The 56,679-nt window shown below is 72.8% G+C and carries 49 protein-coding genes, 7 tRNA genes and 3 pseudogenes (2 of these 59 running past the window's edge); 16 read left to right on the forward strand and 43 right to left on the reverse strand.

Annotation, left to right across the window (positions count from 1 at the left end):
- Positions 1-234, forward strand: partial view of an L-rhamnose mutarotase gene (locus SCA03_RS16820; protein ID WP_086814534.1) — the 3' portion only. 78 nt of this gene lie to the left of the window's left edge; the window shows 234 of its 312 coding nt (coding positions 79-312); its start codon lies off the left edge, out of view; it ends in the stop codon at positions 232-234.
- Between the two features lie 81 nt (positions 235-315).
- On the opposite strand, the gene SCA03_RS16825 is transcribed toward SCA03_RS16820, so the two are convergent.
- The 4 genes from SCA03_RS16825 to SCA03_RS16840 all read right to left on the reverse strand — a co-directional run bounded on the left by SCA03_RS16825 (position 316) and on the right by SCA03_RS16840 (position 4,927).
- Entirely contained in the window at positions 316-1,698 is a 1,383-nt protein-coding gene (locus SCA03_RS16825) for a sugar porter family MFS transporter (RefSeq protein ID WP_201453780.1), read from the reverse strand.
- Positions 1,699-1,869: 171 nt separating this feature from the next.
- The gene (locus SCA03_RS16830; RefSeq protein WP_086814536.1) at positions 1,870-2,634 is read right to left on the reverse strand and encodes a LutC/YkgG family protein; all 765 of its coding nucleotides are present in this window, start codon (positions 2,632-2,634) and stop codon (positions 1,870-1,872) included.
- Entirely contained in the window at positions 2,631-4,166 is a 1,536-nt protein-coding gene (locus SCA03_RS16835) for a lactate utilization protein B (RefSeq protein WP_086814537.1), read from the reverse strand. Before SCA03_RS16835 ends, SCA03_RS16830 begins: the two co-directional genes overlap by 4 nt.
- Positions 4,163-4,927, reverse strand: a complete 765-nt coding sequence (locus SCA03_RS16840; protein ID WP_030875561.1) for a (Fe-S)-binding protein — start codon at positions 4,925-4,927, stop codon at positions 4,163-4,165. The genes SCA03_RS16835 and SCA03_RS16840 overlap by 4 nt, the downstream gene beginning before the upstream one ends.
- A 133-nt stretch (positions 4,928-5,060) precedes the next feature.
- Between SCA03_RS16840 and SCA03_RS16845 the strand changes: the two genes are divergently transcribed.
- Complete coding sequence (locus SCA03_RS16845) at positions 5,061-5,870, forward strand: FadR/GntR family transcriptional regulator (RefSeq protein ID WP_063764722.1); 810 nt, start codon at positions 5,061-5,063, stop codon at positions 5,868-5,870.
- A gap of 197 nt (positions 5,871-6,067) precedes the next feature.
- On the opposite strand, the gene secF is transcribed toward SCA03_RS16845, so the two are convergent.
- The 13 genes and pseudogenes from secF to pgsA form a co-directional block, all read right to left on the reverse strand.
- On the reverse strand, positions 6,068-7,231 hold the full coding sequence (secF, locus tag SCA03_RS16850; protein ID WP_030893206.1) for a protein translocase subunit SecF: 1,164 nt from the start codon (positions 7,229-7,231) through the stop codon (positions 6,068-6,070).
- 1 nt (position 7,232) lies between these two features.
- Entirely contained in the window at positions 7,233-9,101 is a 1,869-nt protein-coding gene (gene secD, locus SCA03_RS16855) for a protein translocase subunit SecD (RefSeq protein ID WP_086814538.1), read from the reverse strand.
- A 132-nt stretch (positions 9,102-9,233) separates the two neighbouring features.
- Positions 9,234-9,842, reverse strand: a complete 609-nt coding sequence (yajC, locus tag SCA03_RS16860; protein ID WP_086814539.1) for a preprotein translocase subunit YajC — start codon at positions 9,840-9,842, stop codon at positions 9,234-9,236.
- A gap of 163 nt (positions 9,843-10,005) precedes the next feature.
- On the reverse strand, positions 10,006-11,091 hold the full coding sequence (gene ruvB, locus SCA03_RS16865) for a Holliday junction branch migration DNA helicase RuvB (RefSeq protein WP_030875546.1): 1,086 nt from the start codon (positions 11,089-11,091) through the stop codon (positions 10,006-10,008).
- Positions 11,092-11,206: 115 nt separating this feature from the next.
- Positions 11,207-11,842, reverse strand: a complete 636-nt coding sequence (gene ruvA, locus SCA03_RS16870) for a Holliday junction branch migration protein RuvA (RefSeq protein ID WP_030875543.1) — start codon at positions 11,840-11,842, stop codon at positions 11,207-11,209.
- Positions 11,839-12,369, reverse strand: coding sequence for a crossover junction endodeoxyribonuclease RuvC (ruvC, locus tag SCA03_RS16875; RefSeq protein ID WP_030875540.1), 531 nt, complete (start codon positions 12,367-12,369; stop codon positions 11,839-11,841). The genes ruvA and ruvC overlap by 4 nt, the downstream gene beginning before the upstream one ends.
- Before the next feature lie 206 nt (positions 12,370-12,575).
- Complete coding sequence (locus SCA03_RS16880; protein WP_030875537.1) at positions 12,576-13,328, reverse strand: YebC/PmpR family DNA-binding transcriptional regulator; 753 nt, start codon at positions 13,326-13,328, stop codon at positions 12,576-12,578.
- A gap of 58 nt (positions 13,329-13,386) precedes the next feature.
- Positions 13,387-13,980: a pyridoxal 5'-phosphate synthase glutaminase subunit PdxT gene (gene pdxT / locus SCA03_RS16885; RefSeq protein WP_030875533.1), complete on the reverse strand. Its 594-nt coding sequence runs from the start codon at positions 13,978-13,980 to the stop codon at positions 13,387-13,389.
- Between the two features lie 5 nt (positions 13,981-13,985).
- Positions 13,986-14,927 carry a pyridoxal 5'-phosphate synthase lyase subunit PdxS gene (gene pdxS, locus SCA03_RS16890; protein ID WP_030893194.1) on the reverse strand — a complete coding sequence of 314 codons (942 nt, stop codon included), beginning with the start codon at positions 14,925-14,927 and terminating at the stop codon, positions 13,986-13,988.
- A gap of 159 nt (positions 14,928-15,086) precedes the next feature.
- Complete coding sequence (locus SCA03_RS16895; RefSeq protein ID WP_030893191.1) at positions 15,087-15,635, reverse strand: membrane protein; 549 nt, start codon at positions 15,633-15,635, stop codon at positions 15,087-15,089.
- 26 nt (positions 15,636-15,661) lie between these two features.
- Entirely contained in the window at positions 15,662-16,834 is a 1,173-nt protein-coding gene (locus tag SCA03_RS16900) for a glycosyltransferase family 4 protein (RefSeq protein ID WP_030893189.1), read from the reverse strand.
- A complete protein-coding gene (locus SCA03_RS16905; protein ID WP_086814870.1) occupies positions 16,831-17,763 on the reverse strand; it encodes a phosphatidylinositol mannoside acyltransferase in 933 nt (310 codons plus the stop codon). The genes SCA03_RS16900 and SCA03_RS16905 overlap by 4 nt, the downstream gene beginning before the upstream one ends.
- Before the next feature lie 158 nt (positions 17,764-17,921).
- Positions 17,922-18,578 (reverse strand): annotated as a pseudogene (gene pgsA / locus SCA03_RS16910) (phosphatidylinositol phosphate synthase); the annotation flags it as partial.
- 425 nt (positions 18,579-19,003) lie between these two features.
- On the opposite strand from pgsA, the gene SCA03_RS16915 reads away from it, so the two are divergent.
- Both SCA03_RS16915 and SCA03_RS16920 read left to right on the forward strand, forming a co-directional pair.
- A complete protein-coding gene (locus SCA03_RS16915; protein ID WP_086814871.1) occupies positions 19,004-21,211 on the forward strand; it encodes an elongation factor G-like protein EF-G2 in 2,208 nt (735 codons plus the stop codon).
- Positions 21,212-21,400: 189 nt separating this feature from the next.
- Positions 21,401-23,083: an AbeC-like domain-containing protein gene (locus SCA03_RS16920; RefSeq protein ID WP_030875515.1), complete on the forward strand. Its 1,683-nt coding sequence runs from the start codon at positions 21,401-21,403 to the stop codon at positions 23,081-23,083.
- 89 nt (positions 23,084-23,172) lie between these two features.
- Here SCA03_RS16920 and SCA03_RS16925 read toward each other — a convergent pair whose 3' ends face one another.
- From SCA03_RS16925 to SCA03_RS16950, 6 genes and pseudogenes are all read right to left on the reverse strand, one after another.
- Positions 23,173-23,715 carry an HIT family protein gene (locus SCA03_RS16925; RefSeq protein ID WP_030875513.1) on the reverse strand — a complete coding sequence of 181 codons (543 nt, stop codon included), beginning with the start codon at positions 23,713-23,715 and terminating at the stop codon, positions 23,173-23,175.
- A gap of 84 nt (positions 23,716-23,799) precedes the next feature.
- A complete protein-coding gene (gene thrS, locus SCA03_RS16930) occupies positions 23,800-25,782 on the reverse strand; it encodes a threonine--tRNA ligase (RefSeq protein ID WP_030875510.1) in 1,983 nt (660 codons plus the stop codon).
- A gap of 177 nt (positions 25,783-25,959) precedes the next feature.
- Positions 25,960-26,031, reverse strand: a tRNA-Val gene (locus tag SCA03_RS16935).
- A gap of 51 nt (positions 26,032-26,082) precedes the next feature.
- Entirely contained in the window at positions 26,083-26,544 is a 462-nt protein-coding gene (locus tag SCA03_RS16940; protein ID WP_158102261.1) for an SRPBCC family protein, read from the reverse strand.
- Between the two features lie 104 nt (positions 26,545-26,648).
- Positions 26,649-26,720: transfer RNA gene (locus SCA03_RS16945), tRNA-Val, on the reverse strand.
- A 67-nt stretch (positions 26,721-26,787) separates the two neighbouring features.
- A pseudogene (locus SCA03_RS16950) lies at positions 26,788-27,078 on the reverse strand (TIGR02611 family protein); the annotation flags it as partial.
- 201 nt (positions 27,079-27,279) lie between these two features.
- Between SCA03_RS16950 and SCA03_RS16955 the strand changes: the two are divergent.
- Both SCA03_RS16955 and SCA03_RS16960 read left to right on the forward strand, forming a co-directional pair.
- Entirely contained in the window at positions 27,280-27,693 is a 414-nt protein-coding gene (locus SCA03_RS16955; protein WP_026005227.1) for an SsgA family sporulation/cell division regulator, read from the forward strand.
- Between the two features lie 247 nt (positions 27,694-27,940).
- Positions 27,941-28,513, forward strand: coding sequence for a CGNR zinc finger domain-containing protein (locus tag SCA03_RS16960; RefSeq protein ID WP_030875497.1), 573 nt, complete (start codon positions 27,941-27,943; stop codon positions 28,511-28,513).
- Between the two features lie 4 nt (positions 28,514-28,517).
- Here SCA03_RS16960 and SCA03_RS16965 read toward each other — a convergent pair whose 3' ends face one another.
- Both SCA03_RS16965 and SCA03_RS16970 read right to left on the reverse strand, forming a co-directional pair.
- The gene (locus SCA03_RS16965; RefSeq protein ID WP_030875495.1) at positions 28,518-28,709 is read right to left on the reverse strand and encodes a hypothetical protein; all 192 of its coding nucleotides are present in this window, start codon (positions 28,707-28,709) and stop codon (positions 28,518-28,520) included.
- Positions 28,710-28,837: 128 nt separating this feature from the next.
- The gene (locus SCA03_RS16970; RefSeq protein WP_030875493.1) at positions 28,838-29,308 is read right to left on the reverse strand and encodes a hypothetical protein; all 471 of its coding nucleotides are present in this window, start codon (positions 29,306-29,308) and stop codon (positions 28,838-28,840) included.
- 102 nt (positions 29,309-29,410) lie between these two features.
- Here SCA03_RS16970 and SCA03_RS16975 point away from each other — a divergent pair, with 102 nt between their 5' ends.
- Positions 29,411-29,941 (forward strand): DsbA family protein, encoded by a 531-nt coding sequence (locus SCA03_RS16975; protein ID WP_030875490.1) that lies wholly within the window; start codon positions 29,411-29,413, stop codon positions 29,939-29,941.
- Between the two features lie 21 nt (positions 29,942-29,962).
- Here SCA03_RS16975 and SCA03_RS16980 read toward each other — a convergent pair whose 3' ends face one another.
- The 3 genes from SCA03_RS16980 to SCA03_RS16990 all read right to left on the reverse strand — a co-directional run bounded on the left by SCA03_RS16980 (position 29,963) and on the right by SCA03_RS16990 (position 32,835).
- On the reverse strand, positions 29,963-30,817 hold the full coding sequence (locus SCA03_RS16980; protein WP_086814874.1) for a GNAT family N-acetyltransferase: 855 nt from the start codon (positions 30,815-30,817) through the stop codon (positions 29,963-29,965).
- A gap of 83 nt (positions 30,818-30,900) precedes the next feature.
- Positions 30,901-31,722: an aminotransferase class IV gene (locus SCA03_RS16985; protein ID WP_030875485.1), complete on the reverse strand. Its 822-nt coding sequence runs from the start codon at positions 31,720-31,722 to the stop codon at positions 30,901-30,903.
- A 6-nt stretch (positions 31,723-31,728) separates the two neighbouring features.
- Positions 31,729-32,835, reverse strand: a complete 1,107-nt coding sequence (locus tag SCA03_RS16990) for a chorismate-binding protein (protein WP_051855684.1) — start codon at positions 32,833-32,835, stop codon at positions 31,729-31,731.
- Between the two features lie 148 nt (positions 32,836-32,983).
- On the opposite strand from SCA03_RS16990, the gene SCA03_RS16995 reads away from it, so the two are divergent.
- The 5 genes from SCA03_RS16995 (at position 32,984) to SCA03_RS17015 (ending at position 33,406) form a co-directional block, all read left to right on the forward strand.
- Positions 32,984-33,056 (forward strand) — tRNA-Gly (locus SCA03_RS16995).
- Between the two features lie 34 nt (positions 33,057-33,090).
- Positions 33,091-33,164: transfer RNA gene (locus SCA03_RS17000), tRNA-Cys, on the forward strand.
- A 1-nt stretch (position 33,165) separates the two neighbouring features.
- Positions 33,166-33,237, forward strand: a tRNA-Val gene (locus SCA03_RS17005).
- 21 nt (positions 33,238-33,258) lie between these two features.
- Positions 33,259-33,330: transfer RNA gene (locus SCA03_RS17010), tRNA-Val, on the forward strand.
- A gap of 1 nt (position 33,331) precedes the next feature.
- Positions 33,332-33,406: transfer RNA gene (locus tag SCA03_RS17015), tRNA-Val, on the forward strand.
- Positions 33,407-33,502: 96 nt separating this feature from the next.
- On the opposite strand, the gene SCA03_RS17020 is transcribed toward SCA03_RS17015, so the two are convergent.
- The 3 genes from SCA03_RS17020 to SCA03_RS17030 all read right to left on the reverse strand — a co-directional run bounded on the left by SCA03_RS17020 (position 33,503) and on the right by SCA03_RS17030 (position 35,679).
- A complete protein-coding gene (locus SCA03_RS17020; protein ID WP_086814876.1) occupies positions 33,503-33,796 on the reverse strand; it encodes a TFIIB-type zinc ribbon-containing protein in 294 nt (97 codons plus the stop codon).
- Positions 33,797-33,859: 63 nt separating this feature from the next.
- A complete protein-coding gene (locus SCA03_RS17025; protein ID WP_230988759.1) occupies positions 33,860-34,843 on the reverse strand; it encodes a phosphotransferase in 984 nt (327 codons plus the stop codon).
- A 626-nt stretch (positions 34,844-35,469) separates the two neighbouring features.
- A complete protein-coding gene (locus tag SCA03_RS17030; RefSeq protein ID WP_030875472.1) occupies positions 35,470-35,679 on the reverse strand; it encodes a hypothetical protein in 210 nt (69 codons plus the stop codon).
- Between the two features lie 803 nt (positions 35,680-36,482).
- Here SCA03_RS17030 and SCA03_RS17035 point away from each other — a divergent pair.
- A complete protein-coding gene (locus SCA03_RS17035) occupies positions 36,483-37,838 on the forward strand; it encodes a serine/threonine-protein kinase (protein ID WP_086816033.1) in 1,356 nt (451 codons plus the stop codon).
- 88 nt (positions 37,839-37,926) lie between these two features.
- On the opposite strand, the gene SCA03_RS17040 is transcribed toward SCA03_RS17035, so the two are convergent.
- From SCA03_RS17040 to SCA03_RS17075, 9 genes and pseudogenes are all read right to left on the reverse strand, one after another.
- Positions 37,927-38,724: a TrmH family RNA methyltransferase gene (locus tag SCA03_RS17040; protein ID WP_086816062.1), complete on the reverse strand. Its 798-nt coding sequence runs from the start codon at positions 38,722-38,724 to the stop codon at positions 37,927-37,929.
- Positions 38,725-38,856: 132 nt separating this feature from the next.
- Positions 38,857-40,098 carry a uroporphyrinogen-III C-methyltransferase gene (gene cobA / locus SCA03_RS17045; RefSeq protein ID WP_030875464.1) on the reverse strand — a complete coding sequence of 414 codons (1,242 nt, stop codon included), beginning with the start codon at positions 40,096-40,098 and terminating at the stop codon, positions 38,857-38,859.
- A 439-nt stretch (positions 40,099-40,537) separates the two neighbouring features.
- Positions 40,538-45,766, reverse strand: a complete 5,229-nt coding sequence (gene cobT / locus SCA03_RS17050; RefSeq protein ID WP_230988761.1) for a nicotinate-nucleotide--dimethylbenzimidazole phosphoribosyltransferase — start codon at positions 45,764-45,766, stop codon at positions 40,538-40,540.
- Positions 45,767-46,021: 255 nt separating this feature from the next.
- Positions 46,022-47,239: a precorrin-6y C5,15-methyltransferase (decarboxylating) subunit CbiE gene (gene cbiE / locus SCA03_RS17055; protein WP_086816035.1), complete on the reverse strand. Its 1,218-nt coding sequence runs from the start codon at positions 47,237-47,239 to the stop codon at positions 46,022-46,024.
- A gap of 136 nt (positions 47,240-47,375) precedes the next feature.
- Complete coding sequence (locus SCA03_RS17060; protein WP_030875455.1) at positions 47,376-48,023, reverse strand: GNAT family N-acetyltransferase; 648 nt, start codon at positions 48,021-48,023, stop codon at positions 47,376-47,378.
- A gap of 170 nt (positions 48,024-48,193) precedes the next feature.
- Entirely contained in the window at positions 48,194-48,967 is a 774-nt protein-coding gene (locus tag SCA03_RS36245) for a MetQ/NlpA family ABC transporter substrate-binding protein (RefSeq protein ID WP_230988764.1), read from the reverse strand.
- Positions 48,968-49,069: 102 nt separating this feature from the next.
- Positions 49,070-49,717, reverse strand: a pseudogene (locus SCA03_RS36250) (methionine ABC transporter permease); the annotation flags it as partial.
- Entirely contained in the window at positions 49,714-50,829 is a 1,116-nt protein-coding gene (locus tag SCA03_RS17070) for a methionine ABC transporter ATP-binding protein (RefSeq protein WP_030893166.1), read from the reverse strand. The pseudogene SCA03_RS36250 and the gene SCA03_RS17070, both read right to left, overlap by 4 nt.
- Positions 50,830-51,323: 494 nt before the next feature.
- Entirely contained in the window at positions 51,324-52,103 is a 780-nt protein-coding gene (locus SCA03_RS17075; RefSeq protein ID WP_078872760.1) for an HAD family hydrolase, read from the reverse strand.
- 145 nt (positions 52,104-52,248) lie between these two features.
- Between SCA03_RS17075 and SCA03_RS17080 the strand changes: the two genes are divergently transcribed.
- Together SCA03_RS17080 and SCA03_RS17085 are read left to right on the forward strand one after the other, a co-directional pair.
- Positions 52,249-52,620, forward strand: coding sequence for a hypothetical protein (locus tag SCA03_RS17080; protein WP_030875444.1), 372 nt, complete (start codon positions 52,249-52,251; stop codon positions 52,618-52,620).
- A 112-nt stretch (positions 52,621-52,732) separates the two neighbouring features.
- Positions 52,733-53,119, forward strand: a complete 387-nt coding sequence (locus SCA03_RS17085) for a hypothetical protein (protein ID WP_051855745.1) — start codon at positions 52,733-52,735, stop codon at positions 53,117-53,119.
- Positions 53,120-53,338: 219 nt separating this feature from the next.
- Here SCA03_RS17085 and SCA03_RS17090 read toward each other — a convergent pair whose 3' ends face one another.
- Together SCA03_RS17090 and SCA03_RS17095 are read right to left on the reverse strand one after the other, a co-directional pair.
- Positions 53,339-53,839 (reverse strand): GNAT family N-acetyltransferase, encoded by a 501-nt coding sequence (locus SCA03_RS17090; protein ID WP_030875440.1) that lies wholly within the window; start codon positions 53,837-53,839, stop codon positions 53,339-53,341.
- Positions 53,840-54,147: 308 nt separating this feature from the next.
- A complete protein-coding gene (locus tag SCA03_RS17095) occupies positions 54,148-55,332 on the reverse strand; it encodes a glycerophosphodiester phosphodiesterase (RefSeq protein WP_086816041.1) in 1,185 nt (394 codons plus the stop codon).
- 383 nt (positions 55,333-55,715) lie between these two features.
- Here SCA03_RS17095 and SCA03_RS17100 point away from each other — a divergent pair, with 383 nt between their 5' ends.
- Positions 55,716-56,396, forward strand: a complete 681-nt coding sequence (locus SCA03_RS17100) for a lysophospholipid acyltransferase family protein (RefSeq protein WP_030875434.1) — start codon at positions 55,716-55,718, stop codon at positions 56,394-56,396.
- Between the two features lie 242 nt (positions 56,397-56,638).
- On the opposite strand, the gene SCA03_RS17105 is transcribed toward SCA03_RS17100, so the two are convergent.
- Positions 56,639-56,679 carry the end of an MFS transporter gene (locus tag SCA03_RS17105; protein ID WP_030875431.1) on the reverse strand. Its footprint extends 1,531 nt past the window's final position, so 41 of the gene's 1,572 nt are visible here — the last part of the coding sequence; its start codon lies off the right edge, out of view — the gene reads right to left on this strand; it ends in the stop codon at positions 56,639-56,641.

Here is a 56,679-nt window from a genome sequence, read left to right on the forward strand (position 1 = left end):
GAGCTGGTCACCGCCATCAAGGCGGCCGGTGTCACGTCCTGGACGATCTGGCGCAGCGGTACGGAGCTGTTCCACGTCCTGGAGGTCGACGACTACGCCCGGATGCTCGCCGAACTGGACGCGCTGCCGGTCAACCAGCGCTGGCAGGCCCGCATGGGCGAGCTGCTGGAGGTCTCCCACGACTACTCCCGGGACGGCGCCGACGCCGCCCTCCCCGTCGTCTGGGAGCTGTGACCGCCGGACGGCGCCCCACCGGCAGAACGAAGGCCCCCGCCGGGCTTCCTTCCGGCGGGGGCCTTCCGCTGCCGCGGGCGTTCAGCCGCGGGGAGTCGGTACCCGGGCCGGGGCGCCGCGCTGCCAGAACTGTTCGATCTCCTCCAGGGAGCGGCCGGCGGTCTCGGGCACCCTGCGGGCCACGTACCAGGCGGCGAGCGCGGACAGGACGGCGAAGATGCCGAAGACCGAGGAGCCGATCGCCTTCAGGACGTCCGGGAAGACCAGCGAGAAGAGGAAGTTGAGCAGGTACTGCGTGAAGGTGATGACGCCCATGCCCAGCGCACGGGCACGCAGCGGCAGCACCTCGGGGCAGTACAGCCAGAAGACCGGGCCCAGGCCGAAGCCGAAGGCGAAGGTGTAGACGAAGACGCAGAGCACGGCGAGAACGGCGGTGTCCGGGAAGAGCGCGAGGACGACCATGGGCGGCACCTGCGCGGCCAGGGAGAGGGTCAACAGCCGTACCCTGCCGAGGCGTTCGATGAAGGGCAGCGAGACGGCGGTGGACAGCACGAGGGCGGCGCCGACCCCGTAGTTCGCGATCATTCCGGCGTCGGAGCCGCCGGTGAGGTGGGAGAAGATGATCGGCGCGTAGTAGACCACGGCGTTGATGCCGGTGAAGACCTGGAAGAAGGTCAGTACGAGGGTGATGGCCAGCGCGGGCCGGTACTCCCCGGCCAGCTCCCGGAGCCCGGCGTGCTGGTGTGCCAGGCTCTGCCGGATCTCGGCGACCTCCGCCTCGGCCTCGCGCGCGTCGGGCCGCAGCTTCAGCAGCACCCGGCGGGTCTCCTCCTCGCGGCCGCGCATCATCAGCCAGCGGGGGCCGGCGGGGCTGAGCACCATGCCGACGAGGAACACGGCGGCGGGTACGGCGCCGAGGCCGAGCATCCACTCCCAGGCGCCGGAGGCGGAGAGGGCGTCGCCGACGGCGTAGGCGGCGAGGATGCCGATGTTCACCGACAGTTGGTACAGCGCGGTGATCCGGCCCCGCAGATGCTTCGGCGCCAGCTCGCTCAGATAGATCAGACCGAACATGTTGGCCAGCCCGACGGCGAAGCCGAGCACGAACCGGCAGACCATGAGCGTGGCGGCGTTCGGCGCGAGGCCGCAGCCGATCGAGCCGAGCACGAAGATCGCCCCGGCCAGGACGAGCAGATGCCGGCGGTCCCAGCGGCGGGCGGCGAGCGAGCCGCCGACGATGGCGGGCAGCGCTCCGAGCAGCAGCAGGCTGGTGACCAGCCCCTGCCCGGTGGAGTTCAGGCCGAACTCGTCGGTCAGCGGCTCCAGCGCCCCGGAGATCGCCCCCGAGTCGTAGCCGTACAGGAGGCCGGAGAGGCCCCCGAGCACGGCGACCCAGAGGACTCTCCGGGGTGCCTTCTGCCTGGTGTGCCCGACGGCTTCGGCGGGCGGCTCGACCTGTGTCACGAAGTCTCCTCCCCTCCCCCCGCCTTGGGGCCCAGCCATGGGGACGGCGGCTCACCGGAGCAGAGAGATGGGATCTTTAAATGACAGACGCGTTTCCGCTGAGGAACGTAACGCCTAACCTGCCAACTGAGCCGTGACACAGATCACTTCGAAGGGAAATAGATCCGATCTCTAGCGGTCGTGGGCCCCTTCCTGACGCTCCCCGGCCTCCCCTGCTCCCCCGGCCGCTCCGACCTCTTCGGCCCTTCCGGCGGCGCCGACCTCCCCGGACTCGCCGGGCGGCTCGGTGCCCGTCACGAGGACCACCTCCAGCAGGCGCGGCCCGTGCACGCCCTCCACCCGCTCCAGCTCGATGTCGCTCGTCGCCGACGGGCCGGAGATCCAGGTGAGCGGCCGGCGCGCGTCCAGCCGTTCCAGGGCGCGCGGCACGGAGGTCACCACCTGCTCGGGCACCCGCACGACGCAGATGTGGTGGTCGGGCACCAGGGTGATCCGCCGGCTGCCCTGGTCGGCGGAGGCGTCCAGCACCACCGTCCCGGTCTCCGCGATCGCCACGGCAGCACCCGTGACGACGGAGTCCACCGCGTCGAGGTCCCGGTGCGTCAGCTCCGGCGCGTCCGCCAGCCGCTCGACACCGGGTGCGACGCCGGAGAGCCAGTGCTCGGGCAGCCCGCGCGGCACCACGATCCGCCGGCTGCCCCGCCCGGCCAGCAACCGGGCGATGCAGCCGGGCAGTTGACCGGCGGTGACGCGGTGCACCACGGCCCGGTAGTCCGCCAGGTTCTCCGCCAGCAGCGCGGCGGCGGCCTCCGGATCGGGGTCCGTGTGCTCGGGGAGATAGTCCCGGGTGACGGGCACGTCCGCGGGCCGCTCGTCCGGCGGAACATCGGCCAGGGCCCGCCGGATCCGGCCCAGGACCTCCTCGCGCGCGCTCATACGGCACCACCCTTCCCGCGTTCGCTCCCGTCGCTCCCGTGCTCGCCCCCGGTGGGCCCGTCCGCCGTGCCGGCGCCGCGCTCGCGCCGCCACCAGTCACGGAACGACTCCGGCGGGATGTCCGGGATGTCCCGGCTCCGTGTCCAGCCGGCGCCCGGGCCGGGCAGTCGGCGCGGCACCAGCCGCCGGGAGCGGGCGGCGAGCCGCTGGCCCGCACGCAGTGCGCCCGGGTGGTCCAGTGCCCAGGTCGCGGCGCGCATGGCCGCGCGCTCGGCGGCGTGCCCGGACGCGGGGCGCAGGGTGGTGCGCTGCCCGCGCACGGTCGCCGGGCCGCCCTCCACCACCCGCTCCCGCAGATGCACCAGCACCTCCGGGATGTCGATGGCCACCGGACAGACCTCGTAACAGGCCCCGCACAGCGAGGAGGCGTACGGCAGCGAAGCGTCCAACTCCGTTCCCGTTCCCCGGAGTTGCGGGGTGAGGATGGCGCCGATGGGCCCCGGATAGGGCGAGCCGTAGGCGTGGCCGCCGGCCCGCTCGTAGACGGGGCAGACGTTCAGACAGGCCGAGCAGCGGATGCAGCGCAGCGCCTGGCGCCCCACGGTGTCCGCGAGCGTGTCGGTACGCCCGTTGTCGAGCAGCACCAGGTGGAACTCGCGCGGCCCGTCCTCGTCCGTGGTGCCCGTCCAGGTGGAGGTGTACGGGTTCATCCGCTCCGCGGTGGACGAACGCGGCAGCAGCTGAAGGAAGACCTCCAGATCCTGCCAGCTGGGCACGACCTTCTCGATGCCGACGACGGAGATCAGCGTCTCCGGCAGCGTCAGACACATCCGCCCGTTGCCCTCGGACTCGACGACGCACAGGGTGCCGGTGTCGGCGACCACGAAGTTCGCGCCGGAGATGCCGACCCGGGCCTTGAGGAACTTCTCCCGCAGATGCAGCCGCGCCGCCTCGGCCAGCTCCGCCGGGTCCTCGGTGAGCCCCTCGGGCGCCGGGCGGCCCCAACGGCCCATCTGCCGCCGGAAGATGTCGCGGACCTCGGCGCGGTTGCGGTGGATGGCGGGTACCAGGATGTGGCTGGGCAGATCGTCCCCCAGCTGCACGATCAGCTCGGCCAGATCGGTCTCGTACGCCGAGATCCCGGCCTCCTCCAGCGCGTTGTTCAGCTCGATCTCCTGGGTGGCCATCGACTTGACCTTGACCACCTCGCTCTCGCCGGTGGCCCGCACCAGATCGATGACGAGACGCTGGGCCTCGGCCGCGTCCCGCGCCCAGTGCACGGTGCCGCCCGCCGCGGTGACCCGCTCCTCCACCTGCTCCAGATAGCGGTCCAGGTGCCGCAGGGTGCGCTTCTTGATCGCCGCACCGGCGGCCCGCAGCCGCGACCAGTCCGCCAGCTCCCCCACCGCGCGGGCCCGCTTCTCCCGGATGGTGTGGGTGGCGTGCGTCAGATTGCCGCGCAGCGTGGGCTGTTGCGTGGAGACGGCCGCCGCCTTCGGAAAGGCGGGCATTCCGAGGTAGGTGCCGCTCATGACAGACCTCCGTACGGGTGCTCCTCGGTGGAGGCGAGGATCTCGGCCAGATGGACGGGGCGCGCCTCGGCGCCCTGCCGGCTGAGCGTGCCCCCGATGTGCATCAGACAGGAGTTGTCGACGGTGCACACGGCGCGCGCCCCCGTCTCCTCGATGTGCCGGGCCTTGTCGAGGCCCATCTCGGTGGAGACCGCGGCGTTCTTCACGGCGAAGGTCCCGCCGAAGCCGCAGCACTCCTCGGCCTGCGGCAGCTCCTTCAGCTCCAGCCCCCGCACCTGCTCCAGCAGCTTCCGGGGCCGCTCCCCCAGCCCCAGCATGCGCAGCCCGTGACAGGTGGGGTGGTAGGTGACGGTGTGCGGGAACCAGGCGCCGACGTCCGTCACGCCCAGCACGTCGACGAGGAACTCCGTCAACTCCCACGTGCGCGGCACCACATCGGCGGCGATCTCCGAGAGCTCGGTGCCGCGCCCCTCCCGCTCGGCCTTGGCGCCGATCCGCGGATAGTTGTCCCGCACCATCGCGGCGCACGAACCGGACGGGACGACGATGTGGTCGTAGCCCTCGAACGCCCGCGCGTACCGGTGCACGAGCGGCTCGGTGGCGTGCCGGTACCCGGTGTTGAACTGCGGCTGCCCGCAGCAGGTCTGCCCCTCGGGGAAGTCCACGTCGACGCCGAGCCGCTCCAGCAGCGTGACGACGGCCTGCCCGGTCCGGGGATAGAGCGTGTCGTTCACGCACGTGACGAAGAGTGCTACCCGCACGGCGCCTCCGTTCCCGTTGTGTGGTCTGACCACAGCAAGGTATGTGTACACCGCACCTTCATGCAAGATGGAAGCGCGCGGGTGTCCCCCGCGGCAGCACCGTGGCGAGACCGACGCGAGGAGACACCAGCAGATGGGCAACGCGACAACCGGGGACGGGCAGCACTCCGAGTGGCGCCCCGTACGCCGCACCCGCACCTTCGAGGCCGTGCTCGACCGCATCGACGAGCGCATCGCCTCCGGGGAACTCCGCGTCGGCGACCGGCTCCCCGGCGAACGGCAGCTCGCCGCGCTGCTCGGCGTCAGCCGCCCCTCCGTCCGCGAGGCCATGCGCGTCCTGGAGGCCCGCGGGGTGCTCACCGCGCAGACCGGCTCGGGACCGGACGCCGGCGCGATACTCGTCGCCGACCCCGGGCGCGCGCTCTCCGGCCTCGTCGGCACCCATCTCGGGCTCTCCGCCTTCGCGCTCGCCGACGTCGTCGAGGCACGCTGGGCCATCGAGCGGCTCGCCGTGGAGACCGCCGCCCGCGAGGCGGACGCGGCGGACCTCGCGCCGCTGCGGAAGGCCGTGGCGGAGATGCGCGCCCCCGGGCTCGAACTGGCCGCCTTCCACGAACTGGACACGGCCTTCCATGTGGGCCTGGCCGAGCTGTCCGGCAATCCCCTGCTGGTCGCCTTCATGACCGCGATCCGTACCTCCGTGCACCGGTACGCGGCACGCGCCGTGGAGGAGATGACCGACACCGCCGCCGGCGTCACCGCCCTCACCGACGACCACGCCCGCATCCTCGCGGCCATCGAGGACGGCGACGCCGAGCGCGCCGTGGCCGCGCTCGACACCCATCTGCGCCGGGCCTACCCCCGCGTCGACCGCGGCACCGGCACGGACACCGGCACCGGCACCGGCACCGGCACCGGCACCGAACAGCGCGAACGGCCCTGACCGCCCCTGGCCGCCCCCGACCACCCCGGGGACGCGGGACGGCGCGGACGCACAGACGGCGGACGCGCGGGCGCGCGGGCAGACGGGCAGACGGGCACACGGGCAGGAAGGCGAAACGCGAACGGCGGGTGCCGGACGTCGAGTCCGGCACCCGCCGTGGTGCGTGTGCGCTGTCGGGAATCCGTCCCGGGGCGGGGCTACCGCTTCCGGCCGCCCGAGGAGCGCCCCTTGCCGCGGTTGCGTGACGAGGGCTGACGGCGCTGCCCGGGCGCCCCCGTCGCCGCCGGCTGCCGCCCCCCGGCCTCCGGATCGTCCCGCGGGCCGTCGTCCTCGGAGCCCGCCGCGTCGTCGGCGCCCTCGGCGTTCCCGGCCTGCTCGTGGCTCTCGCGCTCCTCCGCCTTGAGCCGCTTGGCGCGCACCCGCTTGGCGAGCGCCTTCATCTGCGGCTCCCGCTCCTTGAGGTCGGCGACCAGCGGAGTCGCGATGAAGATCGAGGAGTAGGCACCGGCCGCCAGACCGACGAAGAGGGAGAGCGCGATGTCGTTCAGCATGCCGCCGCCGAGCATCCCGCCACCGATGAACAGCAGCCCGGCGACCGGCAGCAGCGCCACCACCGTGGTGTTGATGGACCGCACCAGGGTGCCGTTGATGCTGCGGTTCGCGATCTCGCTGTAGGTGAACTTCGTCTGCTTCGTGACGCCCTTGCTCTGCTCGCGCAGACCGTCGAAGACGACGACCGTGTCGTACAGCGAGTAACCGAGGATCGTCAGCAGACCGATCACCGTGCCCGGTGTGACCTCGAAGCCGACGAGCGAGTACACACCGACCGTGATCGTGATGTCGTGGAAGAGGGCGACGAAGGCGGACACCGCCATGCGCCACTCGAAGGCGATGGCGAGATAGATCACCACCAGGACCATGAAGATCCCGAGCCCCTGCCACGCCTTGTTGGCGATCTGCTCGCCCCAGCTCGGGCCGACCAGCTGCGCGTCGATCTTCTCGGTGTCGACGTGCAGTTCGTCCGCCAGCGCGTCCTTGACCTTGTCGGAGGTCTTGGTGTCGACGCCGGCGACCTGCACACGCATTCCGCCGTCGCCCAGCTCCTGGACGATCGCGGTGTGCCCGGAGACCTTCTCCGCCGACTCCGTCGTCTGCTCGACGGAGGAGGTGGTCTTGGGCGTCGTGAAGACGGCACCGCCCTCGAACTCGATGCCCATGTTGAGGCCGCGCACCACCAGCCCGACGAAGGCCGTGATGGTGATCAGGATCGAGATGCTGTACCAGAGCTTGCGGTGGGCGATGAAGTCGTAGCCGATCTCGCCCCGGTAGAGCCGGGCGCCGATGTTGCCGAGACGGGACACCTCAGGCCTCCTTCGTTTCGGAGCTGACGGCGGAACGGCGCCCGCGCCGCAGCGGCGGCCTGGCTCCGAGTCGCTTCGGATCGAGGCCGGACCAGGGATGGCCCTCGGAGAAGAACTTCCTGCGCGCCAGCAGCGTCATGACGGGCTTGGTGAAGAAGAACACCACGACGACGTCCAGCGCCGTCGTCAGGCCGAGGGTGAACGCGAAGCCCTGGACCTTGCCGACCGTCACGATGAACAGCACGGCGGCGGCGAGGAAGGAGACGAAGTCCGAGACGAGGATCGTCCGCCGGGCACGCGGCCAGGCGCGCTGGACCGCGGGCCGCAGGGTCCGTCCCTCGCGCACCTCGTCTCTGATCCGCTCGAAGTAGACGATGAACGAGTCCGCGGTGATGCCGATGGCCGCGATCGCACCGCACACCGCCGGCAGGTTCAGCGCGAAGCCGATCGTCGGCCCGAGCAGCGTCATGATCGTGTACGTCAGCAGCGCGGAGGCCAGCAGGCTGACGATCGCGATCAGGGAGAGGCCGCGGTAGTAGGTGACGAGGTAGATGATCACGAGCGCGAGGCCGATACCGCCCGCGATGAGGCCCGCCGTGAGCTGGTCGCTGCCCAGCGCGGCGGTGACCGTCGTGACGTCCGACTCCTCGAAGGAGAGCGGCAGGGCGCCGTAGGAGAGGATGTTGCCCAGCTCCTCGGCGGACTCCTGGGTGAAACTGCCGGAGATCTCGGCGTTGTTCGTCAGCTTCTGATTGACGGTGGGCGCCGACTGCACCTCACCGTCCAGCGCGATCGCGAACTGGTTCTGCGGCTGCTGCTTGCGCATCAGCTTGCCGGTGATGGAACCGAATTCCTTGGATCCCTTGTCGTCGAACGACATCTGGACGATCCACTGGGCCCGCTGCTGGTCGAAGACCGCCTTCGCGTCGTCGACGTGCTTGCCCTGGACGGCCGTCGGACCCAGCGCGTACTTGATCTTGTCGTGCGCGTCGCAGGCGACGACCGGCTCGGAGCCCTTGGCGCTCGCCGCACGCTCACTCGCCTTGGCCCGGGCCTCCTTGCTGCTGCAATCCAGCTTCTGGAGCTTCTTGGCCAGATCCGCCGGGACACCGGGCTGCTGCGGCTGCTGCGGCGGAAGGGACGGCGACGGCGACTGCTTGCCGGACTCGCTGTCCTTCGGCGTGGGCGTCGGCTCGTTCTTGGCGCCCTGCGCCTTCAGGCCGTCGGTGACGGCGCGGCCCTGACCGGGCGCGTCCTGGGCGGAACCCTCGGAGGAACCGGCTGCATCCGACTCGTCGTCGGAGCCGCCCGACGCCTTCTCGTCCCCGCCCTTGTCGGACTTGCCGTCCTCGGAGCCCTTCTCGCCGCCGCTCTTGCCGGACTTGTCGTCCGACGAACCCGGTGACCTGTCACCGGACTTGCCCGAGGGCGTGGGGACGGGCTGCTGTGTGTTCTGGCCGGACTGTGCCAGCGTCAGCACCGGGCGGAAGGCCAACTGCGCGGTCGTGCCGACCTGTTCACGCGCCTGCTGGGAGTTGGTCCCCTTCGGGATGTTGACGATGATGTGCCGGTCGCCCTGCGTCTGGACCTCGGCCTCCTGGACGCCCAGACCGTTGACCCGCCGCTCGATGATGCTGACGGCGGTGTCCATGTTGGTCTTGTTGATGGCGTCGGGCTTGCCCGGCTGGTTCTTCGCCTCGAGCGTGATGCTCGTACCGCCGGCGAGGTCGATCCCCAGCCGAGGCGCCTTGTGGCCCGAGAGGAACATGCCCCCGACGAGCCCGGCCATGACCAGGATGATCAGCACCAGGGGACGCCATGGCTTCCCCTGGGCTCCGGGAGTCCTTCGACCCCTCTTCGGTGCTGCCACCTTCTCGTCTCTCCCTGTCCAACCGCCCGTGCCGCCCGATGAGTTCGGCTGGGCGGCCGGCGGCACGCGAAGTGGTCTGCGGACGTGATGCCACGCCGCCGGACCCGGTCGGTTGGCCCGGCGGCGCCGACCTTACTTGGAGGAGTCTCCGTCCCGCTTGGTCCCGTCGGCCTTGGTGGTGTCGGCCGCTTCGGAGTCCTTGCGGGGAGCCTCGTCCTTCGCGCCGGCGTCCCCCTCCTTCTCGTCCTGCTCGGCCTCGTCGGCCTTGTCAGCCTTCGCGTCCTCGGACAGGGTGTCCTCGGCGGGCTCGTCCTTGCCGGACCCGCCCTTCCCGGCGTCGTCGGCCGGAGCCTCGCCGCCGTCCTTCTTCGTCAGATCGGCCTTCGTGCCGGACTCTCCGCCCGTCAGGGAAGAGGCGTCGTCCGGGACGACCACGTCGCCGTCGAGCTCCTCGCCCTCGTGGCCGCCGACGATGCGGTCGAACTCCTCGTCACCGAGCACGGCACCGATGGCGTTCTTGGCGAACAGCGCGTGCACGCCCGGCTCGATCTCCAGGAGGACCGCGTCGTCCCGGACCTCCTTGACGACGGCGTACATGCCCCCGATCGTCCGGACGCCGGTGCCGGGCTGCATCTGGTCACGCATCTGCATGGCCTGACGCTGCTTCTTCTTGGCCGAGCGGGTCATCAGGAACATGGCCCCGATGAGCACGATGAACGGGAGCAGAGCAATAGGATCCACGGCGGAAGATATTCCTTCGCATGGCCGCGTCTCAGCGGCCTGGGTATTCGGGGGTGGGCAAGCCGCCCTCAAGGGACGGCGTCGGCGGAGTCTAAGCGAGCCCTCGCCGATGGAACAACGTCAAGCATGGCACCGGGGTTCCTGGCCCGGCGAGTTTCCTCCGTCACGCTCCGAACAAGCCGGGCTGCCCGGGGCCACCGGGCGCCGCTGAGCTGGAACCGGACGGTCCGGACGGCTGCTGGGGCGGGGTGAGCCCCATGTGCGCCCATGCCGCGGGGGTAGCCACGCGGCCACGGGGGGTGCGCGCGAGCAGACCTTCCCGGACGAGGAAGGGCTCGGCGACCTCCTCCACGGTCTCACGTTCCTCACCGACAGCGACGGCCAGTGTGGACAGGCCGACCGGCCCGCCGCCGAACAGCTTGAGCAGCGCGCCCAGCACGGCGCGGTCGAGCCGGTCCAGGCCGCGCGCGTCGACCTCGTACACCTCCAGCGCGGCGGCGGCGGTCTCCCGGGTGATCACCCCGTCGCCCTTGACCTGGGCGTAGTCGCGTACCCGGCGCAGCAGCCGGTTGGCGATGCGCGGGGTGCCGCGGGAGCGCCCGGCGATCTCCACCGCGCCCGCCGGGTCGGTGTGCACCTCCAGCAGCTGGGCCGAGCGGTGCACGACCTGCTCCAGCTCGGCGGGTTCGTAGAACTCCATGTGCGCGGTGAAGCCGAAGCGGTCGCGCAGCGGCGGCGGCAGGAGCCCGGCCCGCGTGGTGGCGCCGACGAGCGTGAACGGCGGCAGCTCCAGCGGAATGGCCGTCGCGCCGGGCCCCTTGCCGACGATCACGTCGACGCGGAAGTCCTCCATGGCCATGTACAGCATCTCTTCGGCCGGGCGGGACATGCGGTGGATCTCGTCGAGGAAGAGGACCTCGCCCTCCTGGAGGGAGGAGAGGATCGCCGCGAGGTCGCCGGCGTGCTGGATCGCGGGGCCCGAGGTGATCCGGATCGGGGCGCCCATCTCCGCCGCGATGATCATCGAAAGAGTGGTCTTGCCGAGCCCGGGCGCCCCGGAGAGCAGCACGTGGTCGGCGGTGCCGCCGCGGGCGCGCGCGGCACGCAGCACGAGATCGAGCTGTTCGCGGACCTTGGGCTGCCCGATGAACTCGCCCAACTGCTTGGGCCGCAGGGCCGCTTCGACGGCCTGTTCGTCGGCGTCCTCGCCGTCGGTCTCCGCGCCGACGAGCCGGTTCTCCGGGTTCATGCGCTGTGCCTCCGCTGGATGGTGGGACGGTGCTCCCCCGCGGCCCGGCGCGCGCCCGGCCGGGGCGGCAGCGCCCGGAGCGCCGCGGGGTTCGGGCGGGACGGCGGCACCCGGATCACCTGGCCCGGTTGAGGGTCTGGAGGGCGGCCTTGAGCAGCGGGCCGACCTGCGGGGTGCCGCCCTCGGCGAGCGCGGCCTCGGCCTGCGGGGAGACCGCCGCCACGGCCTCGTCGGCCTCCTTCGCGGCGTACCCCAACCCCACGAGCGCGGTGTGGAGTTGGTCCCGCCAGCCCGCGGCGCCTGCCGGTGCGCCCGCGCCCCCGCGTACGGCGCGCGCGCCGGTGCCGGTCGGCTCGCCCAGCCGGTCCTTCAGCTCCAGCAGCAGCTTCTGCGCGCCCTTCTTGCCGATGCCCGGCACGGCGGTCAGCGCCTTCTCGTCCCCGGCGGAGACGGCCTGCCGCAGCGCGTCGGGGGTGTGCACGGCCAGCATCGCCTGGGCCAGCCGCGGCCCCACCCCGCTGGCGGTCTGGAGCAGTTCGAAGACCTGACGCTCGTCGTCGTCCGCGAAGCCGTAGAGCGTCAGCGAGTCCTCCCGGACCACCAGCGAGGTGGCCAGCCGGGCGGGCTCGCCGACCCGCAGCCCGGAGAGCGTGCCCGGGGTGCACTGGACGGCCATGCCGACGCCGCCGACCTCCACCACCGCGGTGTCCGGCGCGAGCGAGGCCACCGGCCCCGAGACGAAGGCGATCATCGTGTGCTGCCTTTCCTTCGGTGAGCGACGAGGGCCTGCTGGAGACGGCCCTGTGCGGGGGCGCGCCAGATGTGGCAGATGGCGAGCGCCAGCGCGTCGGCGGCGTCCGCAGGTCTGGGCGGCGCCGACAGCCGCAGCAGCCGCGTCACCATGGCGCCCACCTGTGCCTTCTCGGCGCTGCCCGAGCCGGTGACGGCCGCCTTGACCTCGCTGGGCGTGTGCTGTGCGACGGGCAGTCCACGCCGTGCCGCGCACAGCATCGCCACGGCGCTCGCCTGGGCCGTGCCCATGACCGTACGCACATTGTGCTGGCTGAACACCCGTTCCACGGCGACGACTTCGGGCCGGTGTGCGTCCAGCCATTCGTCCATGCCCCGTTCGATGCCGACGAGACGCTCGGCGGTCTCGGCCTCGGCCGGGGTCCGGATCACGCCGACGGCCGTCATGGTGAGCGGCCGGCCCGCGACCCCGTCGACCACGCCGACACCGCAGCGGGTCAGCCCCGGGTCAACTCCCAGTACGCGCAACGCGCCTCCACCCCTCGCGCCGGCCGGCCGCACCGGGCCGTCCGTCTCCTACTCGTCGTTCCCGCAGGTTATCGGGTGGCACCGACCGCGCCGCCGGGGCGTGTCGGCGTGGGCGCACGCACCGACGGCCCGGCGGGAGCGGGTCCCGCCGGGCCGTCGGTGTACGCCGGTGCGCGGCTGCCCCGAGGGGGCCGAAGCGGCGTCCGTCAGGCGTCGACCTTCGCCATCACGTCGTCGGAGACGTCGAAGTTGGCGTAGACGTTCTGCACGTCGTCGCTGTCCTCCAGCGCGTCGATCAGCTTGAAGATCTTGCGCGCGCCCTCCTCCTCCAGCGGCACCTGGACGCTGGGCAGGAAGCTGGAGTCGGCCGAGTCGTAGTCGATCCCGGCCTCGACGAGCGCGGTGCGCACCTCGACCAGGTCGGTGGCCTCGCTGACGACCTCGAAGGACTCGCCCAGGTCGTTGACCTCCTCGGCGCCCGCTTCGAGCACGGCACCCAGCACGTCGTCCTCGCTCAGCCCGTTCTTCGGGACGATGACGACGCCCTTGCGGTTGAACAGGTAGGACACGGAGCCCGGGTCGGCCATGGAGCCGCCGTTGCGCGTCATCGCGACGCGCACGTCGGAGGCCGCGCGGTTGCGGTTGTCGGTCAGGCACTCGATGAGGACGGCCACGCCGTTGGGGCCGTAGCCCTCGTACATGATCGTCTCGTACTCGGCGCCGCCGGCTTCCAGACCGGCACCGCGCTTGACGGCGCTGTCGATGTTCTTGTTGGGAACCGACTGCTTCTTCGCCTTCTGGATCGCGTCGTAGAGCGTCGGGTTGCCGTCCGGATCCGCCCCGCCCATGCGCGCCGCGACCTCGATGTTCTTGATCAGCTTCGCGAAGAGCTTGCCGCGCTTGGCATCGATCACGGCCTTCTTGTGCTTGGTGGTAGCCCACTTAGAGTGGCCGGACAAAGCCTCGCTCCTTCACAGTCACCAACGTCGGTCAGGCGGAGATCCTACCGCCAGCAACTCACCGTGCTGACCGCACCATCTCCGCGAACAGTCCGTGCACCCGGTGGTCCCCCGTCAGCTCCGGATGGAAGGACGTCGCCAGCAGGTTGCCCTGCCGTACGGCCACCGGATGGTCACCGTACGTGGCGAGAACCTCGGCTCGCGCGCCCGTGGACTCCACCCATGGTGCACGAATGAAGACGCCTTCGACGGGTCCCCCTTCCACTCCGTCGACCTCCAGCGCGGCTTCGAAGGACTCGTTCTGCCGTCCGAAGGCGTTCCGGCGCACGATCATGTCGATGCCGCCGACGGTCTCCTGGCCGGAGCGCGGATCGAGGATCTTGTCCGCCAGCAGGATCATGCCGGCGCAGGACCCGTACGCGGGCATTCCGGCGGCCACCCGCTCGCGCAGCGGGGCCATCAGGCCGAAGGCGAGCGCGAGTTTGGACATCGTCGTCGACTCGCCGCCGGGCAGGACGAGCCCGTCCACGCCGGCCAGCTCCTCGGGGCGGCGCACCGGCCGGGCGTCGGCGCCCGAGGCCGCCAGCGCCGCGAGATGCTCGCGGACATCGCCCTGGAGCGCCAGTACGCCGACGACGGGCCGTGCCCCCACGCCGCTCACCAGCCCCGGCTCGCGTAGCGCTCACCCTCCGGCAGGGTGTCGCAGTTGATGCCGACCATGGCCTCGCCCAGACCGCGCGAGACGTCGGCGATCACCTTCGGGTCGTCGAAGAACGTGGTGGCCTTGACGATGGCGGCGGCCCGCCGGGCCGGGTCGCCCGACTTGAAGATGCCGGAGCCCACGAAGACGCCCTCGGCGCCGAGCTGCCGCATCAGCGCGGCATCGGCCGGAGTGGCGACACCGCCGGCCGAGAACAGCACCACCGGCAGCTTCCCGGCCCGGGCGACCTCCCGCACCAGCTCGTAGGGCGCGCGCAGTTCCTTGGCCGCCGCGTACAGCTCGTTGTCGTCCAGCACGGTCAGCTCGCCGATCCCGCGCTTGATCTGCCGCATGTGCCGCACGGCCTCGACCACGTTGCCGGTGCCCGCCTCGCCCTTGGAGCGGATCATGGCGGCGCCCTCGGCGATCCGGCGCAGGGCCTCGCCGAGGTGGGTGGCGCCGCAGACGAAGGGCGTCGTGAAGGCGAACTTGTCGCTGTGGTTGACCTCGTCGGCCGGGGTGAGCACCTCCGACTCGTCGATGTAGTCCACACCGAGCGCCTGGAGCACCTGGGCCTCGACGATGTGGCCGATCCGGGACTTGGCCATCACGGGGATGGAGACGGCCTCGATGATGCCCTCGATCATGTCCGGGTCGGACATCCGGGCCACCCCGCCGTCCTTGCGGATGTCGGCCGGGACCCGCTCCAGGGCCATGACCGCGACGGCCCCCGCGTCCTCGGCGATCCTGGCCTGCTCCGGGGTGACGACATCCATGATCACGCCGCCCTTGAGCTGTTCGGCCATACCGCGCTTGACGCGCGCCGTGCCGGTCGCGGCGGCCGGGGAGGACGGGGACGGGGCGGACGGGGAGGCTGCGGATGCGGACGGAGTTGACACGGTGACCTCACTCGACGGATGGGTGGCGACCGGACCCTTGGCGGTCCGCCCGCCACGTTGGCCGAGCGCGGCCCCTCCGGAAAAGAGCCAATCGCACAGCTGTGGCCTGCGCCGACGTGTCCGCCGGGCCCGCGCCGACGGCCGCTGCCGCGGCTGCCGCTACTGGCTCCGGTCGGCCAGCGCGGGCGGCGGCTCGTCGTCCATCTCGAAGGCCAGCGGGAACGGCGCGTGCCCGGCCAGCCGGAACCAGCGCACCTTGCGGTGCCGCCGCAGCGCGCGGGCCGCCCGTACGGCGTCGTTGTGGAACCGCCGGGCCATCGGCACCCGGCGCACGGCCGCGGTCAGCTCCTGTGCGGTGTCCTCGCCGCCGGGGGCCGCACGGACGGCCTCGATCTGTGCGCTGTCGGCGAACACCGCGCGCAGCGCCTGCGTCAGCTCGCTCTCGGCGACCTCGCGCTGGTCCTCCTCGGCCTGGCGCGCGTCGTGCGCCGCCTGGTAGAGGACGATCGAGGCCGCCGGGTCGAGGACTCCGGCCGTGGCCAGCTCCTGGGCGATCGAGGCGCGGCGCAGCAAGGTGGCGTCCAGGGCGGCGCGGGCCGCGTCGATCCGCGCGTGCAGCCGGTCCAGGCGCCCCGCCGTCCAGCTCAGGTACACGCCGATCAGCAGCAGGGCCAGGGCGATCCAGATGAGGGTCGTCACGGTGGGCATCGTCGTGTCAGGTCCTCGGGTCTCGTTCAGTCCCGGGCCAGGCCGAGCCGGGCCCGCAGCCCGATGCGCTCGTCCGGCGCGACGGAGGCCGCGCCGTCGGCGACGGTCTCGTAGACCGCGAGCACGTCGGCACCGACCGTCGACCAGTCGAACCGCCGTACGTGCCGGGTGCCGCGGGCCCGCAGACCGGCTCGGCGTTCCGGGTCGTGCAGCAGTCGCAGGGCGCCCGCCGCCAGGGCCTCGGCGGACTCGTTGGCGAACAGCTCGCCCGCCTCACCGCCGTCCAGCACCTGTTCGAAGGCGTCCAGATCGCTGGCGAGCACCGGGGCGCCCGCCGACATCGCCTCGACGAGGATGATCCCGAAGGACTCCCCGCCGGTGTTCGGCGCCACGTACAGATCGACGCTGCGCAGCAGCCGGGCCTTGTCCTCGTCGCTGACCATGCCGAGGAACTCCACATGGGAGCGCAGCTCGTCCGGCAGCGCGGCGACGGCCTCCTCCTCGTCGCCCCGCCCCGCCACCAGCAGCCGGGTGCCGGGGGCCTCCCGGACTATCGCGGGGAGGGCCTTCATCAGGACGGGCAGGCCCTTGCGGGGCTCGTCGATCCGCCCGATGAAGCCGATCGTGGGCGCTTCGGGGCGGCCCTGCCACTCCGGCTGGGGCTCGGCGTCCGCGAAGAAGCCGACGTCCACGCCGTTGGGGATGGTGACGGCGTCCCCGCCCAGGTGCTCGACGAGGGTGCGCCGCGCGTACTCGCTGACGGCGATCCGCGCGCTGATCTTCTCCAGCGCCGGCTGGAGGATCGGATAGGCCGCGATCATGGCCCGGGAGCGGGGGTTGGAGGTGTGGAAGGTCGCCACGATGGGGCCCTGCGCGGCCCAGCACGCCAGCAACGACAGCGAGGGCGTGGCCGGTTCGTGGATGTGCAGCACCTCGAAGTCGCCCTCGTGCACCCAGCGGCGCACCCGCGCGGCCGACAGGAAGCCGAAGTTGAGGCGCGCGACGGAGCCGTTGTAGGGCACGGGCACGGCCCGCCCGGCCGAGACGACGTAGGGCGGCAGCGGGGTCTCGTCGTCGGACGGCGCGAGCACCGACACCTCGTGGCCCAGCCGGATCAGGTGCTCGGCCAGATCCCGCACATGGAACTGGACCCCGCCGGGCACGTCCCAGGAGTAGGGGCAGACGACCCCGATCCTCATCGCTTCCCCTCCCGCTGCCGCCCGGCGGCCCGGTCCTTGTCGAGGTCGGAGAGCCACAGCCGTTGCAGCATGTGCCAGTCCTCGGGGTGCTCGGCGATACCGCCGGCGAACACATCGGCCAGCCCCTGCGTCATGGCGGCCACCCGCTCCCTGCGGCCCTCCAGTTCCGGCACCGGGACGGCGGGGTGCACCCGGCCCTGCATCACGGAGGTGCCGTCGTACCAGAGGGTGACCGGCAGCAGCAGAGCGCCCGTCTGCTGGGCGAGCAGCGCGGGGCCGGCCGGCATCCGGGTCGTCTCGCCGAAGAACTCCACCTCGATCCCGGTGTCCGACAGATCGCGGTCGGCCACCAGGCACACCATGCCGCCCGCCCGCAGCCGCCGTGCGAGCGTCCCGAAGGCCGAGCCCCCGGTGTGCGGCAGGACCTCCATGCCGAGGCCCTCGCGGTAGGCGACGAACCGGTCGTAGAGCGTCTCCGGCTTCAGGCGCTCGGCGACGGTCGTGAACGGCGTCTTCAGCGCGGTGACCGCCCAGGCACCGGCCAGGTCCCAGTTGGCCAGGTGCGGCAGCGCCAGGACGACGCCCCGGCCGGCGGCGAGGCCGTCCGTCAGGTGGTGGACGTCGTGTATCTCGCAGGCGTCGCGGATCTGCCGCTCGCTGTAGGCCGGCAGCCGGAAGAACTCCATCCAGTAGCGCATGTACGAGCGCATCCCGGCGTGCGAGAGCTGTCGCAGACGTGCGGGGGATGCGCCCGGCACCACCCGCGCCAGGTTGGACTCCAGCCGGGTCACGCCCTTGCCCCGGCGCTTCCACGTGGTGTCGGCGACCCGCCGGCCCAGCGCCGCCGCCGCGGGCTCCGGAAGCCGCTTGACCCCCGCCCAGCCGAGCCCGTACAGGGCGTCGGTGAGCCGTTCCCGCGCCGCGCTCACACCGTCCTCCCCTGCTCCTCGGCGTGCTCCTTGCCGCGCCGCGTGCCGTGGTCCGTGCCGTGGTTCCCGGCGCTGCCGTTGCTGCTGTGGTCACCGGCCGCCGAGCCGCCGCCGGTGGAGCCGTTCGCACCGTTGGCGCCGTTCCCGCCGTTCCCGCCGTTCCCGCCGTTCGCACCGGCCTGTGTCTCGGCCTCCGCGGCCTCACGGCGCACGGTCACCACCCGCTGGCCGAGCGTGACGGCGCTGCCGGCCGCGACCACCCACAGGGCGACGGGCAGCAGCACCCCGATCCAGGGGACGCCGAAAGTCCGCTCGAAACCTGAGAAGCCCGCCAGGACAAGGGTGATCACCAGCCGCTCGGCCCGCTCGACCAGCCCGTTGACGTTCACCGGAAGCCCGATGCTCTCGCCGCGCGCCTTCGTGTACGAGACGACCTGACCGCTGGCCAGACAGAACAACGTCACCGCGCACAGCACGAGATCGTCGCCCCGGCCCGCGTACCACAGGGCGATACCGCCGAAGACCGCGGCGTCGGCGACCCGGTCCAGCGTCGAGTCGAGGAAGGCGCCCCAGCGGCTGGAGCGCCCCAACTGCCGCGCCATGTTGCCGTCGACGAGGTCGGAGAAGACGAACAGCGTGATGACGAGCGTGCCCCAGAAGAACTCGCCCATCGGGTAGAAGACGAGGGCCCCCGCCATGACCCCGCCGGTGCCCACCAGCGTCACCGCGTCCGGGCTCACGCCCAGGCGCAGCAGCATCGCGGCGAATGGTGTGAGGACACGCGTGAAGAAGGCACGCGCGTACTTGTTCAGCATGGCTGTCCCGGAATCGTTGTGGCGAGGCGAGCGGACGGGACCGTCGTGCGGTCACCGGCTGGCCCATCGTAGTCACGGCTGTGCGAAGGCCGTCGCACACCGTCCGCCGACGCCGTGTTCGACGCGACCGGACGCCGTTCCCCGGCCGTTCTCCTCCGGTCTCCGCGGCGTCCCCCAGCGTCTCCCCGCCGCCTTCCCGCCGTCTTCCGGCGCGTCTCCGCGTCGTCCCCCCGTCGTGCGCACGGATCCGTCGTTCCCCCGCGGTTCCACGTATGGACGCGCTCCGGGCGCGGTGGAAAGCTCGGAGGAGACCTGCATCACATCGCGGTCCGGGGCCCGGTGACCTCTGTGTTCGCACGGCCCCGGCCCCCTTCGGTGCGGATGTCAGCGCGGTCCAGCAGGTTCTCAACCGGAAGGCGGGAGAGATGGCCGACAAAGCGCACGCACACACCGGAGCCGCCGGCAGGGCAACGGCGGCCGACCACCCCGCGTCGCTGCGCAACGTGGTGCTGGTCGGCCACAGCGGCGCGGGCAAGACGACGCTGGTGGAAGCCCTCGCGCTGGCCTCCGGCGCGGTCACCAGGGCCGGCCGGGTCGAGGACGGCGGCACCCTCTCCGACCACGACGAGATCGAACACCGGCAACACCGTTCCGTACAGCTGTCGCTGGTGCCGATCGGCTGGGACGGTATCCGGGTCAATGTGCTGGACACCCCCGGCTACGCCGACTTCGTCGGGGAGCTGCGGGCGGGGCTGAGGGCGGCGGATGCCGCCCTCTTCGTCGTCTCGGCGGCGGACGGCGTCGACGGTGCCACCCGCTTGGTGTGGGACGAGTGCGCTGCGGTGGGCATGCCGCGTGCCCTCGTCGTCACCCATCTCGACGCCGCGCGGGCCGACTTCGACACGATGGTCGCCGACTGCCGCCGGGTGTTCGGCGGGGACGACCCCGACGCCGTCGTCCCGCTGTACCTGCCCGCGTACGGCGCCCGGCGGCCGGACGGCAGCGCACCGGTGACCGGGCTCCTCGGGCTGCTGAGCAAGCGGCTGTTCGACTACACCGGCGGCGAACGGTGCGAACGCGAGCCGGGCGCCGAACAGGCCGCGGCAGCCGAGGAGGCCCGCGGCAGGCTGATCGAGGCGATCATCGCGCAGAGCGAGGACGAGAGCCTCATGGACGCCTATCTCGACGGCGCGGAGTGCGACACCAAGACGCTGGTCCAGGATCTGGAGAAGGCCGTCAGCCGCGGCGTCTTCCACCCCGTCCTCGCCGCCGCCCCGGCCGCCGACGGCGGTACACAGGGCCTGGGCACCGTCGAACTGCTGGAGTTGATCTCCGGCGGCTTCCCCACGCCACAGGAGCGGCCGATCCCCGAGGTCACCTCCCCGCAGGGCGCGCCGCGTCCCGCGCTCGCCTGCGACCCGGCGGGCCCGCTGGCGGCCGAGGTGGTCAAGACGTCCTCCGACCTGTACGTGGGCCGCGTCTCGCTCGTCCGGGTCTTCTCCGGCACGCTGCGGCCCGACGAGACGGTGCACGTCTCCGGGCACGGCCTGGCCGACCGCGGCCACGAGGACCATGACGTGGACGAGCGGATCGGGGCGCTGTCCGCACCCTTCGGCAAACAGCAGCGCCCCTTGGACAAGGCGATCGCGGGCGACCTCGCCTGTGTGGCCAAGCTCGGCCGGGCCGAGACCGGCGACACCCTCTCCGCCAAGGACGAGCCGCTGCTGATGGCGCCCTGGGCGATGCCGGACCCGCTGCTGCCCGTCGCCATCGAGGCACACGCCAAGGCCGACGAGGACAAGCTGTCGCAGGGGCTGGCCCGGCTGGTGGCCGAGGACCCGACGATGCGGCTGGAGCAGAACCCGGACACCCGCCAGCTCGTCCTGTGGTGCCTGGGCGAGGCGCACCGGGACGTGGCGCTGGAGCGGCTGCGCTCGCGCTACGGGGTGCGGGTGGACACCGTCGAGCACCGGGTGTCCCTGCGCGAGACGTTCGCGGCGAAGGCCACCGGCCGGGGCCGGCACGTCAAGCAGTCCGGGGGCCACGGCCAGTACGCGATCTGCGAGATCACGGTCGAGCCGCTGCCGGAGGGCTCGGGCATCGAGTTCGTCGACGAGGTGGTCGGCGGCGCCGTGCCGAGGCAGTTCATCCCGTCCGTGGAGAAAGGGGTACGCACCCAGGCGGCGAAGGGCGTGGCCGCCGGCTACCCGCTGGTGGACGTGCGGGTGACGCTGTCGGACGGCAAGGCACACTCGGTGGACTCCTCCGACGCGGCGTTCCAGACGGCCGGCGCCCTGGCCCTGCGCGAGTGCGCGAGCGGGACGCGGATGCATCTGCTGGAACCGGTCGCCGAGGTGGAGGTGACCGTCGCCGAGGACTACGTGGGCGCGGTGATGAGCGATCTGTCGGGCCGCCGGGGCAAGGTGCTCGGCACCGAGCAGGCCCCGTCCGGCGACACCCGGGTGCGGGCCCGCATCCCCGAGATCGAGATCAGCAGGTATCCGCTGGACCTGCGGTCGATGTCGCACGGCACGGGCCGCTTCTCCCGCGCCTATGTGCGGCACGAGCCGATGCCGCAGCAGCTGGCCGCGAAGCTCCTGGAGCGGGAGGCGGCCGCGGAAGCGGGTCGCTGAGCCCTGCCCCCGTGAGGCAAGATGTGTGCCGACCACGGCAGTTGGGAAACCGTCGTGGTCGGTGGTGTTTTTCGCGGAAGCGGACGGATCCCGTGCCCGGAAGCGGACGAAAGCCGCAGAACACCGGGCGGGGTTCCCCTCTGTCCGGACAGCTCGGGGGAGCAGGAAGTCGAGCGAAGTGGGGGCCCAGTGGCCGGATTCGACGATCTCAGCGGCCTCAGTGAGGATGTCGCGACCGAGTTCACCCCCGGCGCCCAGGTGCCGATCGCGGGCGGATCCTCCGGCGGCAGAACGGCCGCGACGCAGGCGCTGGCCTCCGCCGCCTACCGGGACGACGAGGTCGCCAAGCTGATCGAGGCCAACCCGGACGCCTCGTTCAGCAAACCGCGCTTCTCGCTGTTCGAACCCAACCTGGGCGAGGCGTACTCCCGCGCGGTGCAGACCCGGCTGCTCGGCGGCGCCCGGGCCGCGCTCATCCAGTCCTTCGGCATCGAGCCGCAGGCCGTCGTCGAGCACTGTCTGGCCGCCACCCGGGTCCGTAAGCAGCGCGACGCCAAACTGACCATGATCATGGTGCTGTTCGGACTGCTGTTCCTGCCGGGCGTGGTGCTGTGGCTGGGCGGCTTCCAGCTGCGCCGCACCCTCGCCGGTTCCAAGGACCGCAGGGCGGGCCTCATCGGCACGGTCGCGCTGGTCGCGGTGGGCGCGCTGATCGTGCTGTTCGCCGTCCGGCTGCCGTTCGGCGGCTTCTGGGCGCTGTATCTGCGCGTCATGCTGGTCACTCCCATCATCGGCTGGCTGTGGGCCAAGCGGATCTGCGAGCGCTACGCGAAGGATCTGCGCGGCCGTTGGGAGGGCATGCTGGGCGGCACGGGCGTCGGCGCGAAGATCCCGGAGGCGGTACCGCAGGATCCGGGCGACGCGGGCGCTGAGCGCATCCGGCTCGGGCTGGCCAAGGTCGCGGCGGAGCAGGCGAGCAACGTCGTCTTCTACGCCGGGCCCAAGGGCATACTCGGGATGGGCACCCGCTGGGGAAGCTGGCAGCTCGCCGAGGAGCTGGTCCCCGCCGAGGGCCAGGACGACATCAACCCGTTCCGCAGCTGGGACGTGGTGCGCGCCATCCACGACCAGCTGCGCAGGCTGGAGCGCGGCCCGCTGCACACCGGCGGCTTCCCCACGCCTTCGATACGCCACTGGGTGGTCTCACCCGTCGCGGAGGGCGCCAAGGCGGTCAAGCGCCCGGAGGGCCAGGAGGTCGAGGGCTACCGCATCAAGGACTTCGAGATCCAGCGCATCTGCAACGAGCAGCACTTCGGCGCCGGCAACCGGCACTACCTCGGTGTCCAGTTCGTGCTCTGGGACGGCCAGTTGGTGATCACGCTGCTGATCAGCGTCACGGTGCTGCACCACACGCTGCGCATCGAGATCACCGGATACGCCCTGGGCCCGGTGCACGGTCTGTTCACCAGCGGCCCGAAGGCGAAGACGAAGACGGTCTCCAAGAGCGTGAAGTTCTGGGAGACCCGCACCGTCAAACTGCCGCTGGTCGAAGCGCGCGAGGTGGTGCGCCTCGCCGCCCGCGCCCCCTTCACCTGGTTCCCGCCGGTGCTGGACTTCCTCGGCGGCAAGCTGTCGCTGCCGGAGCCCTTCGGCCTGCGGCACGCCTGGGCCGACAAGCCCTGGCGGCACCGCTTCATGGCGGACGACGCGATGCGTGCCGCCACCCCGGTGCTGCGCGTCGTGCACGCGGCGGCGATCCGGGTGCTGGCCGAGAACGGCTGCGACGTCGAGAAGTTCAACAGCCGCGCGGGCAACCTCAGCGGCGCCGTCCAGGACCCCAAGCCGCACCAGGCCGACGTCTACAACGTCTGACCGCCACCGCCCCACGGCCGCACACACGAGGAGGCCCGCCCGGACGCACCGGGCGGGCCTCCTCGCGTACGAGCGCGCTCAGCCGCGGCTCACCACGCCTCGGCCAGCAGGGCACGGGTGTCGGCGAGCAGCTGCGGCAGCACCTTCGTCCGCCCCACGACGGGCATGAAGTTGCTGTCGCCGCCCCACCGCGGAACGACGTGCTGATGCAGATGCGCGGCGATCCCCGCGCCGGCGATGCTGCCCTGGTTGATGCCGAGGTTGAACCCGTGCGCCCCCGAGACGCGGCGGAGCACGGTCATCGCGCGCTGGGTGAACCGGGCCAGCTCGGCGGTCTCCGTCTCGGTCAGCTCCGTGTAGTCGGCGACGTGCCGGAACGGAAGCACCATGAGATGACCGGAGTTGTACGGGTAGAGATTGAGCACGGCGTAGACCTGCTCCCCGCGGGCGACGATCAGCCCGTCCTCGTCGGATTTCCCGGGGATCGCACAGAACGGGCAGCCGTCCTCGGCGCCGGGCCCGCTCGGCTTGTTCTCGCCCTGGATGTAGGCCATCCGGTGCGGGGTCCACAGGCGCTGGAACCCGTCCGGGTCCCCCACTCCGATCTGCTGCTCCGGCTCTCCACTCGTCATGGTCGCCACCTTATGCGTCCGTCCCCGGTGGACACGACGAGGGGGCGGCCCGGCGGGAGCCGCCCCCTCCTGCGTCCACGGGCCCTACACCTGGACCCGGCGCTCCACCGCGTCGGCGATCTCGGCGAGCGCCTCGTCCTGCGGGATGCCGTTCTTCTGCGAGCCGTCCCGGTACCGGAAGGAGACGGCACCGTTCGCGACGTCCTCGTCACCGGCGATCACCATGAACGGGATCTTGGCCTTCTGCGCGTTGCGGATCTTCTTCTGCATCCGGTCGGACGAGGAATCCACCTCCATCCGCAGCCCCTTGGCCTTGGCGGCGGCGGCGAACTCCGTCAGATACGGCACATGGTCGTCCCCGATCGGGATCCCGACGGCCTGCACCGGCGCGAGCCAGGCCGGGAAGGCCCCCGCGTAGTGCTCCAACAGGACGGCGAAGAACCGCTCGATGGAGCCGAAGAGCGCGCGGTGGATCATCACCGGCTGCTGCCGCGAGCCGTCGGCCGCGGTGTACTCCAGCTCGAAGCGCTGCGGCTGCTGGAAGTCGACCTGGATCGTGGACATCTGCCAGGTACGGCCGATGGCGTCCCGCGCCTGGACGGAGATCTTCGGCCCGTAGAAGGCCGCACCCCCGGGGTCCATGACCAGCTCCAGGCCCTGCTTGCCGGCCGCCTGCCGCAGCGCGTCGGTGGCCTCTTCCCACTCCTCGTCGGTCCCCATGAACTTGTCCGACTCCGGGTCCCGGGTGGACAGCTCCAGATAGAAGTCGCTGAGGCCGTAGTCGCGCAGCAGGTTCAGGACGAACGTGAGCAGGTTGTCCAGCTCGTCCGGCATCTGCTCCTTGGTGCAGTAGATGTGCGAGTCGTCCTGGGTGAAGCCGCGCGCCCGCGTCAGCCCGTGCACCACACCGGACTTCTCGTACCGGTAGACGGTCCCGAACTCGAAGAGCCGCAGCGGCAGTTCGCGGTACGACCGGCCACGGGCCCGGAAGATCAGGTTGTGCATCGGGCAGTTCATCGCCTTGAGGCGGTAGTTCTGCTCGTCGAACTCCAGGGGCGGGAACATGCCCTCGGCGTAGTGCGGCAGATGCCCCGAGATCTCGAAGAGCCGCTCCTTCGTGATGTGCGGGGTGTTCACGAAGTCGTACCCCGCCTCCTCGTGCCGCCGGCGCGAGTAGTCCTCCATCACCTTGCGGACGACGCCGCCCTTGGGGTGGAAGACGGCCAGACCCGAGCCCAGTTCCTCCGGGATGGAGAAGAGATCCAGCTCCGTGCCGAGCTTGCGGTGATCGCGCTTCTCGGCCTCGGCGAGGAACTCCAGATACGCCTTCAGCTCGTCCTTGCTGGGCCACGCGGTGCCGTAGATCCGCTGGAGCTGCGGGTTCTTCTCGCTGCCACGCCAGTACGCGGCGGCCGACCGCATCAGCTTGAAGGCCGGGATCAGCCGGGTGCTCGGCAGATGCGGGCCGCGGCACAGGTCCTTCCAGCACAGCTCGCCGGTCTTGGCGTCGAGGTTGTCGTAGATGGTCAGCTCGCCGCCGCCCACCTCGGCCGAGGCACCCTCGGCGGCCTCGGCCGCACCGCCCTTGAGCCCGATCAGCTCCAGCTTGTACGGCTCACCGGCCAGCTCGGCGCGGGCGTCCTCGTCGCTGGTGACCCGCCGGGAGAAGCGCTGCCCCTGCTTCTGGATCTGCTGCATCTTCTTCTCGATGCGCTTGAGATCCTCGGGCGTGAACGGCTCGGCGACATCGAAGTCGTAGTAGAAACCGTCCTTGATCGGCGGCCCGATGCCGAGCTTGGCCTCCGGGAACAGCTCCTGGACGGCCTGCGCCATCACATGCGCGGTGGAGTGCCGCAGAATGGCCAGCCCGTCCTCGCTGGTGATCTCGACGGGTTCGACCTCGTCCCCGTCGGCGACGGCGTACGCGAGGTCCTTGAGTTCCCCGCCGACCCGCGCGGCGATCACGGACCGCTCCCCCTCGAAGAGCGCACCGGCCGTAGTGCCCGTCGTCACCACGCGCTCTTCCCGCTCGGAATCGCGTTGGATGGTCACTCGGGCATCTGACACCGGTCTCTCCTGACTCTGTCCGGGATACGCGGACACTCGCCGCGCGCTGGAATCGTACCGAGCACGCGCCCCGGACCGCGAAACGGTTGTCCGCCCTCCCCGCCCGGACGTGACCGGCCGAACACGAAAAAGGCCGCCCCGTCCTGGACGGGAGCGGCCTCGGTGAGGAACTCGGGGTGGGCGATACTGGGTTCGAACCAGTGACCTCTTCGGTGTGAACGAAGCGCTCTCCCACTGAGCTAATCGCCCCGGGTGGCCCGCCTTTCGGCGTGCGGCACGTGCAGAACCATACAGTGCTCCTCAGCCTTCATCCAAACCTCTGCGCAGCGCAGCCCGCAGCCCCCGCTGCCCGGCCCGCATCATCAGCGTGTGGTTGACGACGAAGAACGGCCGCCCGGGGATCGCCAGCAGCCGCAACAGCCGCCTGCGCGCCTCGACCTCCTGCGCGAACAGCGCGACCGCCCCGTCACCGCACGGCCGCACCGTCCACCGCGCCCAGCCCTCGATGTCCCCGCTCAGCACGATCTCCAGCACCCGGGCCGCCGGATCCCGGCGCATCACCCAGGCGGTCACCCGCAGTTCGAAGGGGAGCACCGAGCGGATACGCCCCCGCCCGCCGTCGGCACCGCCCATCACCACGCCCCGCACCTGCGGCCACCACCGCGGGTACTCCTCGGCCCGTTCGAGCACGGAGTAGACCTGGTCCGGCGGCGCCTCCAGCGTCCAACGCGCCTGGAAGCGATAGCGGTTGTGCCCCAACACCCAACCTCCGCGGGGAGAGCCGGCGAACACCTCTCGCCGGACGGAACCGGCCCACGACAGAAGCCCGGCAGTCGGTCGACTGCCGGGCTTCTGCCTGCGATACGTGGGCGATACTGGGTTCGAACCAGTGACCTCTTCGGTGTGAACGAAGCGCTCTCCCGCTGAGCTAATCGCCCGCTGGCGGGGTCAACATTACCCCATGTCAGCGGGTGCTCCGGACCATCACGAGCGCCCCTTGCGGGCCCGCCGTTCCGCACGGCGGCGCTTCATCCACTGTGTCCCTTCGTGCACCTTCTGTTTCGTCCACCGCAGCACGTGCTGCGCCCAGACGAACTCGGTGCCCCATACAGCCATGCCGCCGAAGATCACGAGCCAGCCGGGTCCGGGCAGCGGGAGCATGATGACGCCGGCGACCACGACGGCCAGACCCACCAGGAAGATCCCGGCACGCCAGCTCAGATGGAGCGGCCTGGACGCCTGCACGAAGGCCGGTGCCCGCGAGCCAAGTGGCTTCTCGTCACTCTCCGCGCCCATGAGGGACAAGGTACCGGACCCCTTCCGGACACCGCGGTTCACTGGATCGGGGGCATGCTGCAAACCCTACAAGAGCCATATGAAGGACCTGATTCCGCACAAATCCGGCAGAGGGGTTTACAACCGACGCGTAGGTGGCATGTCGAAGTTCGCCGACGTGCGAATCCCCGAGCGCACACTGAGCGAAAGGCCCTGGCGCTTATGAACACAACGGTGAGCTGCGAGCTGCACCTGCGCCTCGTTGTTTCGAGCGAGTCGTCACTGCCTGTACCTGCGGGCCTGCGGTACGACACGGCGGACCCCTACGCCGTGCACGCCACCTTCCACACCGGTGCCGAGGAGACCGTCGAGTGGGTCTTCGCCCGCGATCTCCTGGCCGAGGGCCTCCATCGGCCCACGGGCACCGGGGACGTCCGAGTCTGGCCATCCCGCAGTCACGGCCAGTCCGTGGCCTGCATCGCCCTCAGTTCCCCGGAGGGCGAGGCACTGCTCGAAGCCCCGGCGCGGGCACTGGAATCCTTCCTCAAGCGAACCGACGCGGCCGTGCCGCCCGGTACCGAACACCGTCACTTCGACCTCGACACCGAGCTCTCGCACATCCTCGCCGAGAGCTGAGGCCGCCGGTCGCCGCAGCCGTCCGACTCGGGGCGACGGCTGCGGGGCCCGGCACCGTGTGCCGCTCGCGACCGCGACCGGCACACACACAGCGACGCCGCCACCGTGTACCTCACGCGGTGGCGGCGTCGCTGTGTGTGCACCCGGCCAACGGGCCCGTACGAGAGCGCCGTTCCGCCGCCGGTGAGCGACTAGCCTTGCCGCATCATCAGGCCGCAAGGCGCCCCGGATACGGCAGGAGCGACCCGTGCAGCTCAACCACGACACCCGGTGCGCGCTCGACCAGGCTGTCGGTCTGCTGAACACGGTCGCGGACGGCGACCGGGACGACAGCCTGGCGAGCGTGGCGGATCTGGCGGAGTTCGTGGAGCGCCACAGCCTCAGCGACGTCGGTCCGCTCACCGCCGAGGATCTGGAAGCGGTACGCACCGTACGGGAGCGGTTCGCGCAGGTCTTCGAGGCCGAGGACGCCCGGAGCGCGGCCCGGCTGATCAACGCGCTCGTCGCCGAGGCGGGTACGACACCGCAGCTCACCGACCACGACGGCTACGACTGGCACGTGCACTACTTCGCGCCCGGCTCGTCCGTCGCCCAGCACCTGGCCGCCGACGGCGGCATGGCGCTGGCCTTCGTCCTCGTCTCCGGGGAGCGCGACCGGCTGCGCCGGTGTTCGGCGCCGGACTGCCGGCGCGCGTTCGTCGACCTCTCGCGCAACCGCTCGCGGCGCTACTGCGACAGCCGTACCTGCGGCAACCGGCTGCACGTGGCCGCCTACCGTGCGCGGCAGCGCGGGTCGGCAGGGGCCACGGCCCGGAGTTGAGGGGTCACAGGAGCAGCAGGTCGTGTACGCCGGTGAGGCCGAGCAGCAGGGCGATCACGGCGAGGAAGAGCATCAACGGGGGCTGGGAGAGGGCGTAGAGACAGCCCTTGGTTTCGGTGAGCGGCGTCGGCTCCGGGTCGGAGGTTACGGGCGGCGGTTCGGCGGGCTCGATCACGGAGTTCGGCGTCGTGTCCATCGCGCCGTGATCATGTCGCAGCCCGCTGCCGCGCCGTTCTCAACGTGCCTCGTTCGGCGGGGAGTTGGCGGAAGAGCCCGCCGCGCGGGGCCGGACGTGCTAGGCCGTGCCCGCCCTCCGGGGCCGGGTCAGATGCCGTGTTTCTTGAGGATGGCCTCGATGTCGGAGAAGTCCTCGTCGCCGCCGGAGGAGGCCGTGGGCTGCTTTCCTGCGGCCGGCTTGCGGGCGGGCGGGCCGGACGTGCCCAGTGCGGGGGTGTCGGCGGCCGGCTCGGTGGCGCGGCGCTCCGTGCGGGAGGAGGCGGCGCCCGTGCTGCGCCGGCCGGCGAAGCGGGCGATCACATAGAGGACGACGGCGCAGGCCAGGACGGCGAAGCCCGCCCAGACGGTGGGCTTGAGCACCAGGTCGGCGGCCCAGCTGCCGAAGGCCCGGACGATCTTGCCGCCGAGGCCGACCAGGCCCGACATCGCCAGCCCGACCGGCAGCAGGGAGACGGCGGCGATGCGCGTCGCCGCGACGAAGCGCCGGCGCCAGGCCGTCAGGAAGGCGACGGCGAGCCCGGCGGCGGAGAGGGCGGCGCAGACGGTCGTGGTCAGCATGTCTCCATCGTCGCACCCGTCCCGCGGTACGGGCCACGGAACGGAGCGGGATCAGGGGCATCTCGGGGTCGGGGCCCTCCTCGCGGCTGAGAGACTGTCCCCATGGACACCAGCACCACTGCCGGCTCCGCCGCCGCACGCCCCGACCGCGCCGTTCTCGACGTCTGGTGCGAGTTGCAGTGCCCCGACTGCCACCGGGCACAGGACGATCTTCGTGCGCTGCGCGAGCGCTACGGTGACGCGCTGGAGATCCGGCTGCGGCACTTCCCCCTGGAGCGGCACAAGCACGCCTACGCCGCCGCCCAGGCGTACGAGGAGGCGTATGCGCAGGGCCGGGGGCAGGCGTACGAGGAGGCCGTGCTGGCGCGCACCGGTGAGCTGGGCGAGCGGGGCGAGCAGGTGCTGGTCGAGGTGGCGGCCGAACTCGGCCTGGACGCCGGGGAATTCGAGTCGGCGCTCATCGACGGCCGGCATCTGCTGGCGGTGGACGCGGACCAGGCGGAGGGCCAGGCGATCGGTGTGACCGGTACGCCGACGTATGTCATCGACGGCGAGCGGCTGGACGGCGGCAAGAGCCAGGAGGGGCTGCGCGAGCGGATCGAGGAGATCGCCGACCGGCTGCTGGGCCGGTAGCCGCGGCCCAGCAGGGGTGTCTCAGCCCAGCCGTTTCGCGTAGTGCTGCTCGACGGTCCGGTAGTGCAGTGAGGTGTACAGCCCGCGTGCGCGCGGGTTGTCGGCGAAGACGTTGAGGCCGAGCCGGCCGGCGCCCGCGTCCAGGCAGACCCGTTCGGCCAGCAGCATCAGCGCGCGGCCGTGGCCGCGGCCGCGCCGCTCCTCGGCGACCTCGACGTCGTAGACCCAGGCGTCCACGTCCGGCCGGGGCAGCGCGCGGTAGCCGATCCACAGGGTGCCCACGTCGACGCCCTCGTGGACGAGGACGCGCAGGGCGGCGTCGCGGCCGGCGGCGCCGTCGGGGAGCTGGGTGCGCAGCGTGTGCGCCGAGACCTGCTGTGCCTGTTCCTCGGTGAGGCCGCGCTCGACGAGGCCGGCGCGGAAGGAGGCCGCGTTCTTCTCCCACCAGGCCGGGAACTCCGCCGCCGACATGGGCCGGGCGCTGCTGCCCTGCGGCAGGTCCGGTGCGGTGTGCAGCTGCTTGACCATGTGAGTGCTGCGGTGCCGGTAGCCGAGGGCGGTGAGCAGGCGCTCGGCCGGGGCGGGCCCGTCCGCGCTCTCCGGGCCGAGCGGCACGCCGGCGTCGATATGGGCGCAGCCCCAGCCGCGCAGCACCTCCTCGGCCGCGAGGAGGGCCACCGTGGCGCGGCCTCTGCGGCGCTCGTCCGGCTCGACGTGCAGCTCCCGCACCTGGCCGACCGGGGGGCGTCCGGGTACGGGCCCGGTGAGCCGGACGGAGCCCACCGGGCGGGAGTTGACGTGGATGGCGAAGGCCCGCGACCGGCCCCCACCCTCGGTGGTGGTCTCGGGGCCGGCGGGGCGGAGAGTCGTGGTCACCCCGGGGTTCTACCCCGGGCGTCCGGCTCCCGTCACCCGAATTGCGGCCGTGCGCCCGGCAGTTACCGGCCGGGCGCGGAAGGTCACGGGTCGAGGTCGTCGGCTGAGCGTTCCGCGAAGACGCGCATGGCCTTGGCGGTGACGGGGCCCGGGGTGCCGGGCAGGGCACGGCCGTCGAGCCGGCCGACGGCCTGGACATCGCGGAGGGTGGACGTCAGAAAGATCTCGTCGGCCCGCTCCAGCACGTCCAGCGGCAGATCGGTCTCCTGGGCGCCGGTCCACTCCACGGTGAGCGCGCGGGTGATCCCCGCCAGGCAGCCCGAGGCGAGCGGCGGGGTGTGCAGCTCGCCGTCGAGCACCACGAAGACGTTGCTGCCCGTTCCCTCGCACAGCCTGCCGTGCGTGTTGGCGAACAGGGCCTCAGTGGCGGCCTGTTGGCGGGCCCGGGCGAGGGCGACGACGTTCTCGGCGTACGAGGTGGTCTTCAGCCCGGTCAGCGCGCCGCGCTCGTTGCGCGTCCAGGGCACGGTGATCGCCGAGGTGACGTCCGGGCGTGCGCTGGCCTCACCGAGGGCGACGACCAGCGTGGGGGCGGCCTCGCCGCGGTCCGAACCGAGCGGGGACAGGCCGCCGGTGTAGGTGATGCGCAGCCGTCCGCGCGGCATGGGGTTCGCGCGGGTGACGGCCTCGCAGGCGTGGCGCACCTCGTCCAGGTCGGGCTCCGGCAGACCCATGCCGCGCGCGGAGGCGGCGAGCCTGTGCAGATGCCGGGTGAGGGCGAAGGAGGCGCCGTCGGTGGTCTTCACGGTCTCGAAGACACCGTCGCCGACGGTCAGTCCGTGGTCGAGCACGGAGACGTGCGCGCTGTGCGCGTCCCGAAGCGCGCCGTCGAGCCAGATCTTCACGCCAGTTCACCTCGTGGGCTGCTCGGGGCCGGCCCTGTCACCGGCCCGGTCGTCGATGCCGGTCGCACGCACTGCGTACTCCCCCGACGCTACCGCGAGCAGCCGGGACGCCTTCAGTTCGGTCTCCCGCCATTCGCGCTCGGGATCCGAGCCCCAGGTGATGCCGGCGCCGGTGCCGAACCGCAGCACCGGCCCGGCCTCCGTACGGTCGATCCAGAACGTCCGGATGCCGACGGCCAGCTCACCCGTGCCGCGGTCGGCGTCGACCCAGCCGATCCCGCCGCAGTACGGGCCGCGGGGCACCGGCTCCAGCTCGCCGATGAGGCGCAGCGCGCTGGACTTGGGGGCTCCGGAGACCGAGCCCGGCGGGAAGGTGCCGGCCAGCAGCGCGGCCCAGCCGTCGCTGCCGGCGGCGGTCTCGCCGCGCACCGTGGAGACGAGGTGGACGAGGCCGGGATGCTCCTCGACGGCGCACAGGGCGGGGACGGTCACGGTGCCGGGGACGCACACCCGGCCGAGGTCGTTGCGGACCAGGTCGGTGATCATCACGTTCTCCGCGTGATCCTTCTCGCGGAGGTCCTCGCGGGTGCGGCCTGTGCCCTTGATGGGGCCGGACTCGACGGCGTTCCCGTTCCGGCGCAGATACAGCTCGGGCGAGGCGGTGGCGATCTCGACGCCGTGCGCCGGGAGCCGGACGGTGCCCGCGTACGGGGCGGGGTTGCCGCGGGCGAGCAGCGCCGTCAGCTGGTCGATGTCGCTCGCCGCGGGCGAGGGGTCGGGCAGCGGGGCGGACAGGACGCGGCACAGGTTGGCCTGGTAGACGTCGCCGGCCGCCACCGCCTCGCGTATGCGCCGCACCCCGGCGGTGTATCCGGCGTGGTCCAGGGAGCTGCTCCACTCCCCGGGCGCCGGGCCGCGCCAACGGCCCGGTACCGGTGCCGGGGTGGGTGCGGGCCGGACGTCGCCGAAGCGGGCACAGCGCAGCCCGCCTTCGAAGTCGGCGACGACGGCCCACCAGCCCCGCGAGTCGAGAGCCGCGGGATCGCTGGTGACATCACGGAGGTCGGTGGCGAGCCACCCGCCGAAGCGGGCGAGCGGGGTCAGATCGGACACGTGGTCGAGTCTATGGGGCCACGGGGCGGTCACCCTGCGGAAACGGAATTTGAGCTGGCCGGGGAATCCGCTAGAGTTCAACACGTCGCCGGGACGCGGAAGCGCCCCGGGGCAAGGTACAGCCCGGAGCGGATTCCGGACAGTGCCTGCGGACGTGGCTCAGCTGGTAGAGCATCACCTTGCCAAGGTGAGGGTCGCGAGTTCGAATCTCGTCGTCCGCTCGAAGTGGGGGATCTTCCCGACCCCTACGCTCCTGGTGGAGTGGCCGAGAGGCGAGGCAACGGCCTGCAAAGCCGTCTACACGGGTTCAAATCCCGTCTCCACCTCCAAGGACGATTAGCTCAGCGGGAGAGCGCTTCCCTGACACGGAAGAGGTCACTGGTTCAATCCCAGTATCGTCCACCGGGTCCGCAAGGACCTTCCGCGCGGTTAGCTCAGCGGGAGAGCGCTTCCCTGACACGGAAGAGGTCACTGGTTCAATCCCAGTACCGCGCACGGACGATTAGCTCAGCGGGAGAGCGCTTCCCTGACACGGAAGAGGTCACTGGTTCAATCCCAGTATCGTCCACCACATGAGAGGGCCCCGGTCATCGGCCGGGGCCCTCTTCGTCTCCCCACTCTCCGCCGGGAGGGTCTCTCCACTCTCCGCCGGGAGGCGGCGGAGAGCTCAGGAGGAGAACAGCATCCGGCCGAAGCCCTTGTGGTGGCCGTGACCGTGATGGCCGTGGTGACCGTGCGAGCCGTGGTGCGGTGCGCCCCAGGCGGGGCCCGTCGGGTAGCCCTGCGGGGCGGCGGGCGGCGCGGGCGGGGGCGCCGACTGTGCCCACTGCGCCTCCAGCCTGGTGAGCGCCTCCAGTTCGCCGTAGTCGAGGAAGATCCCCCGGCAGCCGCCGCACTGTTCTATCTGCACGCCGTTGCGGTTGTACGTCTGCATCGGAGCGCCGCACTTCGGACACTGCATCATGTTCGGTTCCTCTCCACCGGTCCCCCGGCCGTTCCGGCTCCCGGTCCTGTGCGCCCCAGACTACGACCCGGGGCCCGGATCCCCCTGCCCGAGCGGGAGTTCGGCCGGTGCACCGACGGCGGAGATCCGCGCACAGGCCGTCACACAGGCGTCCTCGGCCTCGTCCAGTGCGCGGTCGGCGGCCCCGGCCTTGGCGACGGCGAGCGCGGCGGACTGCACGGTGAGGGCGCGGGCCGGTGCGTCCAGGCGGGGCCAGGGATCACCCGGGGGCCAGGGAAGCGCGGAGCGCGCGGAGGCGTGAGCCGTCTCGTAGGCGGTGAGGAAGCGCTGCCAGGAGCCGGGCGGGAGGAGGCCGGCGGCGTACCAGGCGGCCGGGCGCGCCAGATCCCAGGCGGGGTCGCCGTGGCCGAGGTCGTCGACGTCGATCAGGTGCCAGGGGCCGTCGGGCGCGGGGTGCCGGACGAGCTGGCCGAGGTGGAAGTCGCCGTGGCAGAGCGCGACTCCGGCCCCGGGCGGGGGCGGCGCCTCGTCCCGGCACCAGGCGGGCAGCGTCGCCCAGGCACGCTCGACGGTGAGCGCGGCGGCGCGGTGCGCGCGCGATCCGAGGGGCGCGGCTCGCATCCGGGCCAGGGCACGGGCCGCCTTCGCCGGACCGCGCATCGGGGGCAGGGCGAGGCCGCCCGGCACGGCGAGGTCCTCCGGTGGGACGAGGTCGTCCCGCGGGACGAGGCCGTCCGGCGGGGTGGGCGGGGGCGTGGTGTGCAGTCGGGCGAGGAGCGTCGCGGCGGCTTCCCAGGGGGCGGCGTCGGGGGCGTCCGGGTCGACCGGGGTGCCGTACGGCCAGACGCTGGCGAGCCGGCCGCCGGGCAGCCGGACGACGGTGCGGTCGCCGGGCGCGGGAGGCAACAGGACGCCGGCGTACCGGGGATCGGCCGCCACGGCGAGCCGGGCGGCGAGGCCGGGGGCGGCGGTGTCCGGCGGGTGGGCCTTGGCGACGAGGGAGCCGTGACGGACGACGGTGGCGTCGGGGCGCTCGGCCAGCACCTCGGTGCCGTGCCCTTCGGGCGCGCCGAGGAGGGCACAAAGGGCTTGCCGGAGCGGGGGGTTGGCCGTGTCGGCCGTGTCGGCCGTGTCGGCAGAACCGGCAGGGGCGACCGTGTTCGAGACCTTCGCCCGGTTCGCGGTGTTCGCAGTGTTCGCGGCGTTCGCAGTGTTCGCGGCGTTCGCAGTGTTCGCAGGGTTCGCGGGGTTCATGGCGTGCGCAGCGTGGGAAGCGGGCGCAGCATCCGCGGGGTTCGCGGTGTGCGCAGCGTTCTCGGAGCGAGCGGCATCCACGGAATGCGCGGTGTTCGTCGTGCTCGCTCGGCTCGGGGTGTGCACCGTGGGCGCTCCTGGCGGTCGTGCCGGGCCGTCACCGGGGCGCGGGGGCGCCGGGCCCGGAGGGTCCGCGTGCGGCGAGGCCAGGTTACGGGCCGCCGGGTGGGACGGGGCGGGGACTCCCGGGGAAGGGGCGGGAGGCGGAGGGAAGGCAGCGGGAGGGGCGGGCAGAGTAAGGCCCGGGCAGCTCCCCAGCTGCCCGGGCCTCGTGCCGTCCGCCGCACCCCCGTCCCCACGGGGCTGTAGGCCGGAAGTCCCCGACCCGGTCCGCTCCACCGGGCCCGGGGCCCCGCTCAGGACCCCAGCATTCCGGCCACGGACGACGCCTGTGCGAGCACCATGTGTCCCCAGCCCGACACGATGCCCAGCAGGAGGGCGAGCGGGAGCACCATGGCCACGGCCACCAGCGGATGACGCCGGCCTCCGGGACGGGTGCCGAGGGCGGCGAGCGCCGCCAGCCTTCCCTGTCCTCGGGGCGTCGTGCGCCCTGCCGTGTGTGCCATGGTCCGCTCCCGTCGTGATGGGGCGGCGGGCGTCTGACCTCGGGGGACGAGTGCTGCGCCCGCCGCTTGACGACAACATTAGGCAAGGGCTCCTGCTCAGGCGTCATGCGCGCGTACCGAGTCCGGGGCCTCCCGCAGGATGACGGAAGACGGCCTCGGGTACTCCCCTGGGTGGAGGCGCGCAGGCCCCATCGGGGGACATCCCCCAGGGGGAGGATCCGGGTCCGCGCCGACGCCGCCCACCGCCGCCCGAGGCGCTCCCCGGTGCGCTGTCCGACGCACCGCCCGATGGTGGCCCGATGCTCTGCCCGACGGTGCCCCGACGCACTGCCCGATGGTGCCCGATCCGCTGCCCCGGACCGGACGTCCGGACGGTGTCCGGGCAGAGCGGCGGGCGTTCGGCCGGGAGGCGGCGAAGGCGGTGACTTCGCTCACTCCCGGACCGTTCACGGGGCCGCGGCGGACCCCGGCACGGGGTCGGCCGGCCGGTACGGCACCGCCTCGGCGCACCGTCTCCCCGGGCGGACGCCGGGCCGTCGTGCGCGTGCGGGCGGAAGCGGGAGCGAGGACCAATCGCCTTGCGCAGGGCGATGCTTGACGGCGTGCCAGGCGCTCGCACGGTGGTGCGGAAGCCGCGCCATGCGCGGATTCCGTGGCCCGCTCCGGACTCTGACAATCCGTCTACGGCGACGTGCGCGGCCTGTCGTCGCCACGTCGGGGCAGTCCGTAAGCTGTGGTCGACGGACGGACCGGTCAGCGGGGTGGGGCGCTCCCCACCGGACACCGGAGGCAGGGGAACGGACATGGCGATGATGCGGCTCCGGCGCGAGGACCCGCGAGTCGTCGGCTCGTTCAGGCTCCACCGGCGCCTGGGGGCCGGCGGGATGGGCGTGGTCTATCTCGGTTCCGACCGGCGGGGTCAGCGCGTGGCGCTCAAGGTGATCCGCCCCGATCTCGCCGAGGACCAGGAGTTCCGCTCGCGCTTCGCCCGGGAGGTCTCGGCCGCACGCCGGATCCGGGGCGGCTGCACCGCCCGGCTGGTGGCGGCCGATCTGGAGGCCGACCGGCCCTGGTTCGCCACCCAGTACGTGCCCGGTCCCTCCCTGCACGCCAAGGTGAACGAGAGCGGGCCGCTGCCCGCGGCGCAGGTGGCGTCGATCGGCGCGGCGCTCGCCGAGGGGCTGGTCGCCGTCCACGAGGCCGGTGTCGTGCACCGGGACCTCAAGCCGTCCAACATCCTGCTCTCGCCCAAGGGCCCGCGCATCATCGACTTCGGTATCGCGTGGGCGACGGGCGCGAGCACGCTCACCCACGTCGGCACGGCCGTCGGATCGCCCGGGTTCCTCTCGCCCGAGCAGGTCAGGGGCGCCGCCGTCACCCCGGCGACGGATGTGTTCGCGCTCGGCGCGACGCTGGCGTACGCGGCGACCGCCGACTCGCCGTTCGGCCAGGGCAGTTCGGAAGTGATGCTGTACCGCGTCGTCCACGAGGAGCCCCATCTGGCCGGGGTGCACGCGGCGCTCGCGCCGTTGATCCGCGCCTGTCTCGTCAAGGCCCCCGAGGACCGGCCGAGCACGCTCCAGCTCTCGCTGCGGCTCAAGGAGATCGCGGCGCGGGAGGCGCGCGGGCTGCCGGACGGCGGCGCGGAGGGCTCCGTCTCCACGGGGGGCGCGCGGGCGCACGGCGGTGCCGGGCGGACGGCGCCGGGCCAGCGCCAGGGCCAGTCGCGCAGACCCCAGGAGTACGCGCAGCAGCGCACCCAGCGGGAGGACGTCCGCGGCATGGAGCGCGAGAGTCCGACCGGCGGGCGCGGTTCGGCTCCTCGTGCCTCCGCCCCGCGTGCCTCCGCGCCGCGGGCGCCGCGCGAGGGGCACCAGGAGGGCGCGCGGACGGGTTCGCAGCGCCCGGCGGCGCGGCGTACGCCCGCGCCCCGGACGGGTGCGGGGGCCTCGCGGGGCGGCGGCCGGCCCGGTGGGCCGAGCCCGGCCGCGCGCCGGCGGCGGCTGCTGCGGCAGCGGCTCATCGTGTTCGTGATCGTCACGCTGCTGGTGGCCCTGGGGATCGCGGCGGCGCAGGGCTGTCAGGGGCCGAGCCACGGGCTGGGCGATGTGCCGGCGCGGGTGTCGTCGGCGGCTGCGGTGACGCCGCAGGGTCCCTGAGCAGAGCGCTCCGGGGGCCGCGGTCGGAGGGCGGCGGCTCGGCGGGCGCGGACGGTTCCGGCCCGACAGACCCCGCCCGCGCGGGTGTTCAGCGGGTGACGGCGTAGAACGCGACAGCGGCGGCGGCGCCCACGTTCAGGGAGTCGACGCCGTGCGCCATGGGGATGCGGACCCACTCGTCGGCGGCGCGCAGGGCCCGCGTCGACAGGCCGTTCCCCTCGGCACCGAGCAGCAGCGCCGTACGCCGGGACGCCGCGGGCCCGGTGGCCGCCTCCAGGGGCACGGCCTTCTCGTCCGGGGTGAGGGCGAGCAGCGGGAAACCGGCGTCGCGCACCGTCTCCAGTCCGCGCGGCCACGGGTCGAGGCGGGCGTAGGGCACGGCGAAGACGGCGCCCATGGAGACCTTGACGGAGCGGCGGTAGAGCGGGTCGGCGCAGTCCGGGGAGAGCAGGACGGCGTCCATGCCCAGGGCGGCGGCGCTGCGGAAGATGGCGCCGATGTTGGTGTGGTCGTTGACCGACTCCATGACGACGACGCGTTCGGCGCCGCTCAGCAGCGCGCCGGGCTCCGGGAGGGGCTTGCGCTGCATGGAGGCGAGGGCGCCGCGGTGCACGTGGTAGCCGGTGACACGTTCGGCCAACTCGGGGCTGACGGCGTAGACCGGCGCCGGTACCTCGTCGATGACGTCCCGCATCGCGTCGATCCACTTGGCCGACAGCAGCATCGAGCGCATCCGGTAACCGGCGTGCCGGGCACGGCGGATGACCTTCTCGCCCTCGGCGATGAACAGCCCTTCGGCCGGTTCGCGGCGGCGCCGCAACTCGACGTCGGTGAGCCCGGTGTAGTCGCTCAGCCGCGGGTCGTCGGGGTCGTCGACGGTGATGATGCTGCCGGTCTGCTGCCCCGTCCCGGTGGAGGGATCCGGGCCGCCCGGTGCGTGTGAGGAGGGCACGGTGCCGATACTGCCTTCTCGCGCTCGAAGTGCCAATGCTCGGTGCTGCTCGCCGGCACGCCGCGGTTACCCCCGCGTACCCCCGGTGCCGACGCCCACCACGTCGCCGATGACGACGACGGCGGGCGGCCGGACGCCCTCGGCCGCCGCGCGGGCGCGGACGGTGCCGAGGGTGGCGTCCACCCGGCGCTCGGTGGCCATGGTGCCCTCCTGGACGACGGCGACCGGGGTCTCCTCCGAACGGCCGTGCGCCATCAGCGCGTCGGCGATCGCACCGAGGTTCTCCACGGCCATCAGCAGCACGAGGGTGCCGCGCAGCCGTGCCAGCGCCGGCCAGTCCACCAGGGAGCGCGGATCGTCCGGTGCGACATGGCCGCTGACGACGGTGAACTCGTGGGCCACGCCCCGGTGGGTGACGGGCACACCGACCGCGCCCGGCACGCTGATCGCGCTGGAGATGCCCGGGACGACCGTCACCTCCACGCCCTCGGCGGCGAGTTGCTCCGCCTCCTCCATGCCGCGGCCGAAGACGAACGGGTCGCCGCCCTTGAGCCGGACGACGAAGCGGCCGGCCTTCGCGTGCTCGATCAGGGCCGCGTTGATGTGCTCCTGCGCCATGGCCCGGCCGTAGGGGATCTTGGCCGCGTCGATCACCTCGACGTGCGGCGGGAGTTCGTCCAGCAGGTCGCGCGGGCCGAGCCGGTCGGCGACGACCACATCGGCCCCGGCCAGCAGCCGGCGGCCGCGCACCGTGATCAGGTCCGGGTCGCCGGGCCCGCCGCCGACCAGCGCCACTCCCCCGGTACGCGGCCGGTGCTGCGGCGGTACGAGGCTGCCGTCACCGAGGCCGGCGACGACGGCGTCCCGCACGGCGGCCGAACGGCGCGGGTCGCGGCCGGTGTCCGGGGCGCCGCTGGTGAGGACGGCGACGGTGACGCCGCCGCTGCGGCCGGTCGCCGGGGTCCAGGCCGTCCCCGCGTCGGCGTCGTCGCTGCGGACGCACCACACGCGGCGGGACTCCGCCTCGGCGACGACGGCCGCGTTGACCTCGGCGTCGTCGGTGGCGGCCAGCGCGTACCAGGCGTCGGCGAGATCGCCCTCGGCGTAACGGCGGCGCTCCCAGGTGATCTCGCCTGCGGTGGCCATCGCCTCCACGGAGGGTGTGGCGCCCGGCGAGACGAGCGTGACGTCCGCCCCGGCCGCCAGCAGCGCCGGCAGCCGCCGCTGTGCGACGGTGCCGCCACCGACCAGGACGACGCGGCGTCCGGCGAGGCGGAGTCCTACGGGATAGGCCGGGGTTTCGGGCATCTGGGGCGCATCCTTGTCGCGCGGGGGCGCCGCTGCGGCGGCACCGTCGAGAAGGTCACTCCCGTCTCACCGTCGAGAGGGATTCAGCACACCATAGAACCTGCGTGCGGACGGCGGGGGACCGGGTGGCTCGCTGACCGGCGACGATGGGGCCGCGCGGCGGCTGTCGTCGAGGTTCTTCCCTTCGCCGCTCCGCGGCGCGGCAGCCCGGGGGCCGGGGAGCCGGGGAGCCACGTCAACGGGGCGGGCGCCGCACGGTGTGCGATGCCCGCCCCGCCGCCACCGTCGGGTGCGCTCCCGTCGAGCGCCGGTCCCGCGCGGTGTCGCTCCTGTCCGGAGGCGGTACCGGCCGAAGCCCGTTTCGTCCGGAGCCGGTGCCGTCCGGAGCCGGTGCTGTCCGAAACCGGTGCCGTCCGAAACCGGTGCCGGTCCCGTCCGGTCAGCCCTTCTCGGTGACGCCCGCCGAGTCGAAGGTCGCGACGTCGTGCATGGCGCGGGCCGCGCTCTGCACCATCGGCAGCGCCAGCAGCGCGCCGGTGCCCTCGCCGAGCCGCAGATCGAGATCGACCAGCGGGCGCAGCCCCAGCTTGGTCAGCGCCGCGACGTGCCCCGGCTCGGCGCTGCGGTGCCCGGCGATACAGGCGGCCAGCGACTCCGGCGCGAGCGCCCGGGCCACGAGCGCCGCCGCCCCCGCGCTGACCCCGTCCAGGATCACCGGCGTCCGCAGCGAGGCGCCACCGAGGATCAGCCCGACCATGGCGGCGTGCTCCAGGCCGCCGAACGCGGACAGCAGCCCGATCGCGTCCGCCGGGTCCGGGCGGTGCAGCTCCAGCGCCCGCCGGACGACATCGACCTTGCGTGCGTGCGTCTCGTCGTTGATGCCGGTGCCCCGGCCGGTGACCTCGGCGGGATCGACACCCGTGCAGGCGGCGACGAGCGCGGCGGAGGCGGTGGTGTTGGCGATGCCCATCTCGCCCGTCAGCAGCGCCTTGTTGCCCGCCGCGACCAGATCGCGGGCGGTCTCGATGCCGACCTCGATCGCGCGGACGGCGTCCTCCCTGCTGAGCGCCGGACCGGCCGTCATGTCGTCGGTGCCGGGCCGCACCTTGCGGGGCAACAGGCCCGGCGAGGACGGCAGTTCGCCCGCCACCCCGACGTCCACGACGCAGACCTCGGCGCCGACCTGGGTGGCGAACGCGTTGCACACGGCCCCGCCGCCCAGGAAGTTGGCGACCATCTGCGCCGTGACCTCCTGCGCCCAGGGCGTGACGCCCTGCGCGTGCACCCCGTGGTCACCCGCGAAGACGGCGACCGCCGCGGGCTCCGGCACCGGGGGCGGGCACTTGCGGGACAGCCCGCACAGCTGGGCGGAGATGATCTCCAGACAGCCCAGCGCGCCCGACGGCTTCGTCATCCGCTTCTGCCGCTCCCACGCCTCGCCGAGCGCCTTGGCGTCCAGCGGCCGGATCGCGGAAAGCGTCTCGCCCAGCAGATCGTGCGGCTCGGCCCCGGGCAGCGCACGCCGCCCGTAGGACTCCTCGTGCACGACCCAGGACAGCGGGCGCCGCTTCGACCACCCGGCCTGCATCAGCTCCGGCTCCTTCGGGAATTCGTCGACGTAGCCGACGCACAGATAGGCGACGATCTCCAGATGCTCGGGCAGCCCCAGCGCGCGCACCATCTCACGCTCGTCGAAGAAGCTGACCCAGCCGACGCCGAGCCCCTCGGCCCGCGCCGCCAGCCACAGGTTCTCCACCGCCAGCGCCGAGGAGTACGGCGCCATCTGCGGCTGCGTCTGCCGGCCCAGCGTGTGCCGGCCGCCGCGCGTCGGATCGGCCGTGACGACGATGTTGACCGGGGTGTCGAGGATCGCCTCGATCTTCATTTCCTTGAACTGCTTGGCGCGGCCCTTCGGCAGCGACTTGGCGTACGCCTCGCGCTGGCGCTGCGCCATCTCGTGCATCGTGCGCCGCGTCTCCGCCGAGCGGATGACCACGAAGTCCCAGGGCTGCGAGTGCCCGACGCTCGGTGCCGTGTGCGCCGCCTCCAGCACGCGCAGCAGCACCTCGTGCGGAACCGGGTCCGGGCGGAAGCCGTTGCGGATGTCCCGGCGCTCCCGCATCAGCCGGTGCACCGCCTCCCGCTCGGCCTCCGCGAAGCCGGGCGCCGGCTCCCCGACGGGCCCGGCCGCCGTCTCACCATCGGCCGACTCGCCCTCGGCGGGGTCGGTTCCGGCCTCCGCTGACCGGGTTTCGGCCCCGGCGGGCCCGCCTTCCGTGGTTCCGGCCTCGGTTGCTCCGGCTTCGGTTGCTCCGGACTCCGGGGTTCCGGCTTCGGTTGCTCCGGATTCGGTTGCTCCGGACCCTGCGGTCTCGGCTTCGGTGGCTGCCGTAACGGCCTTCTCCGTTTCGGTGGTTGCCGTCTCGGTCGCCTCCGTCTCGGCGGCTGCCGTTGCGGCGGTTGCGGCTGCCGTGCCGCTCGCGTCCGTCTCGGTGGCGTCCGTGCCGGTGGTGCCCGCTTCGGCGGTGGTGGGCTTGCCGTCGACGGTCGGCTCCGGGGTCGCGGTGGCCTCGGCGGTTCCGGCCTGCGCCGGGGCGTCGGTGACCCCGTGATCCTCGGAAGCCTCGGCGTCCTCGGCAGCCCCGGCGGCCGACTCGGCTTCTGCCGTGGCCTGTTGCGCGGCCTCGGGGGCCTGTGCGGCTTCGCCCTTGCCGGGCTCGGCGGCACCGTCGGTGGGCGCCTCCGCGGGTTCGGCGGCGGGCGCGTCCCCGGTACCGCTCGTCGGCTCGGTTCCGGTGGACGACGCCTCGTCGGCGGCGGGCTCGGCGGACCGGGGGGTTCCGGCCGGTTCGGCGGTGGACCCGGTGGACCCGGCGGGCTCGGCGTGCTCCGGCGCTGCGCCGGGTGCCGCCTCCTGGTGCGGCGCGGCGGATTCGCCGGTCACGTCGAGCGGAGCCGCGACCGTGTCGACCGCGGTGCCGTGCGCGGGAGTCGGCTCGCCCGACTCCGTCGCCGGGGCGTCCGCGGCGACGCCGTCGGGCTGCTGCGTGGCGTCCTCCGCCCGTCCGTCCGCGTCCTGCTGCGGGCCGGTGCCGGGCCCGGTGGGCTGCGGGGAGTGCGCGGCCCGGTTCGAGGCGCCCGCCTCCCCCTCGCTGGTGGGGGCGGGCGCCTCGTGAGCACCCTGGTTTATCGGAGGGGCCGACGGGGCGGGAATGGACGGCGCCGTCGGCGGCTGCGGCTCACCGGCCTGCGGGGGCACGGTGGGCAGCGTCTCGGACTGCGGCCCCGGCACCGTCTCCTGGCGGGGCGCCGGGACGGTGTCGCCGCCGGGCCCCGGGGGGTTCCCGGCCGGAGCGGCCGTCTCCTGCTGCTCGTCGGCCCCGGACTGCGCGGCGGGGCCGGGCTGTTCGGCGTTCTGCTCGGGAGTGACCGTTTCCGCTGTCCCCGACCCGCCGTCGGACGCGTCCGTACCGGCGTCACGCTGCGGCGGGAGTTCGGCGAGCTGCGGCCCGGGCAGCGAGGTCTCCTCGGCCGGGGGGACCGCCGGGGGGACGGCTGCCTCCGCGGCGGTCGGGTCCACCGTCGTGTCGGCGGCGTCGGCGGGGGTCGGGCCCTCGGACGCGGCCGGCTGCGCCGTCGCCCCGGAGGCGGGCCCGCCCTGCTCGGATGCGCTCTCCGACCCCGCCTGCTGCGCCTCCTGCGGCTGCCCGACCGACTGCTCGCCCGGCTGCGGGGACGGCTGTCCACCCGACGGCGTGGGCGACTGCCCGTCCTGCTGTGCCGGAACCTGCCCAGGAACCTGTCCGTCCTGCTGCACAGGAAGCTGTCCCTCCTGCTGCCCGGTCGCGGACTGCTGCTCGGCCACCGGCTGCTGCTCGGGCGTGGGCTGCTGCCCGGCCTCCGGCTGCTGCTCGGTGGCGCCCGACTGCCCGGCCTCCGGCTGCTGTTCGGCCACGGCCGCCTCCTCGCCCTGCGCACCGGCGGCCGGGGCCTCGGCGGCCTGCTTGCCGCCTTCCGGCTGCGAGGGCTGCCCGGCCGGCTCGGCCGCCGGCTGCTGGGCGCCGGGGGCGGAGGGCTGTCCGTCGGCACCGTCATCGACGGGCGTCACCGGCTCGGCGCCGGAGGCGGATCCGGACACGGCGCCGGGCTCGGCCGTCTGCTGCTGCGGGGACTGCGCCGGGCCCTCAGCGGTGGACGACCCGGGCTGCTCCGGAACGGACGGCTCCGGCGAGGGCTCGGCCGTCACGGCCTCCTGCGTCGCCGATGCGGCGTCCCGCGCGGGCGCCGGTGCGTCCTGCGCACTCGGGGCGGGCTCCTCAACCGCCTGCGGCTCCGGTGTGGTTGCCTGCGTCGTCTGGGAAGCCGTCCGCCCCTCCTGGGCTGTCGCCTGCGACTCCCCTGCCGTGGCCTGCTGTGCCTGCTGCGGCTGCTGCGCCTTCGACCGCTGCGGCTCCTGGACGGGGCCTCCGGGCCGGGACGAGGTGACGGGGATGCCGCCGGTGCGGGACGCCTCCTCGGCCGTCGCGGCGTCACCCTGCGCCGCGGGGCGGGCCGCCTCGGCGGGCGGCGGCGCCTGCTGGGCCTGGGCGTTGCCGCCCGGGACGACGGGGCCGCGGTCGGAGAGCGGGCGGACGGCGCCGGACTGCTCGGGCACGGGCGGGCCGAGGTGCAGGGGACGGCGGGAGCCGCCCTGGGTGTGCCCCTGCTGCGGGGCGGCCTGCGCTGCCGCCGGTACGGCGCCGTGGTCGTGCGGCCCGGCGCCGGCGGGGGCGTCCGCCTCGGCTCCGGTCACCGGCTCCTGCGGCGACTGCGTACGGTGGCCGGCGTCGGGCAGACCAGTGCCGGGCTGCGCCTCCTGGCCGGGCACCGGCTCCTGGCCGTGGCCGAGGTCCTGGGCGTGGTGGCCGGGCACGGCCTCCTGCGCGTACTGCGGCTCGTGGGGCGGCTGCGGCAACGGGCCCTGGCCGCCGGGGTGTTGCTGCTGGGCCGCCTGCGCGCCGGTGAACTCCTGCGCGGGGCCGGGCGGTACGGCACCGGGCGCCATCTCCGGGCCGGGCTGCGCCCCGGGGTGGCCGGACTGCTGGTGGGGCGCGGCCTGTTGCACCGCGTCTTCGGAGGTCCCGGCAATCCCGGCACCCCCGACGGTTCCGGTGTTCCCGGCGTACTCGGCATGCGGGGCACGCCCGGCGTACTCGGCGCCACCGGCGTACCCGGCCTGCTGCTGGGCGTACTCGACCTGCTGTGCGTATTCGACCTGCGGGCCGTGCTGGGCGTACTCGGCCTGCTGTGCGTGCGGGGAGTGCTGTGCGTGCGGGAACTGCTGGGCGTGGTCGGCCTGCTGGGCGTACTCGGGGTTTCCGGTGTACGGGGCGTACTGCACGGCCGGGTGCCCGGCCTCGTGCTGCGGCAGGGGCTGTGCCGCGGGTGTGTGCTGCTGCTGTTCGGTCCAGGCGCCCTGCGTTCCGGGCATCAGGAGGTCTTCCTCCTCGGCCGCTTCGGGCACACCGTGCGGGCCGACGACGGAGCCGTCCGGGGCGGGAGCACCGATACCGCCGGCCGCGTCCGCGAAGGTGTAGCCGCCGTCGGCCGGCGTGCCGTGGTACCCCTCCTGCTGACCGCCCGCGTTCTCCGGCAGCCCCTCTCCCGGGACCTGACCGGTGTCAGTCATGCGTTCCCCTCGCCCATCGCTAGTGCTCCTTCCAACCCGGCGGACGACCGCCTCACCCCGTAGATGAAGAACGAGCACGCACACGGTGCGGCACGTACCTCCGCCTACACCATTCGGACAATGACGGACGAAGCACCAAGCCCGAACAGTGGCACAACAGTCCATCAGCCTACCCGGCACGGCGTGCACCTCCGGCCATGGGTAGGAGACATAGCGCACTTCGTCAGGGTTCGTCGCGACGCGTGTCACAACGGTTCAGGAACGGACCCCCGACAGCAGGAAGACGACCGCGCGTTCGGTCTCCGACCAGGTGCCGCTGTCCAGCTCGACCGACTGGAGGAGCGCGCACTCGACGGCGTATCCGCCCTCGGCGAGCACCCGCCCGACGGCCTCCGCCTCGTCCCGTGTGGTCGCGTGGGTGACGACGCGGGACGGCCGGCGGTCGACGACGGCGGCGACCGTCTCCGCTCCCCCGCCGCCGATCCGGACCACGTCCGGCTCGGGCAGATCCTCCAGGACGTGCGGGGCCACGCCGTGCATCGTCTGGAGCTGCACACCGAACCGGCGGGCCGCGGCGTGGATCCGGGCGCAGGTGTCCGCGTCGCTGTCGACGGCGATGACCGCGGCGCCGAACCCGGCCGCCTCGACGGCCAGCGCGCCGGAGCCCGCGCCGATGTCCCACACGAGATCGCCGACGCGCGGCCCGAGCCGGGCGAGTTGGGCGGCGCGCAGCTGGACGGAGTCGCCCGCGCCGGCGGGGAAGCCCTCGCCCGCGTACGCGGTGGCGGGCAGCGCCCAGCCGCGCGCCTCGGACGGATGGCCGATGTCCTGACCGGCGAGCCAGCCGCTGCCCTGCGGGGTGCCGTGGTCGGCGCCGCCGATGACGATGACGACGTTGGGGTCGCGCCAGGCGCGGTCGACGACCTTGTCGGAGGTCAGCACGGAGACCTCCTCGCGGCCGGTGCCGAGCCCCTCGCAGATGACGAAGGTGCGGTGGACTCCGCTGAGCAGCAGGGCGAGTTCGGAGGGTCCGGCGCCCGGCGCGGTGAGCACGGCGACCTTCTTGTGGGCGCGGCAGACGTTGACGACGCGGCGCAGCGTACGGGAGTGCGCGACGACGATCCGGGCGTCGTCCCAGGGCATCCCGGCCCGCGCGAACGCGGCGGCGACGGACGAGACGGCGGGGACGACCTCGACCTCCAGGCCGTGTTCGGGGGCGCGCAGGGTGCGCACGACACCGAAGAAGCCGGGGTCGCCGTCGGCGAGGACGACGGCGGTGCCGCGGTGCCGGGCGATGCGGCGGGCGGCGAGCGTGGCGCTGCCGAGCCGGATGCGTTCGGCGTGCGCGGGCACCTCGGGGAGCGCCAGATGGTGTGCGGCTCCGGCGACGAGGGTGGCCGCCGAAAGAGCCGAGCGGGCCGCGTCGGTCAGCGGCGAACCGTCCCAACCGATCACGGTGACGCGGTCGGCCATGGGCGTGTGTCTCCTGGCTGGTGTGGGCTCATCGCAGGTCGGGCCAACCGAGACTACCCCCGCGCGGCGCCGTCGACGCAGCCGCGGTCGGCTTCGGTGGCCGGACCGCGCCGGTGCGGCCGGGCCGGTGTCGCGGTCAGTGGGCTCCGTGCCAGTCCGGGTAGGGGGCGTATCCGCCGGCCTCGGCCATCTGCTCGAAGGCGCCGTCGAGATCCTCGGGGAGCAGGCTCCACACGATGAGGTCGGTGCGGATCTCCGCCCAGCCTCCGTCCTCGGTGCGGGTGCGGGCTATCCACGCGTTGCGCAGGACGCCTTCGCTGATGCACCCGAGCTTCTGCGCAACCTGCTGGCCTGCGGTGTTGTCGGCGGCGGTGCGCAGCTCCAGACGCTCGAACTTCTGGTCGTGGAAGAGCCATTGGGCCACCGCCAGCAGGGACTCGGAGGCGTAGCCCTCGCCGCGCGCCCAGGAGGCGGTGGCGTAGCGGGCCTCGGCCGAGAGCACACGCCAGTCGGTGCTGCCCAGTTCGACGGTGCCGACGAGGCGCTGGGTGAGGAACTCGGTGACGGCGAAGACGATGCCGTCCCCGCTGGTGCGGGCCACCGGGGCGCGGCGGGTGACGTGGTCGCGGGCCTCGTCCCGGGTGTAGGGCACGGGCTGGGTCGTCCAGGCGGCGATCTGGTCGTCCGCCATCATCTCGGTGAGTGCCGGCACGTCCGCTTCCTCGAACGGGCGCAGCACGAGGCGGTCCGTGCTGATCGAAATGTCCGGGAAGGTCGAGGTCATGCGCCGCTCCATACACACGTCATTCACCTGGCGGGGTCTGCACAGCATGCAGCATCCGCCCGGGTATGTGCAGCGCCGGGCCCCCTCGGCGGACGGGACCCGGCGCTGATAAGAGATTTGTCGATACGAAGACGCACGGCCTCCGTGCTCTCAGGGCCTCACGATGTGCCTCACGAACCCACGGACCCGAAGGCGGGGACGATGGCCCCGTCGTACTTGTCCTCGATGTACTTCTTGACCTTCTCCGAGTTGAGCAGCTTCGCCAGCTTCTTGATCCGCGGATCGTCCTGGTCACCGTCCTTGACGGCGAGGAAGTTGGCGTAGGGGTTGCCCTTCACCTTCTCCGAGACCAGCGCGTCCTTGTGCGGATCGAGGCCGGTGTCCACCGCGTAGTTGCCGTTGACGACCGCCGCGTCCACGTCGTCCAGGGCGCGCGGCACCGAAGCGGCCTCCAGCTCCTGGAACTTCAGGCCCTTGGTGTCGGCGATGTCCCCGAGGGTGGCCTCGGGCCCGACGCCGGACTTCAGCTCGATGACGTCGTGGTCGGCGAGCAGATGGAGCGCCCGGCCCTCGTTGGTGCTGTCGTTGGGCACGGCCACGGTCTTGCCCGCGGTCAGCTCCTTCAGGTCGTGCGCCTTCTTCGAGTAGAGCGCGAGCGGCTCCAGCTCGACGTTGACGACGGGGACGATGTGCGTGTTCTTCTTCTCGTTGAAGTCGTCCAGATACGGCTTGTGCTGGAAGAAGTTGGCGTCGACCTCACCGCTCTCGGTCGCGGTGTTCGGCACGACGTAGTCGTTGAACTTCCGGATGTCGAGCTTGAGCCCCTCCTTCTCGGCGAGGTTCTTCTCGACGTACTCCAGGATCTCCGCGTGCGGCGTCGGCGAGGCGGCGATCTTCAGCGTCTGCTTGTCGTCGCCGCCGGAGCCGAGCCCGTAGCCGATCAGCGCGAGCGGGACGACGACGGCGGCGGCCACCGCGACGGTGCGCCCCCGGCCGAACCGCGCGAGCCGCTTGCCCGCGGCACCGGCGCCGGCCCCGCGGTGACCCGCCAGCCCCCGGACGACGGCGTCACCGATGATCTGCACGGCCGTGACGAGGACGATCAGCGCGACGACGGTCGCCACCATCACACTCGTCTCGAACCGCTGGTAGCCGTACTGCACGGCGACCGAGCCCAGCCCGCCGCCGCCGACCGTGCCGGCCATCGCCGAGTAGCCGATCAGCACGATCACCGTGGTGGTGAGCCCGGCGATCAGGGACGGCAGCGCCTGCGGCAGCAGCACCTTGAACACGACCGTGGACGTGCTGCCGCCCATCGCCTGCACGGCCTCGACCAGCCCCCGGTCGACTTCCCGCACCGCGGTCTCCACCAGCCGCGCGAAGAACGGGATGGCGCCGATGGCCAGCGGGACGATCGCCGCCGTCGGCCCGATGAAGCTGCCCACCACGAACCGGGTGAACGGGATCAGCGCGATCAGCAGGATGATGAACGGCAGCGAGCGGCCGACGTTCACGATCGCGCCGACGACCTTGTTGACCGGGCCGTTCTGCAACAGCCCGCCCTTGTCGGTCAGTACCAGCAGCACCCCGATGGGCAGCCCGCCGAGCAGCGCGATCAGCGTCGACCAGCCGACCATGTACAGGGTGTCGAGGAAGCCCTCGGACAGCAGCGGCTGTATCTCGGACCAGCTCACTTCGCGTCCTCCTCGGTGAGCGCTTCCCCGCGGCCGGCGGGTGCGTCGGTGCCAGGTGCGTCGGTGCCAGGTGCATCGGTGGCGGGCGCGTCGGTGACGGGTGCGTCCGCGACGGCCGCCACGTCGACGGTGAGGCCCTGCTCGCGCAGGAAGCCGATCGGCACCACGTTGTCGTCGAAGCTGCCGGGCAGCTCGATACGCATCCGGCCGACCTGCTTGCCCGCCACGGTGTCCATGGCGGCGCCCAGGATGGAGATGTCCACGTTGTAGGTCCGGGACAGCTTGGAGATGACCGGCTCCGTCGTCGTCTCCCCGTGGAAGGTGACGTCGACGACCGTCCGGCCCGGCTCGGAGGGCGCGCCGCCCACCGGGAACAGCTCACGGGCCAGCTCCGAGCCGGGCGTGGCCAGCAGCTCGGCGACGGTGCCGGACTCGGTGATCCGGCCGCCCTTCATCAGGGCCGCGGAGTCGCACACGGCCTTCACCACATCCATCTCGTGCGTGATCAGCAGAACGGTCAGGCCGAGCTGCCGGTTCAGCTCGCGCAGCAGCTGGAGCACGGAGCGGGTGGTCTCCGGGTCGAGCGCCGAGGTCGCCTCGTCGGACAGCAGCACCTTGGGGTCGCCGGCCAGCGCACGGGCGATACCGACCCGCTGCTTCTGCCCGCCGGACAGCTGCGCCGGGTGGGCCTTCGCCTTGTCGGCGAGCCCGACCAGGTCCAGCAGCTCCTTCGCCTTGCGGGTCCGCTCCTGGCCGGAGTGCCCGAGGATCTCCAGCGGCAGCTCGACGTTGCCGAGCACGGTGCGCGAGGAGAGCAGGTTGAAGTGCTGGAACACCATGCCGATGCGGCCCCGGGCCTCGCGCAGCGCCCGGCTCGCGCGCTTGCCGGAGCCGGCGAGCGCGGTGAGGTCCTGGCCGTCCACGGAGACGGTCCCGGACGTGGGGCGTTCCAGCAGATTGACGCAGCGGATCAGGGAGGACTTCCCGGCACCGCTCTGGCCGACGACGCCGAAGACCTCTCCCTTGTCGACGTGGAGGTTCACGCCGTCCAGGGCGGTGACTTCGCGGTCTCGGGTGCGGTAGACCTTCGTCAGGTCCGTAGTGGTAATCACAGGGCTTCCGTCGTTGTTGGGGTGCGAAAGGGTGCCGTGGCTCGCGGCGGACGCCGGTACGGCAGGGGGATCCCGGGTCCGGATCGGTCCCGGGTGCTGCGGAGCTTCGAGCTGCGGGCGGACGGCCCGCGGGCGGCGCACCGGCCCCGCCCCGTCCTGCCCGGCGTCCCGCGTCAGCGACGCGGTCGCGGGTGGTGGGGAGGCGTTCGGCCGGAGGGCGGCTGTGCCGCACGACCACACGCTGTGCGGGATCGTCTCGCGCTCATGGCTCGCTTCGGGGCGCGAGCCGGCTCGGTCGGCTCAGGCGGGGGCCCTCAGAAGGCACACATTCGCCGCATGATGCGCATGCGCATACAACGAGCACCGGGCGTCGTTTTCGCCTCGGTCGCAAGGGTGCGGCAGCTCGTCGTGTTCATGGTCTTCAGTAAAGCAGACGGGACGACGGAAGAGCAGGGCCGCGTCCGCATCCTGGACGCGGCCCTGAGACGCACTGGTCAGCGCGGTGCGGCCGGGTCCCTGCTGCCCAGCTCCACTCCCGCCCCCGTGACCTGCGCCGTTACGGCGGACAGATCGTCGACGACGAAGTCCGGACGGCCTCCCGGGCAGTCCGCCAGCTCCTCGCGGGTGTGCGTTGTGGCCAAGGCCACGGTGCGCATCCCCGCGGCACGGCCCGCCTGGATCCCGGCGGGCGCGTCCTCGAACACGGCACAGCGCGCCGGGTCCACCCCGAGCCGGCGCGCGGCCAGCAGGAACGGCTCCGGGTCCGGCTTGCCCCGGGAGATGTCGTCCGCCGCGATCACCATCGGCGGGTCGATGCCCACCGCGTGCAGCCGGGCCTCGGCCAGCTCCCGGGTCGCCGAGGTGACCACGGCCCAGCGGTCGGCGGGCAGCGAGGCCAGGAGCGCCGCCGTGCCGGGCAGCGGAAGGACACCGCCGTTCGGCACGTCCGCCACCTCCAGCCGCTCGATCCGGGCCAGCGCCTCGGGGACCCGCTCGGGCGGCAGCAGATCCGCGACGATCTCGGCGGCCGGACGGCCGTGCAGCTCCACGGCGGCGAACTCCTCGGGCGTGATGCCGAACTCCTCCGCCCACGCGGTCCAGCAGCGGCGGACCGACTCCATGGAGGAGAGCAGGGTCCCGTCGTTGTCGAACAGCAGCGCGTCGAAGACGCCGAAGACCCCGAAGGCCCCGGAGTCGGCACCGCCCGGGCCGGGGCCGGGTTCCGTGCGGGGGTCGCCCGACGCCGCGGAGGCCGGCAGCACATCGTCATACATACCCTCCAGTATTCCGTCCGGGCCGCGCCGTCCGGCCGGGGGGCCGCCCGCTCCCCCGCCACCGGGGCGCTGCCGTACCGCCGGGCGGTCCCGTACCGCCGGGGGCGGAGGAATCGGGCAGGCGGGAGGTTCATAGAATCTGCGCATGCTCACCCCCCTGACCGTCGCGTTGGGCGTGGCCGCGCTCGCCCTGGCCGCCTGGTGCGGCTGGGCCGCCTACCGCGACCAGCCGACGAAGGACTGGCACTTCATCGGCATGGCCGTGGTGACGCTGCTCGCCCTCGTCCAGCTGGTGGTGGGGATCGTGCAGCTCGCACGCGGCGAGGAACCGGCCGACGGCAAGGTCATCTTCCTCAGCTACCAGATCGGTGTCGTCGCGTGCGTCCCGGTGGTGGGCCTGATCTCGCTGACGGAGCGCACCAAGTGGGGCTCGCTGACGGTGGTCGCGGGCGCCGTGGTGCTGGCCGTGCTACAGGTGCGGCTCCACGACATCTGGGGAGGCGGCACCGGTGCCTGAGACGGAAGCCACAGCGACGGCCGGGACGGACACCGGCGCCGGGCAGCAGACCGGTACGGAGAAGAGCGGGCAGGGCGCCGGCACCGGGGCGTCCGGCGGGCGGCCCGGCAGGATCAACACCGGTCCCGGCAAGCTGCTGGTCACCCTGTACGGCATCTTCACGGTGGGCGCCGCTTCCCGGTCGATCGTGCAGCTGTCCACCCGCTTCCACGAGGCTCCGCTGGCCTATGTCCTCTCGGCGGTGGCGGCCGTCGTGTACGCGTTCATCACCCTGGCGCTGGTCCGCGGCGGCGAGAACGCCCGCAGGGCCGCCCTGGTGTGCTGCTGCGTCGAACTGCTCGGCGTGCTCGGCGTCGGCACCTGGACGCTGGTGGAGCCGTCCGCCTTCCCCGACTCCACCGTCTGGTCCGACTACGGCATGGGCTACTTGTTCATCCCCGTCCTGCTGCCGGTCACGGGCCTGTGGTGGCTGCGGCGCTCCCGCACGGCCGAGGGCTGAGGCGGACTTCGAACCGCCGAGGGCCGCACCGGACGGAACCGGCGGCACACCGACAGCACGTCGGCAGCACACCGGCAGCACAGGGGCCCGGGCGGTGCACATCCGCCCGGGCCCCGTGTGCCGTGTCCCGAGCGCGCCGGTCCGTCACCTGCGGGCGGCGCGGTGCGTCATTCGCCGAAGAGGCCGGCCGTCAGGCGCTGTCGGCGATGCGGCGGGCCGTCACGCGCTGGTGGCGAAGGAGTCGGCGCCGGCCTCCTTGACCATCGCCGTCAGGGTGATCTGCCGGTCCCGCTCGGTGCCGACCTGCGCATAGCCGGACCTGCGGTAGAGCCGGAGGTTGCCCTCGCTGCGGTGGCCGGTCACCAGATGGAAGCGCCGGACCCCGAACTCGGCACTGAGGGCCGCCTCGACGGCGGCGAGCAGCCGGCCGCCGAGCCCGTGCCCCTGGAGGCGGGGGTGCACACACAGCCGGCCGATCCGCCCGGTGCCCTCCTCGACGACGGCGCCGCGTACGGAGCCGACGATCTCCTCGCCGAGCCGGGCCACCAGCACACAGCCCCGGGCGAGTTCGGAGCGGAACTCCTCGACCGTCTGGACGAGCGGTTCGATGCGGTAGTCGCCGTACAGCTCGGCCTCGCTCTGGAAGCAGAGGTACTGGAGCTTCAGGATCTGTTCGGCGTCACGCTCGCCCGCCGCAGAGATGGTCACGCTCATGCCCATGTGCGCCTGCCTCCCCAAATCGTGTGCGCGGGCACGCGGGTGTGAGGGTGTCGCGCCCGTGCTGTCTGCCCTGGTGACGCCGGTTGCCTATGGCACCCTTCCCCGGGGTCCGGGTGGCGCAACCTTTGTCGTCAGCATTCTGCGCAGGCATGCGGGGCCACGGGAACGCGGCGGACGGATGGCACCCTGTGACATTCCCAACTCGCGGGCGTTTTCGGCGTATACGGCGTGTTCGCGGCCGACCGGACCGTACCGGGGCCGGGCCGCCGTGACAGCGCCCGGCCCGGCCCCGGTACGACTCTCGCGCCTCAGTCCTCGTCGCGGAACGCGGCGGCGGCCAGCAGCGCGGTGTCGCAGTTGTCGGAGAACAGCCCGTCGATGCCCGTCGCGAAGTACCGCCGGAAGACACCGAAGGCGTCGCCGTAGGCGTTGGGGTCGTCGCCCCTGCGGTGGTCGACGGGCAGGAAGGTGTTCTCGTTGCGCACGGTGTACGGGTGCAGCACCAGCTTCTGCGCATGGGCGTCGCGCACCAGGTCGGTGGGCTCGCCGAGGGTGCCGTCCGCGTTGCGCGGGATGACGAGTTCGAGCGTCGGCCCGATGCCCCGCGCGAACCCGGCGATCCACTTCAGCCCCTCGGGGGTGATCAGATCGGCGACGGTGCGCGGGTCGTCCGCCTCGACGAAGTCCCAGGGGCGCGAGTCGGCCGTGCTGAGCAGGACGACGCCGGGGCAGTGCACGAGCCGGCCGAGCCGCTGGATGCTGCTGGGCTCGAAGGACTGCACGAAGTTCGGGGAGTCGGCCTTGTGCCGGCCGTACCGGCGCAGCAGTTTGGCCAGGGGCTTCTCCAGGCCCAGGCCCAGCCCGCGGAAGTAGGTGGGGTGCTTGGTCTCGATGTGCAGCCAGATGCGCCGGCCCCGCTTACGGCCCTCGGCCTCGGCCCAGTCGAGGACCTCCTCGAAGGTGGGCACCCGCCAGCGGCCGTCGTAGAGCGTGTTGTGCTGCCTCGTCTCGGGGATGCGCTCCTTGGCCCGCAGGGTCCTCAGCTCCGCGAGGGTGAAGTCCTCGGTGAACCAGCCGGTCAGCTCGGTGCCGTCGACGCTCTTCGTCGTCTTCCGGGAGGCGAACTCGGGGTGGTCGGCGACATCGGTGGTGGCGGTGATGTCGTTCTCGTGCCGGCACACCAGGTGGCCGTCCTTGGTGGGGACGAGGTCCTGTTCGATGACGTCGGCGCCCATGTCGAGCGCGAGCTGATAGGAACCGAGGGTGTGTTCGGGGCGGTAGCCGCTGGTGCCGCGGTGGGCGACCACGGCGGGGACGGGCAGTTCGTGATGCCGGTGCCGTCCGGCCCGGGCCGCTGCCGGTGCCCCGGCGGCCTCCGCGGGTGCGGCCTGTGCGCTGCCCGCCGGGCCCAGCGCGACGGCACCGGCACCGGCGGCGGACAACACCGCCGCCGAGAGCACGGTTCTGCGACCCGGCTGCTGCTCCTTCTCCATGGCCCCTCCTCGGCCGAGGACACCGGCGCCCGCTCGACGAGCCCGCCGTCCTCCCAGACATGTGCTCCGACGTTGCTGACGACCGCATGATCGTAGATGCGACTGTTCGACGAACGGGAGACATGGAACGGAACGCGGGGGAAACACGTACCCGGTCGAGGAGGGTGCGGACGCGGACGGGTGGGAGGACCCGATGACGACCGGAGGGGGCGACCGGGGTGACGAGGAAGGGGCGGGAAGCGGGCCGCCGATACGGGACATCCCGCGTCAACTCTTCGTATCGGGACAATGAACCCGGTGTGCGACTCACCGGTAGCGGCGAGTATCGTCCTCGACTGCGCGGCTGTGCGCGCACGACCGATACCGACTGGGCGGAGGGTCCGTTGTCCCGTTTCCTGCTGATCAAAGCAGTGCTCGGCCCGCTTCTGCGCCTGCTGTTCCGGCCGCGGGTCGAGGGAGCGGAACGCATTCCCGGCACGGGGCCGGCGATCCTGGCGGGCAACCATCTCACGTTCATCGACTCGCTGATCCTGCCGCTGGTCACCCGCCGCCAGGTCTTCTTCATCGGCAAGGACGAGTACGTCACCGGCAAGAGCCTCAAGGGCCGCATCATGGCGTGGTTCTTCACCGGCGTCGGCATGGTCCCGGTGGACCGGGACGGCGGACGCGGCGGGGTCGCGGCGCTGATGACGGGCCGCCGGATCCTGGAGGAGGGCAGCCTCTTCGCGATCTACCCGGAGGGCACCCGCTCCCCCGACGGCCGCCTCTACCGGGGCCGCACCGGTATCGCACGGCTCGCGCTGATGACGGGAGCACCGGTCATCCCCTTCGCGATGATCGGCACCGACGAGGTGCAGCCCGGCGGCAAGGGGCTGCCGCGGATCGGCGGGGGCCGGCGCATCACCGTCCGGTTCGGCGAGCCCCTGGACTTCGCGCGCTACGACGGCATGGACCGCGACCGGTATGTGCTGCGGGCCGTCACCGACGAGGTGATGAGCGAGGTCATGCAGCTGTCCGGCCAGGAGTACGTCGACGTCTACGCCACCAAGGCGAAGGCGGCCTGACGCCCCACGGCCCGGACGCTCCCGGGCCGCCCGCCTCTCTCCACCTGGAGGCCCGGACGGCAACCGGACAGCGGCTGGAACAGCGGCCGGAACAACGGCCGAACGGCATCAACGGGCGTCGGCCCCCGCGCAGTTCCGTGCGGGGGCCGACGCCCGTTCCCGTTCCGTGGCCGACACCGGGGCGCCGGACCCCGGCGCCCGACGCCCCGGTCGCTCGGCGCTCAGTGCCCAGCGGTCACTGCTCACTGCTCCTGCGGGACGTCGCCCAGCTTCTGATCGCGCA

The organism is Streptomyces cacaoi (assembly GCF_006539165.1).
Lineage (GTDB): Bacteria > Actinomycetota > Actinomycetes > Streptomycetales > Streptomycetaceae > Streptomyces > Streptomyces cacaoi.

Excerpts from the sequence above, each read along its gene's own strand:
- SCA03_RS16830 (WP_086814536.1), bottom strand. The coding sequence starts at position 2,634 with ATGAGCGCGCGCGAGGAGGTCCTGGGCCGGATCCGGCGGGCCCTGGCC.
- SCA03_RS16835 (WP_086814537.1), bottom strand. The coding sequence starts at position 4,166 with ATGAGCGGCACCTACCTCGGAATGCCCGCCTTTCCGAAGGCGGCGGCC.
- SCA03_RS16845 (WP_063764722.1), top strand. The coding sequence starts at position 5,061 with ATGGGCAACGCGACAACCGGGGACGGGCAGCACTCCGAGTGGCGCCCC.
- ruvB (WP_030875546.1), bottom strand. The coding sequence starts at position 11,091 with ATGAACCCGGAGAACCGGCTCGTCGGCGCGGAGACCGACGGCGAGGAC.
- ruvA (WP_030875543.1), bottom strand. The coding sequence starts at position 11,842 with ATGATCGCCTTCGTCTCGGGGCCGGTGGCCTCGCTCGCGCCGGACACC.
- SCA03_RS16895 (WP_030893191.1), bottom strand. The coding sequence starts at position 15,635 with ATGCCCACCGTGACGACCCTCATCTGGATCGCCCTGGCCCTGCTGCTG.
- SCA03_RS16900 (WP_030893189.1), bottom strand. The coding sequence starts at position 16,834 with ATGAGGATCGGGGTCGTCTGCCCCTACTCCTGGGACGTGCCCGGCGGG.
- SCA03_RS16915 (WP_086814871.1), top strand. The coding sequence starts at position 19,004 with ATGGCCGACAAAGCGCACGCACACACCGGAGCCGCCGGCAGGGCAACG.
- SCA03_RS16925 (WP_030875513.1), bottom strand. The coding sequence starts at position 23,715 with ATGACGAGTGGAGAGCCGGAGCAGCAGATCGGAGTGGGGGACCCGGAC.
- SCA03_RS16955 (WP_026005227.1), top strand. The coding sequence starts at position 27,280 with ATGAACACAACGGTGAGCTGCGAGCTGCACCTGCGCCTCGTTGTTTCG.
- SCA03_RS16965 (WP_030875495.1), bottom strand. The coding sequence starts at position 28,709 with ATGGACACGACGCCGAACTCCGTGATCGAGCCCGCCGAACCGCCGCCC.
- SCA03_RS16970 (WP_030875493.1), bottom strand. The coding sequence starts at position 29,308 with ATGCTGACCACGACCGTCTGCGCCGCCCTCTCCGCCGCCGGGCTCGCC.
- SCA03_RS16975 (WP_030875490.1), top strand. The coding sequence starts at position 29,411 with ATGGACACCAGCACCACTGCCGGCTCCGCCGCCGCACGCCCCGACCGC.
- SCA03_RS17020 (WP_086814876.1), bottom strand. The coding sequence starts at position 33,796 with ATGCAGTGTCCGAAGTGCGGCGCTCCGATGCAGACGTACAACCGCAAC.
- SCA03_RS17030 (WP_030875472.1), bottom strand. The coding sequence starts at position 35,679 with ATGGCACACACGGCAGGGCGCACGACGCCCCGAGGACAGGGAAGGCTG.
- SCA03_RS17035 (WP_086816033.1), top strand. The coding sequence starts at position 36,483 with ATGGCGATGATGCGGCTCCGGCGCGAGGACCCGCGAGTCGTCGGCTCG.
- cobA (WP_030875464.1), bottom strand. The coding sequence starts at position 40,098 with ATGCCCGAAACCCCGGCCTATCCCGTAGGACTCCGCCTCGCCGGACGC.
- cobT (WP_230988761.1), bottom strand. The coding sequence starts at position 45,766 with ATGACTGACACCGGTCAGGTCCCGGGAGAGGGGCTGCCGGAGAACGCG.
- cbiE (WP_086816035.1), bottom strand. The coding sequence starts at position 47,239 with ATGGCCGACCGCGTCACCGTGATCGGTTGGGACGGTTCGCCGCTGACC.
- SCA03_RS17060 (WP_030875455.1), bottom strand. The coding sequence starts at position 48,023 with ATGACCTCGACCTTCCCGGACATTTCGATCAGCACGGACCGCCTCGTG.
- SCA03_RS17075 (WP_078872760.1), bottom strand. The coding sequence starts at position 52,103 with ATGTATGACGATGTGCTGCCGGCCTCCGCGGCGTCGGGCGACCCCCGC.
- SCA03_RS17080 (WP_030875444.1), top strand. The coding sequence starts at position 52,249 with ATGCTCACCCCCCTGACCGTCGCGTTGGGCGTGGCCGCGCTCGCCCTG.
- SCA03_RS17090 (WP_030875440.1), bottom strand. The coding sequence starts at position 53,839 with ATGGGCATGAGCGTGACCATCTCTGCGGCGGGCGAGCGTGACGCCGAA.
- SCA03_RS17095 (WP_086816041.1), bottom strand. The coding sequence starts at position 55,332 with ATGGAGAAGGAGCAGCAGCCGGGTCGCAGAACCGTGCTCTCGGCGGCG.